57 protein-coding genes (2 of these 57 cut by a window edge) are annotated in these 56,551 nt (G+C 70.5%); 20 read left to right on the forward strand and 37 right to left on the reverse strand.

The window, feature by feature from the left end; translation table 11 throughout:
- The 4 genes in view from FG385_RS22490 to FG385_RS22505 are tightly spaced (each overlapping or abutting the next) and all read right to left on the reverse strand, a layout consistent with a single transcriptional unit that may run on beyond the window.
- A protein-coding gene (locus tag FG385_RS22490) for an AAA family ATPase (RefSeq protein WP_139098747.1) crosses the window boundary here: on the reverse strand, positions 1-704 show its 5' portion. The gene continues 256 nt to the left of window position 1, outside the view; only the first 704 of its 960 coding nucleotides appear in the window; the start codon lies at positions 702-704; the stop codon falls past the left edge of the window.
- Complete coding sequence (locus FG385_RS22495; protein ID WP_139098748.1) at positions 701-1,807, reverse strand: DUF4350 domain-containing protein; 1,107 nt, start codon at positions 1,805-1,807, stop codon at positions 701-703. Before FG385_RS22495 ends, FG385_RS22490 begins: the two co-directional genes overlap by 4 nt.
- Positions 1,804-2,439 (reverse strand): DUF4129 domain-containing protein, encoded by a 636-nt coding sequence (locus FG385_RS22500; protein ID WP_139098749.1) that lies wholly within the window; start codon positions 2,437-2,439, stop codon positions 1,804-1,806. The genes FG385_RS22495 and FG385_RS22500 overlap by 4 nt, the downstream gene beginning before the upstream one ends.
- Positions 2,436-3,386: a hypothetical protein gene (locus tag FG385_RS22505; RefSeq protein ID WP_139098750.1), complete on the reverse strand. Its 951-nt coding sequence runs from the start codon at positions 3,384-3,386 to the stop codon at positions 2,436-2,438. The genes FG385_RS22500 and FG385_RS22505 overlap by 4 nt, the downstream gene beginning before the upstream one ends.
- A 194-nt stretch (positions 3,387-3,580) precedes the next feature.
- Between FG385_RS22505 and FG385_RS22510 the strand changes: the two genes are divergently transcribed.
- Positions 3,581-4,477 (forward strand): neutral zinc metallopeptidase, encoded by an 897-nt coding sequence (locus tag FG385_RS22510; RefSeq protein ID WP_139098814.1) that lies wholly within the window; start codon positions 3,581-3,583, stop codon positions 4,475-4,477.
- On the opposite strand, the gene FG385_RS22515 is transcribed toward FG385_RS22510, so the two are convergent.
- The 4 genes from FG385_RS22515 to FG385_RS22530 form a co-directional block, all read right to left on the reverse strand.
- Positions 4,474-4,917: a hypothetical protein gene (locus tag FG385_RS22515; protein ID WP_235022728.1), complete on the reverse strand. Its 444-nt coding sequence runs from the start codon at positions 4,915-4,917 to the stop codon at positions 4,474-4,476. The two genes, FG385_RS22510 and FG385_RS22515, sit on opposite strands and share 4 nt — an antisense overlap.
- A 61-nt stretch (positions 4,918-4,978) precedes the next feature.
- A complete protein-coding gene (locus FG385_RS22520; protein WP_139098816.1) occupies positions 4,979-5,980 on the reverse strand; it encodes a potassium channel family protein in 1,002 nt (333 codons plus the stop codon).
- Positions 5,981-6,108: 128 nt separating this feature from the next.
- Positions 6,109-9,315 (reverse strand): ATP-dependent helicase, encoded by a 3,207-nt coding sequence (locus FG385_RS22525; protein ID WP_139098751.1) that lies wholly within the window; start codon positions 9,313-9,315, stop codon positions 6,109-6,111.
- Entirely contained in the window at positions 9,312-12,461 is a 3,150-nt protein-coding gene (locus FG385_RS22530; protein ID WP_200834608.1) for an ATP-dependent helicase, read from the reverse strand. The genes FG385_RS22525 and FG385_RS22530 overlap by 4 nt, the downstream gene beginning before the upstream one ends.
- Positions 12,462-12,542: 81 nt before the next feature.
- On the opposite strand from FG385_RS22530, the gene FG385_RS22535 reads away from it, so the two are divergent.
- Positions 12,543-12,830: an MGMT family protein gene (locus FG385_RS22535; RefSeq protein WP_139098753.1), complete on the forward strand. Its 288-nt coding sequence runs from the start codon at positions 12,543-12,545 to the stop codon at positions 12,828-12,830.
- A gap of 2 nt (positions 12,831-12,832) precedes the next feature.
- Here FG385_RS22535 and FG385_RS22540 read toward each other — a convergent pair whose 3' ends face one another.
- Positions 12,833-13,639 (reverse strand): uroporphyrinogen-III synthase, encoded by an 807-nt coding sequence (locus FG385_RS22540; protein WP_139098754.1) that lies wholly within the window; start codon positions 13,637-13,639, stop codon positions 12,833-12,835.
- Complete coding sequence (locus FG385_RS22545; RefSeq protein WP_139098755.1) at positions 13,632-14,597, reverse strand: helix-turn-helix transcriptional regulator; 966 nt, start codon at positions 14,595-14,597, stop codon at positions 13,632-13,634. Before FG385_RS22545 ends, FG385_RS22540 begins: the two co-directional genes overlap by 8 nt.
- Positions 14,598-14,659: 62 nt before the next feature.
- On the opposite strand from FG385_RS22545, the gene FG385_RS22550 reads away from it, so the two are divergent.
- The 3 genes from FG385_RS22550 to FG385_RS22560 are packed head-to-tail and all read left to right on the forward strand — an operon-like array spanning position 14,660 to position 17,553.
- On the forward strand, positions 14,660-15,034 hold the full coding sequence (locus FG385_RS22550) for a DUF3224 domain-containing protein (protein ID WP_139098756.1): 375 nt from the start codon (positions 14,660-14,662) through the stop codon (positions 15,032-15,034).
- Between the two features lie 5 nt (positions 15,035-15,039).
- The gene (locus tag FG385_RS22555) at positions 15,040-16,149 is read left to right on the forward strand and encodes a winged helix DNA-binding domain-containing protein (RefSeq protein ID WP_139098757.1); all 1,110 of its coding nucleotides are present in this window, start codon (positions 15,040-15,042) and stop codon (positions 16,147-16,149) included.
- 60 nt (positions 16,150-16,209) lie between these two features.
- A complete protein-coding gene (locus FG385_RS22560; RefSeq protein ID WP_139098758.1) occupies positions 16,210-17,553 on the forward strand; it encodes an HNH endonuclease signature motif containing protein in 1,344 nt (447 codons plus the stop codon).
- On the opposite strand, the gene FG385_RS22565 is transcribed toward FG385_RS22560, so the two are convergent.
- Complete coding sequence (locus FG385_RS22565) at positions 17,448-18,065, reverse strand: GntR family transcriptional regulator (protein ID WP_407645530.1); 618 nt, start codon at positions 18,063-18,065, stop codon at positions 17,448-17,450. The two genes, FG385_RS22560 and FG385_RS22565, sit on opposite strands and share 106 nt — an antisense overlap.
- 121 nt (positions 18,066-18,186) lie before the next feature.
- On the opposite strand from FG385_RS22565, the gene FG385_RS22570 reads away from it, so the two are divergent.
- The gene (locus tag FG385_RS22570; RefSeq protein ID WP_235022729.1) at positions 18,187-19,617 is read left to right on the forward strand and encodes an NCS1 family nucleobase:cation symporter-1; all 1,431 of its coding nucleotides are present in this window, start codon (positions 18,187-18,189) and stop codon (positions 19,615-19,617) included.
- Positions 19,614-20,324, forward strand: a complete 711-nt coding sequence (locus tag FG385_RS22575; protein ID WP_139098760.1) for an aspartate/glutamate racemase family protein — start codon at positions 19,614-19,616, stop codon at positions 20,322-20,324. Before FG385_RS22570 ends, FG385_RS22575 begins: the two co-directional genes overlap by 4 nt.
- A 10-nt stretch (positions 20,325-20,334) precedes the next feature.
- Here FG385_RS22575 and FG385_RS22580 read toward each other — a convergent pair whose 3' ends face one another.
- The 9 genes from FG385_RS22580 to FG385_RS22620 form a co-directional block, all read right to left on the reverse strand.
- Positions 20,335-20,682, reverse strand: a complete 348-nt coding sequence (locus FG385_RS22580; RefSeq protein WP_139098761.1) for a hypothetical protein — start codon at positions 20,680-20,682, stop codon at positions 20,335-20,337.
- 93 nt (positions 20,683-20,775) lie between these two features.
- Complete coding sequence (locus FG385_RS22585; RefSeq protein WP_139098762.1) at positions 20,776-21,450, reverse strand: sirohydrochlorin chelatase; 675 nt, start codon at positions 21,448-21,450, stop codon at positions 20,776-20,778.
- Positions 21,447-22,559, reverse strand: coding sequence for a uroporphyrinogen-III synthase (locus FG385_RS22590; protein ID WP_139098763.1), 1,113 nt, complete (start codon positions 22,557-22,559; stop codon positions 21,447-21,449). The genes FG385_RS22585 and FG385_RS22590 overlap by 4 nt, the downstream gene beginning before the upstream one ends.
- Positions 22,556-22,894, reverse strand: coding sequence for a nitrite reductase small subunit NirD (nirD, locus tag FG385_RS22595; protein ID WP_139098764.1), 339 nt, complete (start codon positions 22,892-22,894; stop codon positions 22,556-22,558). The genes FG385_RS22590 and nirD overlap by 4 nt, the downstream gene beginning before the upstream one ends.
- Positions 22,891-25,413 (reverse strand): nitrite reductase large subunit NirB, encoded by a 2,523-nt coding sequence (nirB, locus tag FG385_RS22600; protein ID WP_139098765.1) that lies wholly within the window; start codon positions 25,411-25,413, stop codon positions 22,891-22,893. The genes nirD and nirB overlap by 4 nt, the downstream gene beginning before the upstream one ends.
- A gap of 25 nt (positions 25,414-25,438) precedes the next feature.
- Positions 25,439-26,809 carry a nitrate/nitrite transporter gene (locus FG385_RS22605; protein WP_139098766.1) on the reverse strand — a complete coding sequence of 457 codons (1,371 nt, stop codon included), beginning with the start codon at positions 26,807-26,809 and terminating at the stop codon, positions 25,439-25,441.
- A gap of 13 nt (positions 26,810-26,822) precedes the next feature.
- On the reverse strand, positions 26,823-28,268 hold the full coding sequence (locus FG385_RS22610; protein WP_139098767.1) for an FAD-dependent oxidoreductase: 1,446 nt from the start codon (positions 28,266-28,268) through the stop codon (positions 26,823-26,825).
- Positions 28,265-30,262 carry a molybdopterin oxidoreductase family protein gene (locus FG385_RS22615; protein WP_139098818.1) on the reverse strand — a complete coding sequence of 666 codons (1,998 nt, stop codon included), beginning with the start codon at positions 30,260-30,262 and terminating at the stop codon, positions 28,265-28,267. The genes FG385_RS22610 and FG385_RS22615 overlap by 4 nt, the downstream gene beginning before the upstream one ends.
- Before the next feature lie 193 nt (positions 30,263-30,455).
- Positions 30,456-31,247 carry a TIGR02569 family protein gene (locus FG385_RS22620; RefSeq protein ID WP_139098768.1) on the reverse strand — a complete coding sequence of 264 codons (792 nt, stop codon included), beginning with the start codon at positions 31,245-31,247 and terminating at the stop codon, positions 30,456-30,458.
- A 54-nt stretch (positions 31,248-31,301) separates the two neighbouring features.
- Between FG385_RS22620 and FG385_RS22625 the strand changes: the two genes are divergently transcribed.
- Positions 31,302-31,796 carry a hypothetical protein gene (locus FG385_RS22625; RefSeq protein ID WP_139098769.1) on the forward strand — a complete coding sequence of 165 codons (495 nt, stop codon included), beginning with the start codon at positions 31,302-31,304 and terminating at the stop codon, positions 31,794-31,796.
- A gap of 1 nt (position 31,797) precedes the next feature.
- On the opposite strand, the gene moeZ is transcribed toward FG385_RS22625, so the two are convergent.
- The 3 genes from moeZ to FG385_RS22640 all read right to left on the reverse strand — a co-directional run bounded on the left by moeZ (position 31,798) and on the right by FG385_RS22640 (position 35,259).
- On the reverse strand, positions 31,798-32,976 hold the full coding sequence (gene moeZ / locus FG385_RS22630; RefSeq protein WP_139098770.1) for an adenylyltransferase/sulfurtransferase MoeZ: 1,179 nt from the start codon (positions 32,974-32,976) through the stop codon (positions 31,798-31,800).
- Between the two features lie 99 nt (positions 32,977-33,075).
- On the reverse strand, positions 33,076-34,173 hold the full coding sequence (locus tag FG385_RS22635; RefSeq protein WP_139098771.1) for a DUF3152 domain-containing protein: 1,098 nt from the start codon (positions 34,171-34,173) through the stop codon (positions 33,076-33,078).
- An 81-nt stretch (positions 34,174-34,254) separates the two neighbouring features.
- Positions 34,255-35,259, reverse strand: a complete 1,005-nt coding sequence (locus FG385_RS22640) for an alpha/beta fold hydrolase (protein WP_139098772.1) — start codon at positions 35,257-35,259, stop codon at positions 34,255-34,257.
- Positions 35,260-35,597: 338 nt separating this feature from the next.
- Here FG385_RS22640 and FG385_RS22645 point away from each other — a divergent pair, with 338 nt between their 5' ends.
- Complete coding sequence (locus tag FG385_RS22645) at positions 35,598-36,239, forward strand: TetR/AcrR family transcriptional regulator (RefSeq protein WP_139098773.1); 642 nt, start codon at positions 35,598-35,600, stop codon at positions 36,237-36,239.
- Here FG385_RS22645 and FG385_RS34455 read toward each other — a convergent pair whose 3' ends face one another.
- Positions 36,240-36,419: a hypothetical protein gene (locus FG385_RS34455; RefSeq protein WP_200834603.1), complete on the reverse strand. Its 180-nt coding sequence runs from the start codon at positions 36,417-36,419 to the stop codon at positions 36,240-36,242.
- Positions 36,420-36,485: 66 nt separating this feature from the next.
- Between FG385_RS34455 and FG385_RS22650 the strand changes: the two genes are divergently transcribed.
- Positions 36,486-36,848, forward strand: a complete 363-nt coding sequence (locus FG385_RS22650) for a helix-turn-helix domain-containing protein (protein WP_200834604.1) — start codon at positions 36,486-36,488, stop codon at positions 36,846-36,848.
- Here FG385_RS22650 and FG385_RS22655 read toward each other — a convergent pair.
- Positions 36,761-37,678 (reverse strand): alpha/beta fold hydrolase, encoded by a 918-nt coding sequence (locus FG385_RS22655; RefSeq protein WP_235022730.1) that lies wholly within the window; start codon positions 37,676-37,678, stop codon positions 36,761-36,763. The two genes, FG385_RS22650 and FG385_RS22655, sit on opposite strands and share 88 nt — an antisense overlap.
- Positions 37,675-38,580, reverse strand: coding sequence for an AurF N-oxygenase family protein (locus tag FG385_RS22660; RefSeq protein ID WP_139098775.1), 906 nt, complete (start codon positions 38,578-38,580; stop codon positions 37,675-37,677). Before FG385_RS22660 ends, FG385_RS22655 begins: the two co-directional genes overlap by 4 nt.
- A 59-nt stretch (positions 38,581-38,639) precedes the next feature.
- On the opposite strand from FG385_RS22660, the gene FG385_RS22665 reads away from it, so the two are divergent.
- Together FG385_RS22665 and FG385_RS22670 are read left to right on the forward strand one after the other, a co-directional pair.
- Positions 38,640-39,383: a TetR/AcrR family transcriptional regulator gene (locus tag FG385_RS22665; protein ID WP_200834605.1), complete on the forward strand. Its 744-nt coding sequence runs from the start codon at positions 38,640-38,642 to the stop codon at positions 39,381-39,383.
- A complete protein-coding gene (locus FG385_RS22670; RefSeq protein WP_139098777.1) occupies positions 39,373-39,678 on the forward strand; it encodes a DUF4873 domain-containing protein in 306 nt (101 codons plus the stop codon). Before FG385_RS22665 ends, FG385_RS22670 begins: the two co-directional genes overlap by 11 nt.
- A gap of 46 nt (positions 39,679-39,724) precedes the next feature.
- On the opposite strand, the gene FG385_RS22675 is transcribed toward FG385_RS22670, so the two are convergent.
- A complete protein-coding gene (locus FG385_RS22675; RefSeq protein WP_139098778.1) occupies positions 39,725-39,955 on the reverse strand; it encodes a DUF3107 domain-containing protein in 231 nt (76 codons plus the stop codon).
- 43 nt (positions 39,956-39,998) lie between these two features.
- Positions 39,999-40,646, reverse strand: coding sequence for a ferritin-like fold-containing protein (locus FG385_RS22680; RefSeq protein WP_139098779.1), 648 nt, complete (start codon positions 40,644-40,646; stop codon positions 39,999-40,001).
- Between the two features lie 248 nt (positions 40,647-40,894).
- Between FG385_RS22680 and FG385_RS22685 the strand changes: the two genes are divergently transcribed.
- From FG385_RS22685 to FG385_RS22700, 4 genes are read left to right on the forward strand one after another with little or no spacing between them, the layout of a single operon-like run.
- Positions 40,895-42,559 carry a DEAD/DEAH box helicase gene (locus FG385_RS22685; protein WP_139098780.1) on the forward strand — a complete coding sequence of 555 codons (1,665 nt, stop codon included), beginning with the start codon at positions 40,895-40,897 and terminating at the stop codon, positions 42,557-42,559.
- 34 nt (positions 42,560-42,593) lie between these two features.
- On the forward strand, positions 42,594-44,072 hold the full coding sequence (locus FG385_RS22690; RefSeq protein ID WP_235022731.1) for an Rv3212 family protein: 1,479 nt from the start codon (positions 42,594-42,596) through the stop codon (positions 44,070-44,072).
- Positions 44,069-44,923 (forward strand): alpha/beta fold hydrolase, encoded by an 855-nt coding sequence (locus FG385_RS22695; RefSeq protein WP_139098781.1) that lies wholly within the window; start codon positions 44,069-44,071, stop codon positions 44,921-44,923. Before FG385_RS22690 ends, FG385_RS22695 begins: the two co-directional genes overlap by 4 nt.
- Positions 44,924-44,969: 46 nt before the next feature.
- Positions 44,970-46,259, forward strand: coding sequence for a L,D-transpeptidase (locus tag FG385_RS22700; RefSeq protein WP_139098782.1), 1,290 nt, complete (start codon positions 44,970-44,972; stop codon positions 46,257-46,259).
- 47 nt (positions 46,260-46,306) lie between these two features.
- On the opposite strand, the gene FG385_RS22705 is transcribed toward FG385_RS22700, so the two are convergent.
- Genes FG385_RS22705 through FG385_RS22730 form a run of 6 tightly spaced genes read right to left on the reverse strand, consistent with a single transcriptional unit; the run spans position 46,307 to position 49,770 of the window.
- On the reverse strand, positions 46,307-46,624 hold the full coding sequence (locus tag FG385_RS22705) for a hypothetical protein (RefSeq protein WP_235022732.1): 318 nt from the start codon (positions 46,622-46,624) through the stop codon (positions 46,307-46,309).
- Positions 46,621-47,478, reverse strand: a complete 858-nt coding sequence (locus FG385_RS22710) for a RecB family exonuclease (protein WP_200834609.1) — start codon at positions 47,476-47,478, stop codon at positions 46,621-46,623. The genes FG385_RS22705 and FG385_RS22710 overlap by 4 nt, the downstream gene beginning before the upstream one ends.
- Positions 47,479-47,495: 17 nt before the next feature.
- Positions 47,496-48,113: a MarC family protein gene (locus FG385_RS22715; RefSeq protein WP_139098784.1), complete on the reverse strand. Its 618-nt coding sequence runs from the start codon at positions 48,111-48,113 to the stop codon at positions 47,496-47,498.
- Positions 48,114-48,983: a PHP domain-containing protein gene (locus tag FG385_RS22720; protein ID WP_139098785.1), complete on the reverse strand. Its 870-nt coding sequence runs from the start codon at positions 48,981-48,983 to the stop codon at positions 48,114-48,116. It lies immediately after the preceding gene.
- 26 nt (positions 48,984-49,009) lie between these two features.
- Complete coding sequence (locus tag FG385_RS22725) at positions 49,010-49,570, reverse strand: PH domain-containing protein (RefSeq protein ID WP_139098786.1); 561 nt, start codon at positions 49,568-49,570, stop codon at positions 49,010-49,012.
- Positions 49,571-49,578: 8 nt separating this feature from the next.
- Positions 49,579-49,770, reverse strand: a complete 192-nt coding sequence (locus tag FG385_RS22730; RefSeq protein ID WP_200834612.1) for a hypothetical protein — start codon at positions 49,768-49,770, stop codon at positions 49,579-49,581.
- A gap of 142 nt (positions 49,771-49,912) precedes the next feature.
- Here FG385_RS22730 and FG385_RS22735 point away from each other — a divergent pair, with 142 nt between their 5' ends.
- Positions 49,913-50,296, forward strand: coding sequence for an NUDIX hydrolase (locus FG385_RS22735; protein ID WP_139098787.1), 384 nt, complete (start codon positions 49,913-49,915; stop codon positions 50,294-50,296).
- On the opposite strand, the gene FG385_RS22740 is transcribed toward FG385_RS22735, so the two are convergent.
- The 3 genes from FG385_RS22740 to FG385_RS22750 are packed head-to-tail and all read right to left on the reverse strand — an operon-like array spanning position 50,293 to position 53,570.
- Positions 50,293-51,903: an acyl--CoA ligase family protein gene (locus FG385_RS22740; RefSeq protein ID WP_139098788.1), complete on the reverse strand. Its 1,611-nt coding sequence runs from the start codon at positions 51,901-51,903 to the stop codon at positions 50,293-50,295. The two genes, FG385_RS22735 and FG385_RS22740, sit on opposite strands and share 4 nt — an antisense overlap.
- A 53-nt stretch (positions 51,904-51,956) precedes the next feature.
- Positions 51,957-53,054 (reverse strand): DUF2332 domain-containing protein, encoded by a 1,098-nt coding sequence (locus tag FG385_RS22745; RefSeq protein ID WP_139098789.1) that lies wholly within the window; start codon positions 53,052-53,054, stop codon positions 51,957-51,959.
- 12 nt (positions 53,055-53,066) lie between these two features.
- Positions 53,067-53,570, reverse strand: coding sequence for a MaoC family dehydratase (locus FG385_RS22750; protein ID WP_139098790.1), 504 nt, complete (start codon positions 53,568-53,570; stop codon positions 53,067-53,069).
- 303 nt (positions 53,571-53,873) lie between these two features.
- Here FG385_RS22750 and FG385_RS22755 point away from each other — a divergent pair, with 303 nt between their 5' ends.
- The 3 genes from FG385_RS22755 to FG385_RS22765 form a co-directional block, all read left to right on the forward strand.
- Positions 53,874-54,956 (forward strand): magnesium and cobalt transport protein CorA, encoded by a 1,083-nt coding sequence (locus tag FG385_RS22755; protein ID WP_139098791.1) that lies wholly within the window; start codon positions 53,874-53,876, stop codon positions 54,954-54,956.
- A 178-nt stretch (positions 54,957-55,134) separates the two neighbouring features.
- Positions 55,135-55,791 carry a metallophosphoesterase family protein gene (locus FG385_RS22760; RefSeq protein ID WP_139098792.1) on the forward strand — a complete coding sequence of 219 codons (657 nt, stop codon included), beginning with the start codon at positions 55,135-55,137 and terminating at the stop codon, positions 55,789-55,791.
- Positions 55,788-56,551, forward strand: partial view of a ParB N-terminal domain-containing protein gene (locus tag FG385_RS22765; protein ID WP_139098793.1) — the 5' portion only. Its footprint extends 76 nt past the window's final position; 764 of the gene's 840 nt are visible here — the first part of the coding sequence; its start codon is at positions 55,788-55,790; the stop codon falls past the right edge of the window. Before FG385_RS22760 ends, FG385_RS22765 begins: the two co-directional genes overlap by 4 nt.

A 56,551-nucleotide genomic window follows, 5' to 3' on the forward strand; every position in this document is an offset into this window, starting at 1 on the left:
TCGACGATGTAGCCCAGCACCTGCGGGTTCACCACGACCGCGCCGACCGCGTCCCGCGCCGCCGCCAGCTGCGCGGCTCCCGCGACCGGGCGGAGGCCCGCCGCGCGCAGGTCACCCGGGTCGAAACCCTGGGCGTGCCGCAGCAGGATCCCGATCTCGTCCTCCCTCGACGGCGCCGGCACGTTCAGCTTCAGCAGGAACCGGTCGAGCTGCGCCTCCGGTAACGGGTAAGTGCCTTCGTACTCCACGGGATTCTGTGTCGCGATCACGATGAACGGATCCGGCAGCGCCCGCGCCGCGCCCTCGACCGAAACCTGCCGCTCCTGCATCGCCTCCAGCAGCGCCGCCTGCGTCTTCGGCGGTGTCCGGTTGATCTCGTCCGCCAGCAGCAGGTTCGTGAACACGGGCCCCTCGCGGAACGCGAACTCACCCGAGTCGTAGACGATCGAGCCCGTCACGTCCCCTGGCATCAGGTCCGGGGTGAACTGGATCCGCGCGGTGCGCAGGTCCAGCGCCGCCGCCAGCGCCCGCACCAGCAGTGTCTTCGCGACCCCCGGGACGCCCTCCAGCAGCACGTGTCCCTTGCACAGCAACGCGATGATCAACCCGGTGACCGCGGCGTCGTTGCCGACCACCGCTTTGCCGACCTCGGCTCGCAACGCGAGCAGCGCCTCCCGGGCGTCCACGGCCGCCTCAGTGGTCAAGATCCTCGTACCTCTCTTTCCAGCCTGTCGAGCTCGTCGGCGAGCCGGACCAGGGACGCGTCGTCGTCTGGAGCCGGACCGTACAGCAACGCACCCGCGTCACGGCCCGTCCGCGCGCCGATCGCGGCGAGCACCGCGGGCGGCTCGGCACCGGCACCCAGCCCGAGCACCGGCCGCAGTCGCTCGATCGCCGCCGAGCGCAGGAGCGCGGCGGCGTGGGCGGCCGAGCCCGACCGCCGGTACAGCCGGGCGCGCCCTTCAGTCGTCTCCGCGGAGCGCACGACGACCGGCAACGGCTCGGCTACCACCGGCCCGAGCCGCCGCGCCCGCCACAGCGCGAACAGCGCGCCCGCCAGCGCGAGCTGTATCGCACCGAACAACCAGCCACGCGGCAGCAGATCCGTCAGCGACCGCTCGGTCCCCGCCGCGGCCTGATCCGCGGGCGACGGGACGTACCACACGAGCGTGCGCTGCCGGCCGAGCAGCCGCATCGCGAGCGCGGCGTCGCCCTGCTCGGCGAGCCGGCCGTTCATCAGCGGCGTGCCGTCCCCGAGCAGCGTCGTACTCCCGCTGATCTGCAGCAGTGAACCGCCGTAGCAGGGCCGCCCGCGCTCGTGCGCGAAATACTCGAGGCCGCCGATCGTGGCGTCCCCGGCGGCGACGGCGGCCGCGACCGTGCAGTCGGGCGAGCGCACCGACGGGTCATGCCGTCCCTTGACCACGACACCGGGCAGCAACAGATCGAGCACGTTCTGGTTCGGCGCGACGAACACGGCGTCGGCCGTCCGGCCGCGCAACTGCGCCAGCAGGCCCGGCCGGACCAGGCTCGGGTCGGTGACGAGCAGCGTCGTGTCGTCGCCGAGCGCGGACTCCGTTTCGGCCAGCGTGTGCGTCGGCACGACGCGCACCCCCTGCTGGGACAGCAGGTTCGCGAGCGCCTGCGAACCGCCCGGGTCGGTCGACCCCGGGTCGAGCGCGCCGTGGTTCCCGCTGTTCCTCAGCAGCACCAGCACGACCGCGCCCAGGACGAGCACGACCGCGATGAACACTGGTGCCCGCGCGGCGCGCCAGATCCGCCGGGCGTCCGGGGAAACCGTCGTCACGTAAGGACTCCCGGCCGTTCCCGCTGGACCTGCTCGTCGAGCGCGGACAGGCGGCGGTAGTCCTCGGGCGCCGCGGGCCGGTCGCCGTAGTGCACGTCGTCGAACAGCCTGGCCGCCGCGGCGAGTTCGGCAGCCGACCCCGGCAGCCGTGCGCCCGCGTCGCGCGCGGCCTCGTCGGCCGTGCGCCCGGACCGAACGTCCAGCACGCCGTGTTCTTCCAGGCCACGCACGATCGCACGGAACCGGTCACGCACGGCCGAACCGAAATCACCGTTCGCGAAGGCCTGGTCCGCGGCCTGCCGGTAGTCCTGCGCGCTCCGGACACGCTCCTCGAACACCGCGGCGGGCACCCGGGCATTCCTCGCGAGCTTCCCGACGCGCAACCGCACCACGACCACCACCAGCACGAGCACGGCGAGCAGCACGAGCAGGCCCAACGGCCCGCCCGGCACCGCCGTGGACGCGGCTTCGAACAGATCCGACAGCCGCTGCCCGAGCCAGTTGAGCACGCGGTCGAGCACGCCCGGCTCCGCCGCGTGGTACTGCGGGTTCGACAGCTCCGCCTGCGCCGCGTGCTGCGCGGAGTCCCGGTCGATGGTGACCGGGACGTCGGCGAGCAGCGGCAGGATCACTGTGCCGCGCCGGCGGAGCGGGCCAGCTGGATGTCCATGCCTTCCTTGCGCATCCGCTGATCGATGTACAGCAATGCGGTCGCCGCGGCGGTGAACGGCCCCACGAGCGTCTCGGCGACCACGCCGCCGAGCGTGGACAGCAGCTGGTTGCCGACCGACAGATCGGCCGTGCTGCCGGAGCCGACGCCGATGCCGACCCCGAACGGGATCTCGATGACCATGCTGATGATCGTGGCCGCGATCGCGGCGAGCAGCAGCACCCCGAACACGCGCCACCAGGTGCCCGACACCAGCCGCCAGGACCGTTTCAGCGACTCGCGGATCCCGCCGCGCTCGAGCACCAGCGCGGGCGCGGCGAGGCTCAGCATCGCCCACATCCAGATCCCGGGAATGATCAGGAACACCGTCGCGACCGCGACGATGATGGTGACCAGCACGGTCAGCCCGACCAGCGGCAGGAAGCGCGGGCGCAGTTCGGCGATGCCCTCGCGCAGGGTGACCGGGCGGCCGAGCACGGCCCTGCCGACGACGACCGTGATGAACCCGGCCAGGAACGTGCGGATCAGCAGGGAGATCACGACCGTCACGCCACCGCTCGCGGCCAGGCGCCCCGTCGAGTCGTACAGGAAGCGCATCTGCTCTTCCTGCGTGGCCGCCGCGCCGAGCTGGGACGGCTCGGGAAGCCCGCTCAGCAGCCAGTAGGAGGCCGCGAACTCCAGCGCGCCCGAAACCACGGCGACGACCGCCGAAACCCCGAAGACCAGGGCCGGATGCCGCCGCATGGTCTGCACGGCGCCGTCCAGGATCTCGCCGACCGACAGCGGCCGCAGCGGGATCACGCCGGGTTTGCCGTAGCCGCGACCGGGGCCCGGCGCGGGTGGCGGCGGGGCGGGCGGCAGATCGCTGCGTGGCTGGTCGGGGTTGGTCCAGCCGCCGGGGTCACTCATCGGGGTCTCTCCTTCAGTTTCTACGCGCTCACTCTCGCAGAGCGCGCGTGAACCGACCATCTCGGGCGCCTCGCCATTTCCGAGTCGTGATATCCCGGCGCTGGCTATGCTTGCGGGCAATGCCCGACTCGCCGACCCACTCGCACCGGGGTGCCCGACGGCATCGCAGCTCGCGGTCGTCCTCGAAACCGCTGATGGCCTTCACGCTGAGCGCGGTGGCCGTGCTGCTCGCTGGGCTCGTGGTGTTCGTGGTGGTCAACCGCTTCGGCGGCGACGGTGGCCCGAACGGCGCTTCGGGCAGCGTCGCGGTGCCCACCAGCGCGAACGGCAACGCCGGTGCCGGTGCGGGCGGCAGCCGGGCCGTGCCGGGCGAGAAGATCCTCGAACTGGCCGATCATCCGATCCTGCAGAACCCGGACGCCGGGCTGCCGAACATCGTGTGCCGGCTGCCGCCGTGGCAGCGTGACCAGGCGTCCGTCGAAGCCTTCTTCAGGGCCGCCGTGCTGTGCCTGAACCAGGCGTGGGGCCCGTTCCTGCAGGCCTACCACCTGCCGTTCGCGCCACCGGTGCTGCATTTCCCGAATGGTACGAGCTTCGTCACCGCGTGCGGCACGATCGCCGTCGGCGTCGCGACCGCGGCCTACTACTGCGACGACAACCTGTACGTGCCCTACCGAGGTCTGCAGATCGACCAGTACGGCGACAATCCCGGCGTGTACCTGGCGCTGATCGCGCACGAGTACGGCCACCACGTGCAGGAGGTGGCCGGGATCATGGACGCGGTGTGGCAGCGGATCTACCAGGTCGGGCAGAACACCCCGGCCGGGCTGGACCTCTCGCGCCGCAAGGAACTGCAGGCGCAGTGCTTTTCCGGGATGTTCCTCGGCGCGGTCGTCGACCGCGGCGGCTCGGTGACCCGGGCCATGTACGAGAAGGCGTGGCGCGATCAGGACACCCGCGGCGACAACACCTCCGGCAGCCACGACCACGGGACGAACGCGCATTACGCGCAGTGGTGGCGGACAGGCGCGCAGTACAACCGGATCGCTAAGTGCAACACCTTCGCCGCACCTGCCTCGGAGGTCTCCTAACCGGCCAGCGCCGCCCGGCGCGAGCCGCGCTGGACGAGGAACGCGTACGCGCCGCCGCTGAGGCAGCTCAGCGCCAGCAGGGCGAGGCCGACGGGGCGCCGCAGATCGGTGTGCCCGACCACGACGTCGGCCAGGTGCACGTCCGCCTGGCCGGGCCCGAGATCGGCCGGCACCGCGATCCGCACCCGGTTGTTCTTGTCGTGCCCGCAGGCGTCGAGCGAGCCGGTGCGGGTCTGCCCGCCGGCCTGGAACTGCACGGTCTCTTTGGCCGTCGGATCCGAGCACGGCGCCGGAGCGGTCACCGTGGCGTCCACGACCGTGCCGCCGCTCGACGGCATCGGCCCGAGAATGCCCGGCCCGGCCAGCCACACGACGACCACGACGAGCACACCGGCGAAGGCCGGGACCGCCAGGCTCTGCCAGCGCAGCCAGTGTTTCACGACCGCAATGGTTCCAGATCGTTCCCGGGATTCACAGTGAGAGCGGTGTGGCTCAGATCTATCACTCGTTGCGGTCAGCGGGGGTCACTTTCCGCACATACAGCAGGCGGTCCCCCGGTTCGATGGCGTCGACCTGCGGGGAGTCGACCCGGAACAGCTGCCCGTCGCGGACCACGCCCAGCACGATGTCACTCAGATGCCGGGGTGACCCTCCCTCTTCCGACGGCTCGACAGCACGGTCCGCAATCGCCAGCCCGGACTCGGGGGTGAGCAGATCCTCGACCATGTCGACCACGACGGGGGTGGAAGTGGCCATCCCGAGCAGCCGGCCGGCGGTCTCGCTGGAGACGACGACCTGGTTCGCGCCGGACTGCTTGAGCAGGTGCACGTTCTCCGCCTCCCGCACGGACGCGACGATATGCGCCTTGGGGGCCAGTTCGCGGGCGGTCAGGGTCGCGAGTACGGCCGAATCGTCCCGGTTCGTCGCGATCACCACGGCACGCGCGCGCTGCACGCCCGCGACGCGCAGCACGTCCGAGCGGGTCGCCGAGCCGTGCACGGTGACCAGGCCGAGCGCGGTGGCGCCGTCGAGCGCCTGCTGGTCGGTGTCGACGACGACGATGCGGTTCGGCTCGACGTTCTCGTCGCCCAGCAGGGTCTTGACCGAGGCCCGCCCCTTCGTGCCGAAGCCGACGACCACCACGTGGTCCCGCACCTTGGACCTCCACTTCTGGATCCGGAACGCCTGGCGTGACCGTTCGGTGAGCACTTCCAGTGTGGTCCCGACCAGCACGATGAGGAACAGCACGCGCAGTGGTGTGATGATGAGCACGTTGACCAGCCGCGCCGCGGCGCTCACCGGCGTGATGTCGCCATACCCGGTCGTCGAGAGCGAAACCGTCGAGTAGTAGAACGCGTCGAGCAGCGATATGCCGTCACCGTTCGTGTCGTGATAGCCGCCGCGGCCCACGTACACGATCACCACCGTCGCGACGAGGGCGATCAGCGCGCCGAGCACGCGCCGGCCGATCGACCGCAGCGGGCTGATCGACGGCTCCGGCATCCGGATCACGCCGACGAGTTGGGAGTCCGCCGTTCGGTCTCGGTCACGCACGCGGCGGATCGTAAAGGATCAATCCGGTCGCGGCCAGCCCGTGCTCAGGTCAGGCCAGACGCCAGACAGACCAGGGACTAACCGGAAGGCACCGAGCGCAGCAGCTCTTTGAGCCCGTCCGCGTCGAGCAGATCCACCGGGCGCAGCGTGTGATCCTCGCGCACGTAGTGGAACGCGGCCCGCACCTTCTCCAGCGGCACACCCGAAAGCGACGCCCACGCGAGCCGGTACGCGGCCAGCTGGACCGCCAGCGGCGCGACCCGCGACGGCTCCGGCACCGCGCCGGTCTTCCAGTCCACGACCGTCCACCCGCCGTCCGGATCGGCGAACACCGCATCCATCCGGCCCCGCACCAGCACACCGTCGATCTCCGTGGAGAACGGGACCTCCACCTCATGCGGGGTGCGCACCGCCCAGCCGCTCGCCTCGAAGGCGGCGCGCAGCTCGTCGAGTGCGGAGTCGGGCGCGGCGCCTTCGTCGGCCGCGCCGGGCAGGTCGTCGATCTCCAGCAGGCGCTCGCCCGAGAACCGGCGCTCGAGCCAGCCGTGGAAAGCCGTCCCGCGGCGGGCGAAGGTGTTGGGCGGCACCGGAAGCGGCCGCCGCAGCCGCCGCGCGAGCGCGCCCGGATCCGACGCGAGCTCGACCAGCTGGCTCACCGAGAGGTGCCCCGGCAGGGCCACCTCCTCCCCCGCCCCGGCCCGCGCGGCCAGCTCCGCGAGCAGGACATCGGTGTCGGCGATCCACCCGTCCGGATCGTCCTCCTCTTCCGTAAGCGCACCGGATTCGAGCGCGGTCAGCACCAGGTCCGCACCCTCGGCCACGGCGGGCCGCCGGTCACCGAGCGGATCGACCGGCCAGTGCGCCGTCCGCGACTGCTTGACCAGCGGGTTCTCGTCGTCCTCGGCCGGCTCGTCGGCCCACACGGACGAGCCGGCGAGCGCCGCGATTTCGACCAGGAAGTCCGAAGGCCCCTTCGGCCGCGCGCTCGTCTCGTTCCACCAGTGCCCCGAAACGATCAACGCGTGCTCGGACCGGGTCAGCGCGACATAGCAGAGCCGCCGTTCCTCCTCGGCTTCCCGCTCGGCGAAGCTCTCCTCGTGGATCTCGAACGCTTCGGTGATCTCCTTGCGATCCATCCCCATCGACACGCGGAGCTTCGGCAGGTCCTGCGCGTCACCCCGCAGATGCGCGGGCAGCGACGTCACCGTGCGCAGCCACGACGAGGACCGGCGCCTGTTGGGGAACACGTCGCGCGCCAGGTGCGGCACCGCGACGACCTGCCACTCCAGCCCTTTCGCCGAATGCACCGTAAGCACCTGCACCCGGTCCGGCAGCACCTCCACCTCACCGGGCGTCAGCCCGTCCTCCGCGTGGGCGGCCGTCAACAGGTAGTCCACAAAGGACATCAGGGTCGCATCCGGTGAGGTTTCGGCGAAGTCCGAGACGACGTCGGCGAACGCGTCGAGGTGCGCCCGGCCCGCGCCCCCAGGCCGGGCGAGCGATTCGACATCGAGCAGCATCGTGCGCTCCACGTCCGCGACCAGCTCCGGCAGGGACTGGTCGAGCCGCCCGCGCAGCCTGGCCAGCTCGTCGGCCAGCCGCCGGATCCGCCGGTACCCGTCCTCGGAGTAGCGCCCCTGGCTCCCCGGGTCGTCGAGGGCGTCGACGAGCCCGGTCTGCTCTGCTCGTTCCGCGAACAGTTCATCCACAGTGGATTCCGCAGTAGGCGGCGGCGCCGCGATCTCGTTGGCACGCCGCCACAACGCGGCGAGATCCGAAGCCCCGAGCCGCCAGCGGGCTCCGGTCAGCAGCCGGGCCGCCGCGGTACCGGCCAGTGGATCCGCCAGCACGCGCAGTGTCGCGACGAGGTCCGCGACCTCGGGCTCGTCGAGCAGGCCGCCGAGCCCCACGACCTCCACCGGAAGCCCGCGCGCCCGCAACTCCGCCGCGATGGGCGCCATGTCCGCGCGACGCCGGACCAGCACGGCCGCGGTGGGCGGCGAACCGGTCGCGTCCACGTGCTCGTACCAGCGGCGGGCGACCGCATCCGCGACCCACTCCCGCTCGGCGCGAACATCCGGCAGCAGCGCGCATCCGATGTCAGCGGCCCCGGCGCCGTCGCGCGCGCGCAAGCGTTCCACCCCGAGGCCGCGGGCACGCAGCGGTTCGGCGACGGCATTGGCCAGGGTCAGCACCTCCGGCGGATTGCGGAAGCTCGTCAGCAGGCCGTACCCCCGCGCCGGCACGAGCTTTCCGTTGTCGCGGCGGGGAAAGTCCGTGGTGAACCGGGGCAGGTTGGCCGCGCTCGCGCCGCGCCAGCCGTAGATCGCCTGCGCCGGATCGCCCACCGCCGTCACCGGCAACGGCGGGTTCTCGACGCCTCCGAACAGCGCGCGCAGCAGGACGCGCTGCGCGTGCCCGGTGTCCTGGTACTCGTCGAGCAGCACCGCGCCATATCGCTCCCGTTCGCCGTTCGCGACCTCGGGATGACCGGTCGCCAGCCGCGCGGCCAGCGACATCTGATCGGCGAAGTCGAGCGCGCCCTCCGCGCGCTTGCGGCGGTGGTAGGCCTCGATGAGCGGGATGAGGGCGAGCCGGAACCGTTGCGCCGCGGCGATTTCCGCGAGGGCCTTCGGCAGGGCGACGCGCTGCCCCTTGGCGCGGGGCGCGGACTCGATCAGCTCGCACAGCCACTTGCTGTACTCCGCCAGCTGCTGCTCGGTGACCAGATGCTCGCCCAGCTCCCCGGCGAGCGCGAGCACCTGCGCGGTGACCGAGGCCGGCACCCGGTCGGTGTCCAGATCATCGTCCCATGTGGACACCACCCGGTGGGCGAGCTGCCACGACGAGGTCTCCGACAGCAGCCGCACACCAGGCTGCACGGGCAGGCGCAGGCCGTGCTCGGACAGCAGGCGCCCGGCGTACGCGTGATACGTCAGCACCGTCGGCTCGCCGGCGAGCACGGCGGCGCGGCGCCCACCGCCGGGATCGACCCGTTCCAGCAGCCCGGATCCGGCCAGGCGCCGCAGCCGCGCCCGGACGCGTTCGGCGAGCTGGCGGGCGGCCTTGCGGGTGAACGTCAGGCCCAGCACCCGTTCCGGCGTGACCACTCCGTTGGCCACCAGCCAGACCACGCGAGCGGCCATCGTCTCGGTCTTCCCCGCGCCCGCGCCCGCGACGACGAGCGCCGGTTCGACCGGCGCCGCGATCACCGCGGCCTGCTCGGGCGTGGGCGGATGCAGGCCGAGCGCGGCGGCGACCTCGGCCGGGCTGACCACGGTCATCCCCCGGTCACCTGCCGTCCTTCCGGCCGCAGCGGGCAGGAACCGCGGGCCGGGCACCGGTCGCAGTCGGTGTTCTCGTTGGCTTCGTACCGGGGGCCGCTCGCGGACCTGGCGACCTCGCGGACGAGTTCGAGCCAGCGCTCGCCGCTTTCCGCGTCCAGCGGCGGCTGCGCGCGCTGGGTCGCGCCCGTCTTGGTGTTCGTCTTGGCCAGGTACACCAGCTTCGCGCCACCCGGCTGCTTTCCCGCACCGAACGCGCCGAGCAGCACGGAAAGCTGGTACGCGGCCAGCTGCGGATGCAGCTCGGCGTCGGCCGACGTGACCGGGTTCTTGCCGGTCTTGAGGTCGATGATCACCGGGCGGCCGTCCTTGTCGGACTCCAGCCTGTCGACCCGGCCCCGCAGGCGCACGAGCAGCCCGTCCTCGCCCACCGGCAGCTCGACTTCGATGTCCTGCTCGACGCCCAGCTGCGCCAGCTCGCCACGGCTGGTTTCCAGCCAGGCCAGGAAGTTCCGGACCATCTGCTCGACCCGGCCACGTTCGCGGCGGGAGAACCAGGGCGCGCCCGCGTCGACCTTCGCCCAGGCCTCGTCGAGCGCCTCACGCAGCCGCTGCTCGTCCAGCCCGCTCGCCGCCGCCTGCGCGAGGCCGTGCACCAGGGTGCCGGTGACCGCCGCGAGTTGCGCCGGGTCGTTGCCGCCGTGCCGCTCGATGAGCCACCGGAGCGGGCACTTGTGCAGGATGTCTACTGTGGAGGGTGAGATGCGCACGACGTCACCGCTGCCGTACAGCGGCTGCTCGGAGGACGCTTCGCCCGCGCCGTACCACGAATCGGGATGCGCGCCCGGGACGCCTGCCTCCGCGAGCCGCGCCAGCTGCCGCGCGGCTCGGTGCCGCCGCCCGGGCTCGGTCCTCGCGTCACAGGCGGCCTTGCGGAGCTCGCCGACCAGTTCGGCCAGGACGAGTGAACGGCCTGGCGGCTTCATCCGCGAGTCGGCCTCGTCCGAGGTGTTGGGTTCGAGATCGTCGACGAAGCGAGAGGGCTGCTCGTCCTCGCCCGCGACCGCGCTGACCAGCAGCGTGTGCTTCGCCCGGCTGGCCGCGACGTAGAACAGCCGCCGTTCCTCGGCCAGGATCGGCGCGATCGCGGACACCACGTCACCGTCCACACCGGACAACAAGTCGACGAGCTTTTCCACCCCCAGCAGCGAACCACGCAATCGCAGATCCGGCCAGCTTCCTTCCTGCACCCCGGCGATCGCGACGACCGTCCACTCGCGACCGGCCGCGCCGTGTGCCGTCAGCAGGGACACACCTTCGCCGCGGGCGGCGACCGGCGCCAGGCTGTCGCCCGCGATGTGCTGCGAGGACAGGTAGTCCGCGAACGCGGCGACGCTCGCCTTCGGCAGCCTGTCGACATATCGGCCAGCCGCATGGAACAGCGCGACGATCGCGTCGAGATCACGGTCCGCCTGCGAGCCGAGCGTGCCGCCGCGGGTCGACTGCCGCACGAGCCGCGGCTGCAGCCCGCTCTCCCGCCACAGTTCCCACAGCACCTGCTCGACCGGCGCACCGCGCCGGACCGCGGCGGCCGTCACCTCGATCAACGCGCCGATCCGGCGGATCGGGCCGGCCTCGGCGGCCGCCAGCGCGCCCAGCTTGTCGTTTTCCCGCAACACTTCCAGCAGCAGCTCATCACTCGAGCGCTGGCCGCCGGCGGCGAGCTCGAGCCTCCGCAGGCCGCGCCGCATCCGCCGCAGCGCCAGCGGATCGGCGCCGCCGAGCGCTGACGAGAGCAGCATCTCGGCCAGGTCGACGTCGAGCGCCTCGGGGTCGGCGGCGACGCGCAGGATCGCCAGCAGCGGGCGCACCGCGGGCTGCTTCGCGAGCGGCAGTTCCTCCGCAGCCGAGGCGATCGGCACCCCCGCGGCCCGCAAAGCCCGTTGCAGCACCGGAAACGACCTGCCGGGCGAGCGCGCCAGTACGGCCAACTCGGACCACGGCACGCCGTCGGTGAGGTGCGCGCGGCGAAGCTGGTCGGCGATCCAGCTCGCCTCCGCGGACGGGGTCGGCAGCAGGCGGACCTTGACCGACCCGTACTCGGCTTCCGGCGACGGCTGGACCGCGCGATGCCGGTTCGCACCGGACAGGGTGCCGCCGAGCCGGGTGACGGCCGCATGCACCTCGGTGCTCAGCCGGTGTGCGCGGGTCAGGGTCACCGTGTGCTCGCCGCTCGCATCGGCGTCGGCGAGCAGCGCGGGATCCGCGCCACGAAAGGAGAAGACGGCCTGGTCCGGATCGCCGGCGAGCACGAAGTCCTCCGCCGCCGAACCGAGCAGCCGGATCAGCCGGAACTGCAGCGGGTCCAGGTGCTGCGCGTCGTCGACGAACACGTGCCGGACGCGCGCCTGCTCGCGGGTCAGCAGGTCGGGGTCGCCCTCCATCTCGACGAGCGCACCGGCCACCAGTTCGGCCGCGTCGAGCGCGGGGGCACCGCCCGCACCCTGCAGGATCGTGACCTCTTCGTACTCGCGCCAGAACTTCCCGGCGGCGACCCATTGCCGGCGGTCCGTGCGCTTGCCGAGCTTGATCAGATCCTCCGGGCCGAGCCCACGTTCGGCTGCGCGCAGGATGAGGTCACGCAACTCCTCGGCGAACCCCGGCACGCCCAGCGCGGGCCGAAGCTGCTCGGGCCAGTGCGGCGCGCCGAGTTCGAGCTCCCCCGCCAGCAGTTCACGGATCACCACGTCCTGCTCCGGGCTGGACAGCAGGCGCGGCGGCGGAACCCCCTTTTCGCCCGCCTGCAGGCGCAACAACGCGAAGGCGTACGAGTGCACCGTGCGGACGATCGGCTCGCGGATCGTGCGGCCCTGCGCCCCCGACGTCCCGCGGCGCGTGATGTCGGCGCGCAGGGCGTCCGCCGCGCGGCGCGACGTCGTGAGCACCAGCAGGCGTTCCGGATCCACTCCGGCGTCGATCCGGTTCGCCACGGCCGTGGCCAGCAGCGACGTCTTGCCCGTGCCCGGCCCGCCGAGGATGCGCACGAACCCGGCCGGCCGTTCGATCACGGCCCGGGCCGCCGGTTCCCAGTGCTGCGCGCGTGGCTGCTCGGGCGGGCGGCGGATCAGCCGCGCCCGCCGGGACATCGTGCCGCGCGCGTTCACGGCCCGATGGAATCATGCCCCACCGACAGAATCGTGAACCGGCACGCCGCGTAGCGTGGTCTCGTGGATGAGCAGCTGCACGAGCGTGTGCGGGACGTCATCTCCTCGGTGCCCGCGGGCAAGGTGGCGACCTACGGCGATATCGCGGCTGTCGCCGGTGCGCCGTCGCCGCGGCTGGTCGGGCGGATCCTCGCCGAGGACGGGCACGACCTGCCGTGGCACCGGATCCTGCGCGCCAACGGCACCCCGGCGCCGCATCTCGCGCACCGCCAGCTCGAACTCCTGCGCGCCGAGGGCGTGCTGGCCGACGGGCAGAAGGTCAACCTGCGCAGGTACCGCTGGCAGGTATGACGCTAGCCGCCGAGTTCGGACACCAGCAGCTTGACGAGCGCCCCCAACCGCTGACGTTCCGGTTGCAGCGTCGGGACGCCGACGGCCGTCAGCGGCGCCGCCGTCACCGGTCCGACGCAGGCGCACACGACGTCGCTTTGCAGTGCCCGCAACAGGTCTTCGTAGCTGCCGCGCTGCCGCGCGAGGTCGAGCAGGTTCGCGGTCGCCGGGGCACTCGTGAACGCGAGCGCCTGCACCCGCCGGTCGAGGACGCCGTCGAGCAGCCGGTACGCGGGCTCCATATCGGACGGCCACTCCCACCGGTACGGCTGCAACTCGATCAGCCGCGCACCGGCGTCGGCGAGCGCCGCGGTGTGCTCCCGCAGCGGCGAACCGTGCAGCTGCACCGCGACACGCTTCCCCGCCACGCCCGTCTCGAGAAGGTGGGCGAACAGCTGGCGGTTGCTCTCCTCCGGCGCCGACCACTCCTCGCTCAGGCCACGGCCGCGGACCGCACCCCGCCCCTTGGGGCCGCGCGTGAAAATCCGGGCCCGGCGCAGCGTCGCGAGGAGGCGGTCCGACCGGCCCCAGCCCTCCACCGCGTCGAGCCAGCCCCGGAACCCGGCGCCGGTGGTCACCGCGAGCATGTCGATGTCCTCGGCGAGCACGTCCTCCGTCGCCGCGCGCAGCCGGCGGTCGTCGGGCAGCGGGACGATGTGGATCATCGGTGCGTGGCGGACGGTCGCGCCGTTGCGTTCGAGGGCGCTGATGAACTCCTCGGCTCGGCGCTCGGCGGTCACGCCGATGGTCAGCCCGGTCAGATCACCCATAGCTCGCACCCATCCTCGCGACGGCCGCGGCGACCTCGGCGCGCAGGTCGGCCGGTTCGAGCACCTGCAGCTCCGGTCCGAACCGCAGCAGCTCGCCCAGCGCCGGAGCGCCCGGTTCCACCGGCAACTCCACTCGCAACCACCCGTCCTCGTCCGGTTCGTCGCGGCACTCGCGCAGCGCGCGGGCACCGACCGCTCCCAGGTAGAACGGTACGAGGTCACGCCCCAGTCGCGATAGCCGCACGACCGCGACCCGTGGATACATCCGCTGTTCGAACTGCTCGGACCACTCGCGCCAGTACTCGGCGAGGTCGAAATCGGCTGGCCGGTCGAAGGGCTCGCCCGGCTCGAGGCTGTCGATCCGGGACACGCGGTAGGTCCGGACAGTGCCGTTCGCACGGGCGGCGAGGTACCAGTTGCCCGCCTTGAGGACCAGGCCCAGCGGTTCGAGCACGCGATCGGCCTCGGTGTTGTCCCAGCGGCGGTAGCGCGTGGCGATCCGGCGGCCCTCCCACACCGCCTGCGCGACCTCGGCCAGCCGGGGCAGGCTCTCGATCCCGCGGAACCAGCCGGGCACGTCGAGGAAGAACCGCTGCGCGAGTTCGCCCGCGCGCTCGCGCAGCTCGGCGGGCAGCGCCGCATACAGCTTCAGCTGCGCGGCCGCGAGGACCGTGCCCAGCCCGAGCTCTGCCGCGGCGATCGGCAGCCCGGCGAGCGCAAGCGCTTGCGCCTCCTCCTCGGTGAGCCCGGTCAGGCGGGTGCGATAGCCACCGACCAGCTGATATCCGCCCATGCGGCCGCGATCGGCGTACACCGGCACCCCGGCGGCCGAAAGCGCCTCGATGTCCCGGTACACCGTTCGTACCGACACTTCGAGCTCCGCCGCCAGCTCGTCGGCGGTCATCCGGCCCCGGTTCTGCAACAGCAGCAGGACCGACAGCAACCTGCTCGCCCGCACGGTTTCCATTATTCCCGAAAAACCTGACAGTAGATGGCAGGTATGCGGTCCAGGCTGTGCTCATGACCAACACGTTCACCACGAAGAGCTGGGACGAAGCGATCGTCGACGGACCGGAGGACGGTCCCCGCTTCGCCCACGCGCACTGCACGTTCGAGTACCACGGGGTCATCGAAGGGACCGCCGTCTGCGACTACCTGCTGTACTACCCGGGCGAAGGACCGGCCCCGGGGTTCGAGCGGATCACCGGGAGCGTCGAGGGCCGGAAGGGCAGTTTCGTGATCCGGCACGAGGTGCGCTACTCCCGGGACGGCATACGGGGCACGTTCACGGTGGTGCCGGGCTCCGCGACGGGCGAGCTGGCCGGCTTGACCGGGACTGGCACGATCGCGGGAGCGGGTGATCCAATGGACTACACGTTCGACTACAAGCTGTAGGAACCATGCTGGAAGTGGATCGGGAACAGGTCGTCGCGTACCGGATCGCGCGGCAGGGGCTGCACCGCGCGGCGCGGGATGCCGCCGCGCTCGCGGTATTCGACCTCGGGCTGCAGAGCACGCAGCGGGACACCGCGGAGATCTCGGTGGCGGCGCGGTTCGACGGGTCCTTTGTGGACGACGACCGGTTCGTGCTCGCGTGGACGCACCGTGGCGCGCCGCACTTTCACCGTGCCGGCGAGTTGGCCGAGGTGACGCGCGCGTTGGTCCCGCTCGACGAGGCTGATGCGATGGCGCGGATGGGCTGGCAACGGCGCGAGGTCGAGGCGGCCGGGATGAGCGCGACGGACGGCCTGTTCACGGCGGCCAGGGCGATCCGGAAGGTGGTCGACCGGCCGATGACCAAGGGCGCGGTGAGCACGGAGATCACGAAACTCGTGCCGGCGGGCTTGTCGTACTGGTGCCGCCGTTGCCAGGCCACGCACATCCTCGAACAGGTCATGCGCCTGGCCGCGATCCACGGCGGTGCACGTCTGGAGGCGGGGGTGACGCCCGCGACCCTCGCCCCGATCGCCGGGCGGGGTCGCGTCCGCACCACTGCATCGGTTGCCGATGCCACGGCGGTGGTGGCGAGGTACTTGTCGCTGCACGGGCCCGCGACCGCCACGGAGGCGGCCGGTTTCATCGGAACCACGGCGACCACGGTGAAGAAGATGTGGCCTTCGGACCTGGTCGAGGTCCGCTTCGACGGGAGGAAGACCGTCATCCCGGCGGGCGATGCGGAGTTGCTGGCGAACCCACCGGAGCCGGACGTCGTGCGCCTGCTGCCGCCGTGGGACCCTTACCTGCAGTCGCGGGACCGGGCCACGCTCGTGCCGGACAAGGCGCGCCAGAAGGAGATCTGGAAGATCATCGGCAACCCGGGCGCGGTGCTCGCCGACGGTGAGGTGGCAGGCGTCTGGCGAACCAAAGGCAGCGGCCGGAAACGGCTGGACTTCACGATCACCGCCTTCGATCCGTTGACGGCGGCGGCGAAGAAGGCCGTGGAAGGCGAGGCGGAGCGTGTAGCGCGGGTCCGGGAGTTCGAGGATTCGCGCCTGAACTGGAAGGCATGAATATTCCATTCATTCCTACAAACTCTCGAACGTGCGGCCGAATTCGGATACGCTGAGTGCGTGATCGATGACACCGAGCGGTGGCAGCTTCCCGAGCCCGAGGTGGCCACCATGGTGCGTACACGCGTGGAGGCATTGCACCGCGCGTACGCGGCCGTGCTGGACGCGGTGGGCGTCTTTGCCGAGCGGAACATCGCAGTGGGCTTCGGTTACCGCGACACGGCGGCCTGGCTGAACGTCGAGTTGCGGCTGTCCCGCCGCGAGGCGAAAACCATTGTGGCACATGCGGAATCGGCCACACCGGCCGTGAACCTGCTCGGCGGAAAGCGCCACGCCGAGTTGGACGAGGCCGCGGCGGCACTGGGCGCGGGAGAGATCTCCCGGGAGCACTTCGACGTGATCCACCGGACCTTCGCCGAATGCCCCGGCTCGGAGACTGAGGAGAACCGGGCCTCAGCGCAGGACACGATGGTGACCGCGGCTCGGCAGATGCGGCCAGAGCAACTGAAGCGCGTCTCGGCCCGAATCCTCCATTATTGGCAGGACAAAGAACCCGCGAATCCCCCGGAGGACCGCAGCAGGAGCAACCGCGTCGAATACCGTTACGACAAGCACGGCTGGCTACGCTTCACGGGTCAACTCGACCCCGAAACCGCGGCGACCTTCGAAGGATTGCTGGGCCCATTGGCCCGGCCACGCCCGAACCCCGACGGCAGCCCAGACGCGCGCACCAGCCCGGAACGGCACGGCGACGCACTGGCGGAAATCGTTGCGCTGGCGGCGCGCGTGGAGGACCTGTCGATACAAGGCGGCGAGCGGGCCTTGATGATGATCACCGTCACCCTCGACCAGGTGCGTGACCGGCTCCGCAACGCCCTGCTCGACGTGCCCGGCCTCCGCACCCCGGAGGACGTGCGGCGCCTCGCGTGCGAGGCCGCGATCCTGCCCGCGATGTTCGCCGCCGACGGCGAACCTCTCCACCTCGGCCGGACGCAACGACTCGCGTCCCGCGCGCAACGAAGGGCACTCGCCCACCGGGATTCCGGATGCGCCTTCCCGGGTTGCACTCGCGGTCCCAAATGGACGATCGCGCATCATATCCGGCACTGGTCAGAGGGCGGAGCGACCGACCTCGACAACATGGTGTTGCTCTGCCACACCCATCACAAGATCGTTCACGACACCGAGTGGGAGGTCCGCCTCGGCGGTGGCGTCGCCGAGTTCCTCCCACCCGCCCGGATCGATCGGGCGCGAAAACCGATCCGCAACCTGGCCCACGCCGCCGGCCCACCGAAAACCTACTCGGGGAACAACAGTCCCATCGTCACCGCACGGTTCACTCGTACGTGTTCGAGCGCGCAGGCTTTCGCTCGCTCCGGATCGCCTGAGGCGATCGCGTCGTAGAGTCGCCTGTGCTCGGTCAGCAGGTCGTTCCAGTGCTCGTTCTGGCCGGTCAGCCAGGCGAGCCTGCCCTCCAGCGGGTGCATCAGGCTGGACAGCAGCCGGTGGTCCGCGACGGCCAGGATCTCCTCGTGGAAGCGGTTGTTGGCCTCCGTGATCCGCGCTCCCTGACCACTGTCAGTCGCCTCCGCCGCGCGTTTCAGGATCTCCTCCAGCCGCGCCAGCCCCGTGTCCCCGGCGCGCTCGGCGGCCAGCCCGCACGCGAGAACCTCCAGCGCCTCGCGCACGTCGAACAGCTCTTCAACGTCCACTCTGGACAACTGTCGCACCACGACACGCCGCGGCGAAGGGGTTTCCAGGAAGCCTTCGGACTCCAGTGCGCGGATCGCCTCGCGGACCGGCAGCCGGGACACGCCCAGGCCCTCCGCGAGATCACGTTCGACGAGCCGGTCGCCCGGCTTGAGCTTGCCGGTGACGATCCGCTCGCGCAGTTCGTCCACGACTCGCTGCCGCACCGCCGCCAGGGGCTTCCCCGTTAACAAGAACGCAACCCGCCTCTCCCTTGACGCCAGGACGCCAGTGTACGACAGTTTGGGATACCAAGTTTGGGATACCAAAGCACCGGGAGGTGCCATCGTGACCTCCGTCGAGACCGCGACCGGAACCGAGCCCGCCACCGGTTCCCGCTTGTACAACGAGGATCTCGCGCCCGCCAAAGAGCGCAAATGGAAGGTGTACGACATCTTCGCGCTCTGGATGTCGGACGTGCACAACCTCGGCAACTACACGTTCGCCGCCGGACTGTTCGTGCTCGGGCTCTCGGCCTGGCAGGTGTTCACCGCACTGCTGTTCGGGTTCGTGATCATCTACCTCGGGATGAACCTGATGGGCCGCGTCGGCCAGAAGACCGGCGCGCCGTTCCCCGTCGTCGCGCGGATCAGCTTCGGCACCGCCGGGGCGAACCTGCCCGCGCTCATCCGCGCCGTCATCGCGATCTTCTGGTACGGCATCCAGACCTACCTCGCCTCGGTCGCGATCACGGTCCTCGTGCTCGCCATCGATCCCGGCTTCAAATCCTGGACCGAGCACGGGTTCCTCGGCCTCAACGCACTCGGCTGGCTCTGTTTCGTCGCCCTGTGGGCGATCCAGGCGCTGATCCTGACCCGCGGCATGGAATCGGTCCGGAAGTTCCAGGACTGGTGCGGCCCCGCGATCTGGCTCGTGATGATCGCGCTCGCCATCTGGATCCTCGCCGCCGGGCACTGGAGCATCTCGTTCACCGAGAGCCCGAAAGCGCTTTCCACCGGAGAGCAGTTCCGCCAGTGGTTCGGCGCCGCCGGCCTCATCCTCGCCACCTACGGCACGCTGATGCTCAACTTCTGCGACTTCTCCCGGTTCACGCCGGACCAGAAGACTGTGCGGCGCGGCAACTTCTGGGGGCTGCCGATCAACTCGACCGCGTTCGCACTGCTCTCGGTGATCGTCACCGCGGGCAGCATGCAGGTGTTCGGCGAGGCCATCACCGACCCGGCCGAGCTGCTGTCCAAAGTGCACAGCACGCCGATCCTCATCATCGGGGCGCTCATGTTCGCCGTCGCCACGATGGGCGTGAACATCGTCGCGAACTTCGTCTCCCCCGCCTACGATCTGGCCAACATCTGGCCGAAACGGATCAACTTCAGGACCGGCGGCCTGATCAGCGCGGTGTTCGCGCTGTGCGTGCTGCCGTGGAAGCTCTACTCCAGCCCGGCCGTGGTGAACTACTTCCTCGGCGGGCTCGGCGCGTTCCTCGGCCCGCTGTTCGGGATCATGATCGTCGACTACTACCTGGTCAAGCGCGGCAAGGTGGACATCGCCGGACTGTTCGACCCCGAACCCGGTTCGCCGTATCACTACCGCCGCGGGGTCAACCCGCGCGCGATCGGGGTGTTCGTGCCGACCGCCGCGCTCACCGCGGTGATCGCGCTCGTGCCGTTCTTCGAACCCGCGGCGCCGTACTCGTGGTTCATCGGCACCGCGGTGTCCGCCGCCGCCTACTTCGCCGTCGGCAAGAGGCAGCACGCGTGAAGATCCTGGTCACCAACTGCAACACCACGGAAACCATGACGAAGGAGATCGAGGCCGGGGCCCGTGCGGCGGCGAGTCCCGGTACCGAGATCCTCGCGCGCACCCCGTCGTGGGGCCCGGAGTCGGCGGAGGGCTGGCTGGACAGCTTCCTGTCCGCCGCCGCCGTGCTGGATCTGTTGCGCACCACCGAAGACGAGTTCGACGCGGTCGTGCTGGCCGGTTTCGGCGAGCACGGCCGCGAGGGCGCGCGCGAGTTGCTCGACGTACCCGTCGTGGACATCACCGACGCGGCCGCGCATCTGGCCTGCCTGCTGGGCCGCCGCTACGGTGTGGTGACCACTTTGGACAGAACCTGCGGGCTCATCGAGGACAGCCTGCACGCCGCCGGGGTCGGTTCGCACTGCGTCGGCGTCGCCGGGTCCGGACTCGGCGTGCTGGAACTCACCGACGAGGTGCGCACCGCTTCGGCGCTGGTCACCGCGGCCCGGCGGGTACGCGACCGTGGCGCGGACGTGCTCGTGCTGGGCTGCGCGGGGATGACCGGCCTCGACCGGCGGATCAGCGCGGAGCTGGGCATCCCGGTCATCGATGGGGTCGCCGCCGCGGTCCGGCTCGCGGAGTCCCTGGTTTCCCTGGGGCTGAACACAAGCCGCGCGGGCTACCCGAAACCGCTGCCGAAGTCCCGCCGGTGGGGCCGGTCCGGCTGACTGCCCTGGCTCAGGTGTTCGAGCCGGACTGGCCGCCGTCGCCCTGGCCGGGGAAGCCACCCATCCCGCCGCCGGGGCCGTAACCGGGCATATCTCGCGGCCCGAACTGGCTGGTGTCCGACGAGCCCGTGACGTGGCCGATGATGAAGCCGACACTGCCGCCGACGATGAGCGCGACGGCCGCGAAAAGGCCGGCGAGGCCGACGGTCAGCGTCTTCGGGCGCTTGGCAGGCGGGGCGAGTGGCGCCGGGGGTACGGTCGCTGTCGCCGCCCCGCCCTGCGCGTGGGCGGTGGACGCCGCCGGTTCCGTCGGAGCTTGGGCGGCGGCCGGCTCGTGCCGCGCCGGGTCGAACGTCATCGGGTTCTCCCTGCGGAAGGTTGCTGACAAACCCGACTCTCGCCGACGAGCCTGGGAGCCCGATAAGCGGAACCTGCGAACCAGCTGTGAAGGTCAAGCCGCGACCAGGCGTACTGCCCGCCGGTACCGGGTGAGGACGAGGTCCGCCACCCCGGGATGCGCGCCGAGCGGTTCGGCCACCACATCCGCTCCCGCGGCGTCCAGCCGCCGCTGGAACAGGCCGGGGGCGAGCAGCCACGAGGCCACCGCGACCCGGCGGCCACGGCCACGGGCGAGCGCCACCGCGTCAGCCACGGAAGGCCGTGCCGTGGCGGCGTAACCGACCCGGACGGGCACGCGCAAAGCCGCGGAAAGCGCCGACGCGGCCGACCGGACCTCCACCAGCGCACGCGGATCTCCGGACCCGGCGGCGGCGAGGACGACAGCGTCACCGCGCCGGTAACCCGCCCGGTGCAGCCGGTCGCGCGCCGCCTCGATCAATTCCGGCGCGGGTCCGAAAGCCGCGGTGAGCACGGTGTCGCGATGCCCGCTCGCCTCGATCTGCGCCGGGATGTCGGTGCACACGTGATAGCCGGGGGAGAGGAAGGCGGGGATCACCACGGCGGGCTCAGGCACGCAACGGAGCACCGTCGTCACGTCCGGCTGCCGGACGTCGGCGTACGCGACGCGGACCGGCACTCCGGTTTCGCCCTGGACGCGCGCCGCGAGTGCCTCGATCACCCGGGCGCCGGCGGGATCACGGGTGCCGTGGGCGGCGAGGACGATCACCGGTCCACCGCCAACCGGTACCCGCGCTTGACCACCGTCTGCACGAGCCTCCCCTCGCCCAGCGAAGTGCGCAGCCGCCCGATCGCCGTCTCCACCGCGTGCTCCTCTCCGCCGCCAGGCAGCGCGGCCGTCAGCTCCCGCCGCGACACCACCCGCCCCGGTTCGCGCGCGAGCGCCCGCAGCACCGCCATCGGCGCGGGCGCGACCTCGCACAGCTGACCGTCCACAATGGCAGCCTGACCGCGCAGTTCGATCTGCCGCCCGGCCGCGCACAGCCGGGGCGAGCGTTCCACCAGCGACTGCGCCACCGTCCGCGCCAGCGCCCCGATCCGCGCCCGTTCGGGCTGCACCGTCGGAATCCCCAGCGCCGCCAGCGGCGCGGCCGTGATCGGGCCGACGCACGCGACGACGACCCGGTGCGTGAGCGCGTTGACCAGTGCCGCCTGCCTGCTGGTGCGCTTGGCCATCGCGAGCATGCTGGCCGCGGCGGGCGCGCTCGTGAAGGGCATCGCGTCGATCGAACCGTCCAGCACCGCGTCCAGCAGCCGGTCGAGCGGGCCCGGATCGGCGGGACCCACCCACCGGTACACCGGTACCTCGATCACCTTCGCACCCGCCGCGCGCAGCGAGTCCACGAAGTACGGCAGGGGCTCGCCGTGCAGTTGCACCGCGACCCGCTGACCGTCCACACCGGAATCCAGCAGATGCTGCAGCAGCTCCGCGTTGCTCTCCGAGACCGGCGAGTATTGCTCCCGCAACCCGGCCGCGCGGATCGCACCTCGCGCCTTGGGGCCGCGGGCGAGCAGCGTGGCCTTGTCCAGCTGGTTCAGCAACTGCTCACCGAGCCCCCAGCCCTCCGCCGCCTCCACCCAGCCGCGGAACCCGATCCCGGTGGTCGCGACCACCACGTCGACCGGATCGTCGAGCAGGCCCGTGGTGGCCGCGTGCAACTCGGTGTCGTCGGCGAGCGGCACGATCCGGATCGCGGGCCCGTAGCGGACCATGGCCCCCTTGCGGACCAGCAGCGCGCCGAGTTCGTCGGCGCGCCGGGCGGCGGTGATACCGACGGCGAACCCGGCGAGCGGCGGGATGGACTCGGGCCCGGTCATGGGGATACGTGCACCACACCGTCCACGACCTGCACCGGGTACGTGCGGATGGCCACGGACTCGTCGTCGAGGCATACCCCGGTGCGCAGGTCGAACCGCTGCTTGAGCAGCGGCGAGGCGACGAACGGCGTGCCGCCTGCCTCCCCGACCAGGCCACGCGAGAGCACCGCCGCGCGCGCGAACGGGTCTATGTTGGACAACCCGTAGCACTCGCCTTCGGCGGTCAGGAAGATCGCCACCTGCCTGCCGTCGGGCAGCAGCGCCGCGACCCCGCGCCCCGGGATCAGCCTCGCCATTTCGCATACCGCGACCGTGCGGGTCTCCATCGCCGTCATCGCGACATCACCTCCGGAACGCCCAGCAGCACGGGAACCTTCTGTTCCCGCTCCACGTCGAACGAAATCGTCGGATCCGGCGTGCCGGGCGCGTTCACGAACGAGGTGAACCGCGCCAGCTTGTCCGGATCCTCGAGCACGCCGCGCCACTCGTCGGCGTAGTTCTCCACGTGCTTGGCCATGGCGGCGTCGAGCTCTTCGCAGATGCCCAGCTTGTCGTCCACGATGACGTCACGCAGGTGATCAAGACCGCCGTCCAGCTCCTCGATCCACGGGGCGGTGCGCTGCAGCCGGTCTGCCGTCCGCACGTAGAACATCAGGAACCGGTCGATGTAGCGGATCAGCGATTCGGAGTCCACATCGGACACAAGTAGCCGCGCGTGCCGCGGGAGCGTACCGCCGTTGCCGCCGACGTAGAGGTTCCAGCCCTTCTCCGTCGCGATGACGCCGAAGTCCTTGCTGCGCGCCTCGGCGCATTCCCGGGCACATCCCGACACACCGGACTTGAGCTTGTGCGGCGAGCGCAGGCCTCGATAGCGCAACTCCAGCTCCACGGCCATCCCGACGCTGTCCTGCACGCCGTACCGGCACCAGGTCGAACCGACGCACGACTTCACCGTGCGCAGCGCCTTGCCGTAGGCGTGCCCGGATTCGAAGCCTGCGTCCACCAGCCGCTTCCAGATATGTGGCAGCTGGTCGACCGTCGCCCCGAACATGTCGAGCCGCTGCGCGCCGGTGATCTTGGTGTACAACCCGAACTCTTCGGCCACCTCGGCGATCACCTTCAGCTTCGCCGGCGTGATCTCGCCGCCCGGCACGCGCGGCACGACCGAGTAGGTGCCGTTGCGCTGCATGTTCGCCAGGAAGTGGTCGTTGGTGTCCTGCAGGCTCGCCTGCTCGCCGTCGAGGATGTGCCCGCCGGCGCCCTGCGTGGTGCCGACGGTGGCGAGGATGGAGGCGACCGCCGGTTTGCAGATCGCGCAGCCCGAACCGGTGCCGTGCTTGGCGATCAGCTCGCCGAACGTCGTGATCCGGGTGGCCTTGACGATCTCGAACAGCTCACGCCGCGAGTGGGCGAAGTGCTCGCACACCGCCGTGGACTGCTCGACCCCGCACGCGTCGAGCAGCTTCGACAGCATCGGGACACACGAACCGCAGGTGGTGCCTGCCTTGGTGAAGCCCTTGACGGAGGCGACGCTGGCACAGCCCTGCGTACGGATGGCGTCGGTGATCGCCCCCTTGGTGACCGCGTTGCACGAGCAGATCTGCGCCTCGTCGGGCAACGCGTCGACGCCGACCGCACCCGAAGCGCCCTCGGGAGCGACCATCGCCGCCGGATCCGCCGGGAGCGGCCTGCCGACGAGCGGGCGCAGCATGTTGTACGCGCTCGCGTCACCGACCAGGACGCCGCCCAGCAGCGTTCGCGGCTCGTCTCCGGAGACCACGAGTTTCTTGTAGTACCCGGAAACCGCGTCGGCGAGGACGACTTCGAGCGCGCCCTCCGTGGTGGCGTGGGCGTCGCCGAAACTCGCCACGTCCACGCCCATCAGCTTCAACTTTGTCGACATGTCGGCGCCGGGGAACTCGCCGCCCTTGCCCAGAAGCTGAGCCGCGACGATCTCCGCCATCGCATAACCGGGCGCGACGAGCCCGTAGCAGCGGCCCTCGAGCGCGGCACATTCCCCGATCGCCCACACGCCGGGGTCGCTGGTGCGGCACGAAACATCGACGAGAACACCGCCACGCTCACCGACGTCGAGCCCGGCCTCGCGGGCCAGATCGTCACGCGGGCGCACACCGGCGGAGAACACGATGAGATCCAGGTCCAGCTCGGTTCCGTTGGTGAGCACCGCGCACAGCCGGTCACCGTCCCGCTCGATCCGCTCCGCCGACGTTCCCGTGTGGACGGTCAGATCGAGCTCGGTGACGAGCTTGCGCAGCAGGCTCCCGCCGCCGTCGTCGACCTGGATCGGCATCAGCCGCGGTGCCATCTCGACGACGTGCGGGGAAAGACCCATGTCCCGCAAGGCCTTCGCGGCCTCCAGGCCGAGCAGCCCGCCGCCGACGACCATCGCGGACGCGCGCCCCCGCGTGCGCGCCTTGGCGCTGTCCACGGCCGCGCGGATCGCGTCCAGGTCCTCGATCGTCCGGTAGACGAAGCAGCCCGGCAGATCGTGTCCCGGCACGGGTGGGACGAACGGCCGCGAACCGGTCGCGAGCACCAGCGCGTCGTAGGACTCGGTGCGCCCGCCCGTGGTCGTCACCGTCCGCCCGGTGCGGTCGATCTTCACCACCGGATCACCGAGGTGCACCTCGACCCCGGCATGCTCGCCGAGGTCGAGCGCCTGCGCGTCCCATCCGTCCACATAGGATGTGAGCGCGACCCGGTCGTAGGCCGGCCGCGGCTCTTCGGCGAGCACGACGATCCGCCAGGCACCCTCGGTGTCCTCGGCACGCACGGCCTCCACCAGGCGGTGGCCTACCATCCCGTGCCCCGCGACGACCAGCGTCCGCGTCATCTCTCGTTCCTCCTAGCGGTATTTCTCAAACCTGGGACCCGGCCAGCGCGAGGCCCCGCTCGGTCACCGGGGCGGTCGACTTGCGCAGGTAGACGACCCAGGTGAGGACGAAGCACACGCCGTAGAAGGCGAGGATGCCGACGAACGCCCCCACCCCGCTCTTCGTGGCGAGGAAGGACTGCCGGAAGGCCAGGTTGATCAGCAGGCCGCCGAACGCACCGAACGCGCCGGCCAGGCCGATCAGCGCACCGGAGAGCTTCCGCGCCCGCAGCAGCTCCGCCGCCTCGTCGGCACCCGCGACGATCGCCGCCTTCGCCTTGGCCCGGAAGATCGCCGGGATCATCTTGTAGGTCGAGCCGTTGCCGATCCCGGTCAGCACGAACAGCACGATGAACGCGGTGGTGAACAGCGCCAGGGAGTCCACGTTCGACGCGACGATCAGCAGCACGGTCATCACCGCCATGCCGACGAAGTTCCAGAACGTGATCCGGCCGCCACCGACCTTGTCCGAGAGCCAGCCGCCGACCGGTCGCGACAGCGAGCCGACCAGCGGACCGAGGAAGGTCACCGCGGCCGCCTGCAGCGGGGTGCGGCCGAACTGGTTCTGCAGCACCAGTCCGAACGCGAAGCTGTAGCCGATGAACGAGCCGAACGTGCCGATGTAGAGGAAGGACATCACCCAGGTGTGGGCGTCCTTCATCACCTCGCGCATGCCCTTGCGGTCGTTGCGGACCGAGGAGATGTTGTTCATGAACAGCGAGGCACAGGCCGCGGCGATGACGATCAGCGGGATGTAGATGGCGAGGATGAGCCGTGGCGCCGAGGTACCGGTGGTCGCGATGATCAGCAGGCCGACCAGCTGGATCACGGCCACGCCGACGTTACCGCCGCCCGCGTTGAGGCCGAGCGCCGTGCCCTTCTCCCGCTCCGGGAAGAACGTGTTGATGTTCGTCATCGACGAGGCGAAGTTCCCGCCGCCGAATCCACAAAGGATGGACACGACCAGGAACACCCCGAGCGGCGTGCCCGGGTGCATCACGATCGCCGCCACGATCGACGGGACCAGCAGCAGCAGGGCGCTGATGATCGTCCAGTTGCGACCGCCGAACCTGGCGACCGCGAAGTTGTACGGGATCCGGACGCAGGCGCCGACCAGCGTCGCGATCGAGGTCAGCAGGAACTTGTCGGCGGCCGAGAGATGGTAGGCGGGACCCATGAACAGCACCAGCACCGACATCAGGGTCCAGACGGAGAACCCGATGTGCTCGGTGAGGATCGAGAACCACAGGTTCCGGTTCGCGATCTTCTTCCCGGTCGCCGCCCAGAACCCCTCGTCCTCGGGGTCCCAGTGCTCGATCCAGTGTTTGCCGTGGTGAGTGGTCTCAGCAGTGGTCATTGTCGGGCTCCTGTCAGGAAGTGGTCGCGAGCCAGTCGGTGATGCCGCACACCGTGTCCCGGCAGCTGCCGCAGCCGGTGGTCGCCCTGGTCACCGAGGCGAGTTCGGTGACTTCGGTGGCCCCCGCGCGGAAGGCTTCGATGAGCCGCCCCTTCGTCACGGAGTTGCAGCGGCACACCACGGCGGAGGCGGGCAGGTCGGCCGGGCCGGCCGCGGCCGGCGTGCCCGAGGGCAGTGCGCGGCCGAGCAGGACGGCGAGACGGTCGGCGGGAACGGGCACCCCGCGGTCGTAGAGCTGGGTGATGGTGGCGGCCGCGTCGGGGGCGCCGAGGAGGATCGCTCCGGTGACGCGGTCTTCGCGGATCACGAGTTTCGTGTAACGGCCGCCGGTCGGGTCGGTCAGGGACAGGACTTCGGCGTCCGGATCGTGCACGTCGGTGTGCGCGTCGCCGAGCGCGGTGAGATCGATGCCGCGGGCCTTGAGCTTGGTGACCACCCGGGTTCCCTGGTAGCGCGAGGAAACGCGGGCGCCGGTGAGCAGATCGGCGAGCACAGCCGCCTGCTGCCACGCGGGTTCGACGAGCCCGGACACGGTGCCCGGATGCTGGGCACAGTCCCCGAGCGCGCAGATCCGCCCGTCGCTCGTGCGTAACGTGTCGTCGACCACGATGCCGCGGTCGACGGTCAGCCCGGCACGCCGGGCCAGTTCGGTTTCCGCGCGGACACCCGCGGAAACCACGACGAGATCGGCGGCGACCTTGCTGCCGTCGTCGAGCTTGAGCCCGCTGCCGGGCAGGTACCGGGCGGCGGCGGCGTTGAGGCGGAAATCGATCCCGTGCGTGGCGAGCAGCCGCGTGAGCACGTGACCGCCCCCGGCGTCGAGTTGCCGCTCCATCACATGCCCGGCCGGATGCACGACGGTGACGAGGTTTCCGCGCCCCGCCAGGCCGCGCGCCGCTTCCAGCCCCAGCAGACCGCCGCCGAGCACGGCGACGGGAGCGCCCACCTTCGACTCGGCGAGAATGCGTTCGCAGTCTTCGAGCGTGCGGAAGGCCACCACCCCGGGCGCGGGCGTGCCGTCCTCGCGGGCAAGCCCCTCGACCGGCGGGAGCCAGGGCTTGCTGCCCAGCGCGAGCACGAGCGCGTCATAGTCCACTTCGGACTCGTCGGACAGCGTGACCACCCGGCGCTCGCGGTCGATGTCCACCGCGGCAACCCCGGTCCGGAGATCGACGTGATGCTCCTCCGCCCAGGCGGGCTCGTGCAGCAGCACCAGATCCGGCTGCATCGTCCCGGCGACGACCGCCGACAGCAGCACCCGGTTGTAGGCGTGCTCGGATTCCTCGCCGACGACCGTCAGCGCGACCCGGCTTCCGTCCGGGTCACGACGGCGGATCTCGTCCGCCAGCCTGGCCCCGGCCATGCCGTAGCCGAGCACGACCACCTTGCGCGGGCTCATGCGGGCACCTTCCCCAGTGCGACCGCACAGACCTTGAACTCGGGCATCCGGCTGGACGGGTCCAGCGCGGGGTTGGTCAGCAGGTTCGCCCGCTGGGCGCCCGCGAAGTGGAAGGGCAGGAACACCAGATCCGCCCGCATCGAGGAGACGCACCGCACGCGCGCGGTCATCTCACCGCGCCGCGAGGAGAGCCGCGCCCATTCTCCGTCGCTGAGCCCGAACCGTGCCGCCGTGTCGGGATACACCTCGACGTAGACCTCCGGGACGGTTTCGGTCAGTTCCGCGACCAGCCGGGTCTGTGCCCCGGACTGGTAGTGCTGCAACACGCGGCCCGTCGTGAGCTGCAAGGGAAACTCGTCATCGACGGGCTCGGCGGGGCCACGGTGCTCGACCGGGACGAACCGCGCGCGCCCGTCCGGATGCGCGAACCGGTCGAGGAACATCCGCGGAGTGCCTTCGTGCCCCGCACCGCGAACCGGCCAGTACAGGGCTTCGCCCGCGCGCAGCCGCTCGTAGGTGATCCCGGAATAGTCGGCGACGCCGCCCCTCGAGGCCTCGCCGAGCTCGGTGAACACCGCTTCGGCCTCGACGGGGAAACGCCCGGCCGGCTGCCCGAGCCGGGTGGCGAGTCCGTTGAGGACTTCGAGATCGGTCCGCACACCTTCCGGGGGCTCGATCGCCCGCTGCCGCAACAGAACCCGGCCTTCGAGGTTCGTCATCGTGCCGCTCTCCTCGGCCCACTGCGTGATCGGCAGCACGACGTCGGCGAGCGCGGCGGTCTCCGACAGGACGAGATCGGACACCACGAGAAAGTCCAAAGAAGACAGCCGCTTCGCGACATGCGCCGAGCGCGGCGCGGAGACGACCACGTTGCTGCCGAACACCATCAGCGCCTTCGGGCCGGTCTCGGTGCCCAGCGCGTCGAGCAGTTCATACGCGGACCGCCCCGGTCCGGGCAACGAATCAGCCGGCACACCCCACACCTCCGCCACATGCTCGCGTGCGGCCGGATCGTCGATCCTGCGGTAGCCGGGCAACTGGTCCGCCTTCTGCCCGTGCTCGCGCCCGCCCTGGCCGTTGCCCTGGCCGGTCAGGCAGCCGTAACCCGAGCCCGCGCGGCCGGGCAGTCCCAGTGCCAGCGCGAGGTTGATCCACGCGTTGACGGTGTCGGAGCCGCTCGCGTGCTGTTCGGTCCCGCGCGCGGTCAGGATGTAGGCGTTGCGGGCGTTCGCCAGCCATTCGGCCGCGCGACGCTGGTCGGCGGCGGCGACGCCGGTCACGCGCTCGGCCCGCTCAGGCCACCACCGCGCCACGATCCGCCACACCGCGTCGAACCCGCGAGTCCGTTCATCCACATAGGACCAGTCGACGTGCCCGTCGGCGACCGCCGCGTGCAGGATGCCCAGTGCCAGCGCGAGATCGGTGCCCGGCGAGGGCGCGAGGTGCAGGTTGGCCTGCTCGGCGGTGGGCGTGCGGCGCGGGTCCACCACGATCAGATCCGGAACGGGGCGCAGGTGCTGCATGAACGGCGGCATCGTCTCGGCCGGGTTCGCGCCGACGAGCAGGACCGCGTCCGCGCCCGCGAGGTCGGTGAGCGGGAACGGCAGACCGCGATCGAGCCCGAACGCCTTGATCCCCGCGGCGGCGGCCGAGGACATGCAGAACCGGCCGTTGTAGTCGACCTGCGAGGTGCCGAGGGCGATCCGGGCGAACTTGCCGAGCAGATAGGACTTCTCGTTGGTCAGCCCACCGCCGCCGAACAGCGCGGCCGCGTCCTTTCCGTACCGCGCCTGGATTTCGGTGAGCCGGCGCGCGATCAGATCGAGCGCGTCGTCCCAGCCGGCCGGCACCAGCCTGTCGTCGACCCGGATGAGCGGGCTGGTCAGGCGCGCGGGCGAGGTGAGCAACGCGCCCGAAGTCCAGCCCTTCTGGCACAGCCCACCGCCGTTCGCGGGAAACTCGCGCGGCGCGACAGCGGTGCCCGACACGGTCATCCCGCACTGCAGGGCGCAGTAGGGGCAATGGGTGGCCGTGTTCACCCGCTGATCCACGGTCAGCGTCACGCGCACCTCCTCACCTCGACGACTTTCGACGGTAAGGAAGGCGTGTTACCCGAAAACGCTTGAATGTTTCAGGCGTTTGACATTGCTCGCCAACTGGGCGCGGGTGGCGGTGAGAACCCGCTGCTCACAGCAGTTCGCTCACCCAAGCGGCGGCGGCGCGCAGCCCGTCGAGCGAGGAAGCCGTGGCGCGGGGGTCGAGCGCATTGCCCGCGAGCCGGAACAGCAAGGCACGCAACAGAAGCTGTGACCACTCGGGCAGATGTGACCAGCGTCTCAAGAACTCGAGATCGGCGCCGCCCCAGGCGACGGCGTCCACCGCGACGACGGCGGCACCCCATTCGGCGGGCCGGTAGTAGGGCTCGAAGTCGACGATCCCGGGTGGGGACGGTCCGTCGAACAGGACGGCACCGAACAGGTCACCGGGAACGACCTGGTCCGGCAGCCGCACGGGTCTTCGCGCCACCGCGAGGACTTCGAACCAGCGCCCGCCCTTGCGTTCCTCGACCGGCACGTCGGCCTCGCCCCAGGCGATCCGGTCGGCCAGCGCGTCGGTGCCCTGGCGGCGGCTGAAGAAGTCCGGACGCGGGAGCTTCGCGGTGGCCTGCGCGAGTTTCAGCGCGGCGAGCATCGTCTCGTCATGCCGGTGCTCGCGCTGCCCTTCGAGGTACCGGCCGGCCGCCCAGCCCCCGACGATCCAGCGCCCGTCGGTCGCGCGTACCGGCCGCGCGATCCGCAGATCGGGCACGACGAGGCGGCCGAGCACGTTCGCCAGCCAGACTGTGCGTGCCTTGTCCGTGACTGGTTTGAACACCAACCTGCCGCACCGCCAGGCGGGACCGCCCGGTATCCGCTCAGGTACTCCCTGTGCACCGAACGCGTTCAGCACGCGCTGCGGCACGGGGGAACGGGACGGCACGCGGCGAGATTACCGCCATTTCTCGGCCAAACGGCACGTGCGGAGGCCACCGGGATGGCAGGGTTCCGGCTCATGCGGATCATCGCCGTCCAACTGGCCGCCATCTGGGTGGCCGGCATGATCGTCGCGGCCGGGGCTTCGTGGCTCTTCGTCGTCGCGGCGTTCGTGCACGCGCCGGTGCTGACGCTGCCCGCGGTGCTCGCGATGTTCGGCCTGGTCTACGTGATCGGCTGCCTCACGCCGGACGCGAGCACGCTGTCCGCGCGGGCGCCCCGGCGCCTGCTTTGGGCGGCTCTCATCACGATGCCCGGTGTGCTGGGCGGGATCCTCATGCCGGGCGTGCTCGCCGGGCTGCACTTCGGTGACCTGGGGCTCGGCAGCGTCGTCTTCCTGAGCCTGCCGTTCCTGCTCATCGCCGGCGCGCTCACCACGAACCTGCCGGTCCGGATCACCGCCGGTGTCCTCGTCGTCGCGCTGATCTGCTGCGGCATCTGGCTGCCAGAAGGCGGCGACACGCTCACCGCCTTCTGGCAGAACACGTTCCGCTGACTCAGTACACCGGCAGGCTCTGGTCGATCTGCTTCGCCCAGGCCAGGACGCCACCGCCGAGATGCGTCGCGTCCTTGAAGCCCGCGCGGTGCAGCGCGGCGAGTGCCTCCGCCGAGCGGGCGCCCGACTTGCAGTGCAGCACGATCGGCTTGTCCTGCGGCAGTTCCGAGAGCGCCTCACCGGAGAGGATCCGGTCCTTCGGGATCAGCTTGGCGCCCTTGATGTTCACGATCTCGTACTCGTGCGGCTCGCGAACGTCGATCAGTTCGAACTCCTCGCCCGAGTCGAACTTCGCCTTCAGCTCCGCCGGGGTGATGGTGCTGCCCGACGCGGCCTGCTGCGCCTCGTCGGAGACCACACCGCAGAACGCCTCGTAGTCGATCAGCTCGGTGATCTTCGGCGTCAGCGGGTCCTTGCGGATCTTGACCTCGCGGTACTTCATCTCCAGCGCGTCGTAGCTGATCAGGCGGCCGAGCAGCGGCTCACCGATCCCGGTGATGAGCTTGACCGCCTCGGTGACCATGATCGACCCGATGGACGCGCACAGCACGCCCAGCACGCCGCCCTCGGCGCACGACGGCACCATGCCCGGCGGCGGCGCCTCCGGGTAGAGGTCGCGGTAGTTGAGGCCCTGGCCGTTCGGCGCGTTCTCCCAGAACACGCTCACCTGGCCCTCGAAACGGAAGATGGAGCCCCAGACGTACGGCTTGTCCAAAAGCACCGCGGCGTCGTTGACCAGGTACCGGGTGGCGAAGTTGTCCGTGCCGTCCAGGATCAGGTCGTAACCGCGGAAGACGTCGAGCGCGTTCTCGTTGGTCAGCTGCTCGTTGTGCAGGATGACGTCGACGAACGGGTTGACCTCGGCGATCGACTCCTTGGCCGACACCGCCTTCGGCTTGCCCACGTCCGACTGACCGTGGATGATCTGCCGCTGCAGGTTCGACTCGTCCACGACGTCGAAGTCGATGACACCGAGCGTGCCGATCCCGGCCGCGGCCAGGTACAGCAACGCGGGGCTGCCGAGGCCGCCGGCACCGATGACCAGCACTTTGGCGTTCTTGAGCCGCTTCTGCCCGTCCATCCCGACATCCGGGATGATCAGGTGCCGGCTGAACCGGGCCACCTCTTCCTTGGTGAGCTCGGCGGCCGGCTCGACGAGCGGCGGCAGCGTGCCTGACATCGGTCCTCCAAATCGCGCGGATCGCGTGGTCGCGTCTCCCAGTATCCACAACACGACGCGGAGGCCACGTCTTCCCAGATAGTGGTCACCTTCCCCTGGCTACCCCGGCGGCGCGCTGTCGCCCAGGTCGAGCACCGGCCACGCGTTCGGTTTGCAGACCTTCCCGTCGGTCGGGACCGCCTTCGAGTTGTAGATGTCCACCTTGTTCAACTGGGCCACGTAGTCGTTGCTCACCCCGAACGTCTGCTGCATCATCACCGGGGCCAGCGCACCGTCCTGCTGGCAGCCGACGTGACTCTTGCCGAGCGCGTGGCCGACCTCGTGGTTGATCGCGTACTGGCGGTACGTGCCCATGTCCGCGCCGAAGGCGAGCGCCCCGCGCACCCAGCGCGCCAGATTGATGATCACGCTGTGGTGGAAGCCGCGGATGTAGCACGAGGTCGGGAACGGGATGCCGAACCCGCACAGGTCGGCGCGCGTCGCGGTGTCCGGGCTGGTCAGGCGCACCCGGAAGTCCGGATCCGGGTCGCGCGCGTCGACCCGCTGCAGGCTCACCTTGCCGGTGCCGATCCAGCTGCGGGTGTCGGACAACGTGGCCTCGGCCGTGCGCGCGAACGAGTCGTCGCCCGCGTAGCTCGACGGATCGATGCCGTCCTCGACCTCGATGGTGTAGCGGTACAGCCGCCCTGTCGTCCCGGCTCGCTTGCCGCTCGTGCCGTCCTCCGCCAGCGGGACGACATGCCAGGTGCCCTTGCCTGCCTGCGTGAACGCGCCGCCCGGCGGCAGCGGCGCCGTCGGCACGTTCAGGTTCGGCGGCAGCGCGGGTTGCTCGCTCACCTGACTGCCCGCGGTGAGGCCGTTGCTGTCCGTGCCGACGGAACCCGGCACGTCCTGCGCCGGTTCCCGCGCGGTGTTGAAGACCACGAGCGCCGTGATGACCACCAGGATCGGCAACGCGTACACGCGCCAGCCGTAGGCCTTCGTGACCTGGCGAAGCCGGTTGCGCTCCCGGCGGGACTTCCGCGCCTGCTCGGGCGTCTGCTCGAGCTGACCTGGCGACGGGCGCCACGAAGCGCTCAACGGTTCGCCGGAAGTCCGCTTGCGGCCCCGCTCGTAACGATCACCCGGGAGCCCCTGCGAACGGCGTGCCGAAACCCTCTGCCTCTCGTTCTGCGCGCCGCTCGACACCCGGTTCACACGGACAAGCGTGCCACACGCGGCCTCTACAGCGCACCGCGACCACCCGGGCACAGAACGGATTTTTCTCACCCGGGCGGCCTACCAGGCGTTCCCGTCCACTCGCTCCCACATACCCAAAATCGCTTTCGCCACGGTGGCGGGTCGCTCCATTTGGGCGACATGGCCCGTCCGCGGCAGGACCAGCAGCCGGCCTCGCCGCAGTGCGTTCGCCGTCCGGCTCGCGTGCCGTACGGAGATCACCCTGTCCTGCGTGCCCCATACGACGAGCGAGGGCATGCTCACGCGGGGTGCAACCGACCACAGCGACGAAGCGCCGCGGGCGAACCATGCGCGGAAGATGCCGAACGTGCTCGCCGTCATCGCCGCGTTCGCCCACCTGAGCCTGGCGCGGGCGGAGTGCTCCTCGGCCAGCTCGTCGAGCCGGTGCTCGGGGAACGAGTCCGGGTCGGCGAAGCACAGCTTGATGACCTGCGCCGCCCGTTCCCGCGGGGTCAGCCCGGCCAGGCGGCGACGGACCCCGCGGCCGATCAACGGCAGCATCGCCAGCGCCATCAGCGGGTCCGACAACCGCCGCGGATCGGGCCTGCGGTCCGGCATCGCGGGCGAGATCACGGTGAGCGTGCGCACCAGGTCCGGCCGCCGGGCCGCGAGCAGCAGCGCGACCGCACCGCCCATCGAGTTGCCGACCAGATGCACCGGCCCGCCGCCGAGCCCCTCGACGAACTTGGCCAGCTCGTCGGCGTGCTCGTCGAGGCCGAACCGGAAACCCCGCACCGGTTCGGAGAACCCGAACCCGGGCAGGTCGACCGAGACGCCGTTGGCGAACGGCGAGAGCAACATCGCCAGATCGGTCCAGTTGGTCGAAGACCCGCCGAGACCGTGCACGTACACGACGGTGGCCTCGGCGGAACCAGGGGTGCGGCGCACATGGAGGGTCACGCCGCCGGCGGTTTCGAGGCCGCCCGGCCACGGAGGCAACTTCGGGTCGAGCGCGGGCAGCGAGGCCTTCGAAAGCGGCACATGCGTGACCGGTGAACGTCTGCCGGATGTGGCGTCCCCGGTCTGTGGAACGGTGTCGGTCATCAATCCAGCATGCAACCGGAGGCCCGGCCTTGGCGACTCGCCGGTACCGGCGGTACGGCTGGAGCCACGGCGTCGCGCGCGGAGGCATTTGGCGCTACCCGGAGCGCTCGCCGGCACTGCGCCGGTTGGGGCGGATGGGATTACCTCGGAACTTGTCGCGAGTTCGGCTACTTTCCGTAGCGCCGTAGGGGAACTCCCTGGTCAAGCAGGACGCGCGCGACTTCGAAGATATTTCCCGCGTCGACGCTCACGCACGAGCTGGGATCTGGCACGTCACCACAACGCCCACGATCCGGTACCGGCGGGTAATCTCGAACGGGTTGAACCGGGAGGAAAGCATGACGGACATGGCGCCCGCACAGCAGCGCGGGGTGCGTCTGCCGCGTACGGAGCGGCGCGCGCAACTGCTCACGGCGGCGCAGCGCGTGTTCTCCGCGAACGGCTATCACGCGGCGGCGATGGACGAGATCGCCGAGCAGGCCGGGGTGTCCAAGCCTGTGCTGTACCAGCACTTCCCCGGCAAGCTCGATCTGTACATCGCGCTGCTGGAGAGCCATGTCGACGAACTCGTCGGGCGGGTGCAGGGCGCGCTGAACTCCACGACCGACAACAAGCAGCGCGTGCAGGCCGCCGTCGGCGCGTTCTTCGACTTCGTGAGCAATGACGCCGGTGCGTTCCGGATGGTCTTCGAATCCGATCTGCGCGGTGAGCCGGCGGTGCAGGACTCGGTGGACAGGGCGACGTCGGCCAGTGTCGACGCGATCACGGAGACGATCACCGCCGACGCCGGTCTCGACGAGGCGAAGGCGCGGCTGCTCGCGGTCGGCCTCGTCGGGCTGAGCCAGGTGAGCGCCCGGTTCTGGCTGACGCACCACAGCACGATGAGCCAGGAGGAGGCCGTCGCACTGACCGCGACGCTCGCCTGGCGCGGGATCGGTGCGGGCTTCCCCCTCCAGCAGCAGGTCAACCGCGGCGAGTAGTCAGACCGTGTCGATCCGGAAGACCGCGACCTTGTCCGCGGCGGCCGCGAACTGCGCGGGGTCGGGCCCGGCGACCAGGCCCATCCGGACGAACATCGGCACCCCGTGCGGGACCTCCCGCGGAAACGCGCACATCACCTCGCGCCGCAACTCCGGGTCGGTGATCTCGGTCAGCGTCACCGGGCGCGGGCAGCCGCCGATTTCGGGGCGGCCGCCGACGCCGTCGACGAGGCAGCCGCGGAGGCCTTGCGGGTCAACCGCACGGATCTGCGCATCATTGGTCTGGTCCACCAGGCGGGCAGCCTGTCCGCCGGGAAGCTGGCGAGCGTCGCCGGGCATCTCACCAGGACCACGGACGCGAGCGACCGGCGACGTGCCGTCGTCGCGCTCACCGAGTCCGCCGCCGACCTGCTCGAAAGCGTTTACGCGCCGGTCGCGCGGGCCGGGCGGCGGGTGCTGGACCGTTACTCGTCGGGCGAGCTGACGCTGATCATCGACGTGCTACGCCGGGGCGAGCAGGTTCAGCTTGCCGAAGCCGACCGGATCCGGGGCTCGGTGACGGCACACAACTCGCTCAGCCGCGCCGCGACCCCGCGCGTGCGTTCGTAGGTCAGTTCATGGCCCGCGCCGGGGAACAGCACGAACTTAGCGCCCGGCAGCTCCTCCGCGATGACCTTCGCGTGCCGCACCGGGGTGATCCGGTCGCGGTCGCCGACGAGGACCACACTCGGCTTACCCGCCAGCGTCGCGAGCGCGGCGCGCCGGTCGTGCTGGGAGATCGAGTCGCGGAAACCGCCGATACTGCTCGGGTGCGCGCGCAGGACCTGCGCCGTCATCGCCCGCACGTCCGCCCGGTCGGCCTTCTTCCCGAACGCGATCCACTTCGTCGCCGGCCGCGCGAGTACCGCCGGGATCGGCACGAACTCCTTGCGGTAGCGGGAAAGCGTCCGCGCGAGCGCCTTGTCGGCACGTATCGCGGCCCGGCCGGCGGCACCGGAAAGTCCGAGCGTGAGCCGGTCCATGTCCGAGCAGGACGTCGCGATGAACGCGACGCCCCTGACCCGCTCGCGAACCAGGCCGGGATGCCGTTCGGCCAGCGCCATCACCGTCATCCCGCCCAGCGAGTGCCCGGCGAGCACGACCGGCCCGTGCGGTACGCGGGCGGCCAGCAGTTCGGCCAGATCGTCGGCGAGTTGCGGGATCGTCGCCGTGCCGGGCCGCGCCGCGGCCGAACCGCCATGTCCACGGTGGTCGTAGCGGAGCACGCGGACATCCGGCGGCAGCAACGGCAGGATCGGCGCCCACTCGGTGTGATCCTGCGTCCACGCGTGCACCAGTGCCACCGTGAGCCGCGCCCCGGCGGGACCCGATTCGTCCACGTGCAGCGCCGTACCGTCCGCGGTGAGAAACCGGCGACCGGTCCCCCTGCGACCGATCACCGATACCGCCCGTCTATCAGAAACGACTTGCGCCACATGCGCATTCCCGGCGCGCCGACAAGCCCGACCTCATCGAGGAAGGCCATGATCCGCTCACCGGCCCAGCGCATGGTCTCCTGGAAGTGCGGGTTGGCCATCGCGGTCTCCCACGCCTGCCTCGGCGGCAGCCCGACCGCGGCGTAGACGCGCGGGTTGATGAGGCTGCGGGTGATCGCGAAGCTCACCGAGGCGAGCAGCCACCGCTGGTAGGCCAGTTCCGCCTTGGACATCCCGGCCATCCCGCGGGTGACCTCTTCACGCGCGAACGTGACGTGCCGTGCCTCCTCCAGCACGTGGATGCGGTTGACCATCCTGATCAGCGGCTGGACGTTCTCGTCGGCCATGCTCTCGCGCTGGATGCGGTCGAGGACCTCCTCGGCGACCAGGATCGAGCCGTAGAGCGCCGGACCGTAGCCGATCAGCGGCAGCGCCTTGCCCAACTGGTGCACGATCTTGATCGGCCCGTACGGCGGCGCGCCGACCCGCTCGACCGCGCGGGCGAACATCGTCGAATGGCGGCATTCGTCGGCGATCTCGGTCAGCGCGTACTGCACGTGCCGGGTCGTCGGGTCACCGCGGTAGATCTCCTTGAGCAGCATCTGCATCAGCAGGACCTCGAAGAAGATGCCGTTGCTCGCGACGCTGGCCACTTCGTGCTTGCCGAGTTCGATCCGCTGCTCGGGGGTCAGCTGTGCCCACAGGCCGGTGCCGTACAGCGAGCACCGGTGTTCGAGCTGGTAGACCTTGCCCTCGGCCAGCGGCGCGTCCCAGTCGATGTCGACCTCGGGGTCGTAGAACTTGTTCGCCGAGGATTTCAGCAGCCGGTCCGCGGTCTTCTCGCGCTCGTCGAGCGTCCGCGTCATCGCGTCCTCCCAAGTTCATGTAACCGGTAGTAACAGTTACCTTTGGTAGCATCGCTCCTGTGGCGGAACATGTCAAGCGCGGCAAGGCGAACGAGGCGGCGACCGGCGACGCGCGGCGGGACCGGTGGCGCAAGCACCGGGTGGCGAGGCGGGCGGAGTTCGTCGAGGCCGCGCTCAGGGCGCTCGACGAGCACGGACCCGACCTCGCGATGGAAAACGTGGCCGTGGCCGCCGGGGTCACGAAACCGGTGCTGTACCGGCATTTCGAGGACAAGGCCGACCTGTACGTCGCGCTCGGCCAACGCGGGACGGAACTGCTGTTCTCGCGGCTCGTGCCCGCGATCAACTCGCAGCTGGCGCCGGTGCCCCGGATCCGGAAGGCGCTCGACGCGTTCTTCGGCGTCATCGAGGAGCACCCGAACCTCTACCGGCTGCTGGCGCGCGGCGCGTTCACCGAGCGCCCGGCGAACTCCGACGTGGTCGCCGAGGACAAGGAACTCATCGCGACGGCGCTGACCGCACTGCTCGGTGACTACATGCGCATGTTCGGGATGGACTCCGGCGCCGCCGAGCCGTGGGCGTACGGGATCGTCGGCATGGTCCAGAACACCGGTGAATGGTGGCTCGACCGCCGGTCGATGAGCCGGGACGCCGTCGTGGAGTACCTGACGCAGATCATCTGGGCCGCGATCGACGGCCTGGCGCGGCAGAACGGCATCACGATCGACCCGGACAAACCGCTCGAGGCGAACAAGGTCGTGCTGCTGCACGCGAAGGAAGAGGAGGCGTCCGATGCCGGCTGAAGAGGACGGCTACACCGGTCCGGCGAAGCTCGTCGTGGGCGAGCGGGAGTTCGCCGTCGACGTCGAGATGCGCGGGCACTTCCAGCCGATCGACGGCCGCTACCACTGGTACGGCCGCGTCGCCCGGCACGACGACCTCGAAGCGCTGCTCGGCGGCCGCAAGCGCGCGGCGGAGATCCACACGCCGGACGGGTCCGCGCGCGGCGAACTGTCCGATCCCGATCCGTGGGGCCGCTACCGGATCCTCGGAGCGAGCACCCCGCCGTTCACCGTGCCCACGACGCCGGCCGAATAGCGAGAAAGGACGCCCGCACGGGCGTCCCTTCTGCTTGTGGACCGGATTACGCGCCGACCGCGAAGCCGACCTTGCGCACGTCGCTCGGCGCGATCTCGACGTAGGCGATGCGGTCGGAGGGGACGATGAACTTGCGCCCCTTCTCGTCGGTGAGGCGGAACAGCCCGTCGGCGGACTTCAGTGCGTCGGCGACCAGCGACTCGACCTCATCGGCAGACTGGCCACTGGACACCACCAGCTCGCGCGGCGTGTCCTTGATGCCGATCTTGACCTCCACGTATGACCTCCGCCTGTCTGTGTTCGCTGAACCTGCACCAAGGCTAGCTGAGTCCGAGCTTCTGCATCCGCTTGGCGTGCCCCTGCTGCAACCGGCGGAAGAGCGCCGCGATTCCCGACAGATCGCCTGAGCCGGAAACGATCAGCTCGGCCAGCCCGTCTCGCTCGGCCACGACGTACTGCGCCTGCGTGAGCGCCTCCCCCAGCAACCGCCGCCCCCACAGGGCCAGCCGGTCACGCGTCTTCGGGTCCGCCTCGATCGCCGCGGCGACCTCCCGCTCGGCGAACGCCGAATGCCCGGTGTCCGCGAGCACCGTCGTCACCAGATCCCTGGTCTCGTCGTCCAGCCAGCTGCCGACCTCGCGGTAGAGATCCGCGGCGAGCCCGTCGCCGACATAGGCCTTGACCAGCGACTCGAGCCACGACTTCGGCGCCGTCGAGGCATGCCACGCGTCGATATGGTCGACGAACGGCGCCATCGCCTGCTCGACCGTCACGCCACGCTCGCGCAGGTACTTCGACAGCAGGTCGTAGTGCCCGATCTCCGCGGCGGCCATCGACGCGAGCGCCGCCCGGCCCGACAGGCTGGGCGCGCCACGGGCGTCTTCAGCCATCCGGTCGAACGCCGACAGCTCGCCGTAGGCGATGACGCCGAGCAGGTCGACGACGCCCTCACGGATCTCGGAAGTCACGACAGGAACCCTATATCTGCTCCCGGAAGAGACCGATCCCACCTGAACACGCCGGACCGAAAGTCCGAGGCCAGCGGGCCGCCCGGTACAATGAGGAGGTATTGACGAGCTTCCACCCCGACAATGGGGTGGATATCGGGCCCGCGTTCACCTGCGGCCCGCGACAACACAGTGTGCGTGCACGCCTTTTTACCCGGCATTCCCGCGATCCGAATCCCGCGGTCGAGTGCCGAGATCGAACCAGGTGAGTGCGCGCTGGTACGAGAGAGGCGATCACACTGACCGCAAGCACTTCCGACAACCGAACAGAAACCGACCCGGTCGCTCTTGAGCACAGTGAGAGCGGCCTTCCGGCGTCGGATCCCTCGCACCCGCTGCAGGCCGGTGCGCTCGTCGAGCCGGAGAATCCCACGTTCGCCGAGTTCGGCGTACGCCCGGAGATCGTCCGCGCGCTGGGCGAGGCGGGGATCGAGCGGACGTTCGCCATCCAGGCGCTCACGCTGCCGCTCGCGCTCGACGGCGAAGACCTCATCGGCCAGGCCCGCACCGGGATGGGCAAGACGCTCGGCTTCGGCGTCCCGATGCTGCAACGCCTGGTCACCCCCGGTGACGGCACGCCGCAGGCGCTCGTCGTGGTGCCGACCCGCGAGCTGTGCCTCCAGGTCACCCACGACCTCACCGACGCGGGCAGGTACCTCGGCGTCCGCACCCTCGCGATCTACGGCGGGCGCCCCTACGAACAGCAGATCGACGCGCTGCGCAAGGGCGTCGACCTGGTGATCGGCACCCCTGGCCGGCTGCTGGACCTGGCCGAACAACGGCATCTGGTGCTGGGCAAGGTCCGCGCGCTGGTGCTGGACGAGGCCGACGAGATGCTCGACCTCGGCTTCCTGCCCGATATCGAGCGCATCCTGACGATGGTGCCCGACGAGCGGCAGACCATGCTGTTCTCCGCGACCATGCCGGGCCCGATCATCACGCTTGCCCGCACGTTCCTGAACCGCCCGACGCACATCCGCGCCGAGGAGAACGACGCGGGCGCGGTGCACGAGCGCACCACGCAGTTCGTCTACCGGGCGCACTCGCTCGACAAGCCCGAACTCATCGCGCGCGTGCTGCAGGCCCGCGACCGCGGCCTGACCATGGTGTTCACCCGCACCAAGCGCACCGCGCAGAAGGTCGCCGACGATCTGGCCGAGCGCGGGTTCGCCGTCGCCGCCGTGCACGGGGACCTGGGGCAGGGTGCGCGTGAGCAGGCGCTGCGGGCGTTCCGCTCGGGCAAGATCGATGTGCTGGTCGCCACCGACGTCGCGGCCCGCGGCATCGACGTCGAGGACGTCACGCACGTGATCAACTACCAGACGCCCGACGACGAGAAGACGTACGTGCACCGCATCGGCCGCACCGGCCGCGCCGGCAAGACCGGGGTCGCGATCACGCTGGTCGACTGGGACGAGGAAACGCGCTGGAAGGTCATCTCCGACGCGCTGAACCTCGAAATCCCGGAGCCCGTCGAGACGTATTCGACCTCGAAGCACCTGTTCAGCGACCTGGACATCCCGGAGGACGCGACCGGGCGGCTGCCGCTGGGCAAGCGCACCCGGGCGGGGCTGTCCGCCGAGCCCGAAGAGAAGCTGAACGGCGGCCGCCGCCGTTCAGGCGCCTCGACGCCGCGCAAGCGCGACCGCCGCCGCACCCGGGGTGGCGGCGCCGGCGAAGGCACCGAGAAGGTGGACTCCGCCAACGAGACGGCCGAGGAAGACCGCCCGCGTCGCCGCCGCACCCGTAGTGGCGAGACCGCACCGGCCGCCGAACGCGAGACGGCGGAGAATCCCGAGCGCCCGGCCCGGCGCCGCCGTCGCCGCCGTTCCGGGACGGTAAACGCGACCGACACACCCACTTCGGCAGACTGAGCACCAGCGCACCGGAGAACGGGAGAAGCAGCAGGTGAGCGAGCCCTCGGAAACCGCCGCCGAGCAGGGGGAAGCCAGCGAGGAGCAGGTCGAGGCCGCCGGCGGGCAAACCGGAACCGAACCCGAGCCGCCGGAGCAGGACAAGCCCAGGGCCGGCTCGTCGCCCCGCGGCCGCCATCGCCGCCCGCTCGAGGACTCCGAGACCACGGTGATCATCGGCGTCGAGGACGTGCTCGCGGGCGCGTCCGAGGTGCCGAAAGGGCCGCCCCGGCGGCATACCCACGCGGACCGGCCTTCGCCGTGGAGCCGGCGGCGGGACAGGGTGATCGCCGCCGTGATCGCCGTGGTCGCGCTCGTCACGGGGACCATCGTGTGGGCGGGCAGCGAAAGCCGGGCCACGATTTCGGAGACCGCCTCCCCCGCGCCCGCGCTGCCGGTGACTCCGCCGGCGGTTCCCGCGCAGCTCAGCGAGCTCTGGCAGGCCGAATCGGATGCCGCCCCGGTGCCGATCGCCGCCGGCAACGCGGTCGTCACGGCGAACGGTGGCGAACTCGACGGCCGAGACCCGCTCACCGGCCAGGTTCGGTGGCGCTACGCGCGTGACCTGCGGCTGTGCACCGCCGCCGAGGCGTGGTCCCGCGCGGTCGCCGTGTACCGCAAGGGCGGCGTCAACAACGAGAGCGCCTGCAGCGACGTCATCGGGCTCGACCCGTCCACCGGTCACCGGATGGCGCAGCGCACCGGCAGCGCGCAACTCGGCACCAGGCTGGTCACCGACGGCACGTACGTCACCGCGTTCGGCCCCACGTTTCTGGACACCTGGCGAGACGACCTCGTCGAGACCGACCAGTACGGCAAGGTGCCCGTGCTGGTCAACCCGGACAAGCAGCCGCGCGTGGGCTGCACCTACGGCTCCATCGCGGCGGCCTCGAGCCGGGTCGGGGTGATCGAACGCTGCCCCGGCGACCCCGGCGACCGGATCACCGTCTTCCGCGCGGCGCCCAAGGACGCCGACCAGCCGCAGGTGTCCTTCAGCGCGATCCTCCCCGGCCATGACGCGCGCATGGTCGCGATGTCCGGTGACTACGTCGCGGTCGCGATGCCCGATCAGCGCGAACTCGTGCTGTACGGCGCCGACGGCATGCAGGTCGCGACCTACCCGCTCGACCTGCCGGCGTCCGACCTCGCCCACGATCCGGCCGGTGGCGTCCCCGCAACCTCCTCGACAGCGTCCAATGTGTACTGGTTCACCGGTTCCAGGCTGATGGCCTTCTCGCGGGACACGCTCACTCCGCTGTGGACACTCACCTCCGCGCTCGGGCCCGGCATCGTGTTCGACCACCAGCTCGTGGTCCCGATCCAGGGCGGTCTGGCTGTGCTGAACGAGCAGAACGGTGCGACGATCCGCACGATCGGCGTCGACCGCCACGGCTACGCCGGGCCGGTGCGCCTGACCGCGGCCGGCCCGGTGCTGGTGGAGCAGCGCGGTTCGACGCTGGCCGCGCTGAGGTGAGCGGCCAGCTCACGCCGCACGGCGCCGAGCGAGTCGAGCTACCCGGCTCGGAAGGGCCGATAGCGGCCTTGCGCACCAGGGAAACCGGTAAGGCCACCGTGCTGCTGGTGCCTGGTTACACCGGGTCCAAAGAGGACTTTTCGCCCATGCTGGACGAAATCGCGGCGGACGGTTTCCGCGCGATCGCGATCGACCTGCCGGGCCAGTTCGAGTCGCCGGGGCCGGAAGACGAGCGATCCTACCTGCCCGAAGCGCTGGGCCAGGTCCTCGCCGGGCTGGTGGGGCACCTTGTGGCGGGCGGAAAACCGGTGCTGCTGCTCGGGCATTCCTACGGCGGGCTCGTCGCGCGAGCCGCGGTGCTCGCCGGTGCGGAGATCGCCGGGTTGACGCTGATGGACAGTGGTCCTTCGGCATTGCCGGACGGGCCCCGGCGGGTCGCGCTCAGCGTTGGCGAGCCCTTGCTGCGCGAAAAGGGGATTGCGGCCGCGTACCGGATGCGTGAGCGGATGTACGAGCAGTTCCCGTCGTGGGTGCGGCTTCCGGTCGAGCTCAAGGAGTTTCTGCGGCGCCGCTTCGTCTCCTCGGCCCCTGCCGGGCTGCTCGGGATGGCGGACGGGCTGCGTTTCGAACCGGACCTCGTCGCTTCCCTCGCCGAAGCGCTGGGCTCGGTGCCGTCACTGGTCGTGGCGGGCGAGGGTGACGACGCGTGGAGCGTGGCTTCGCAGCAGGACATGGCCGAGCGCCTCGACGCGCCGTTCGCGATCGTGCCGAACGCCGCGCACTCGCCCAACACCGAAAACCCCAAGGCACTGCTGGACATCCTGCTGCCGGCGTGGCGCTCCTGGCTCTGATTAGCGGTATCTTCGGAAGTCTCACGGATTGCACGGGAGGGCTACGGTGGGGGAGGCACACGAGATGCGCGGACGGCTGCTGGCCATCGTGGTGATGGTGGTGGCGGCGGTAGCGGTGGCCGGATGCTCAGCGAGCCAACCGAATTCGGCCGCGGGCCCGGCGAAACCGGCGATTCCGGCGGTGCGGCTGGCGATCAGTCCGGCGAATTCGAGCCAGAACGTGGCCACCGACGCGCCGATCGTGGTCACCGCCACCGGCGGCCAGGTGCGTGACGTGAGCGTGCACAGCCAGGGCGACCAGGTCATGGGCAGTTTCGACACGCAGCGATCCACCTGGCGTAGCACGGGGACGCTGAACGTGGCGCAGACATACACGGTGACCGCGACCGGCGTGAACCCCGCCGGCCAGGCGACGACGGTGACGAGCAGCTTCACCACACTCACCCCGTCGAAGACGTTCCGGACACACATCTTCGAAGGCGATCACGACACCTACGGGGTGGGCATGCCGATCGAGCTCACCTTCAGCCACGCGATCACGAACAAGGCGGCGGTGGAGCAGGCCCTGCACGTCACGAGCTCGCAGCCGGTGGTCGGCGCCTGGTGGTGGCTGGACGACGAGCATGTGGACTTCCGGCCGCGGGACTACTGGCCCGCGCACACCACCGTCAGCTTCACGGGACTGCTCGACGGCGTGCAGGGCGCGCCGGGCATGTACGGCACCGCCGACCTCACCCAGACGTTCCTGATCGGCGACTCCCTCATCGTGACCGCCAGCACCACCACCCACCACATGCAGGTCTATCGCAACGGGCAGTTGCAGTACGACTGGCCCATCAGCACCGGAAAGCGCGGGCACGACACGCCGGACGGCACGTATCTGACGATCGACAAGGCGAATCCGGAGGAGATGAAGCCCTCCGACATCGCGCCGGGCCAGCCCGGTTACTACGACCTGCAGGTGCCGTGGTCGGTGCGGTTCACCTGGAGCGGGGACTTCCTGCACGACGCCTACTGGTCGGTGGGTCAGCAGGGCAGCAGCGACGTCAGCCACGGCTGCGTCAACATGCCGCCTCAGGCGGCGCAGACGTACTACCAGGAAGAGCTGCCCGGTGACCCGGTGACGATCACCAACAGCCCGCTGGCCGGTACGAACGGCGACGGCTGGACCGACTGGTTCTACTCGTGGCCGCAACTGCTCGACAAGAGCGCGTTGCACAAGGCCGTGCAGGCCGGTCCCAACGGCAGCACCTTCGTCGCGCCCTCCGAGGTACCCGCTTCGACGGCCGGCGCGCCGCTCACCACCGCCCCGGCCAACAACTCCGCCGCGGCATAACGCGCGAGTCGGAACTCGCCGCAGGTGAGTCCGGCTTTCGCGACGCCTCAGAACCACCACATCAGCGACAGCGCCGCCAGTAGATCGACCACGACGACCGCCGCCGCGAGAGCTGCGACCGGTCCGTCGCGCCGGTCGACGAAACGCTGCGCCACCAGAGCGATCACCGCGGCGACGGGATGCCCGATCAGCATCGCGGCGCCGGGCCCCGGCACGCCGAACAGCAGGCACACCAGGCCCGCGCCCAGCACGAGCACGGCCAGCCCCGCGAGACCCGCGGCGAGCGAGCCGGTCAGCCCGCGCCACCGCCGCCCGCGCCGACGGAACTCCTCGGCGGCGGGGACCCGCAGTTCCTCCGTGCTCACGGTGCCAGTAGCTCCCAGGATTTCGCCGGCGGCCCGGCTGCCTGCCCGTCCGCGCAGCTGGGCCGGAAGTCGCACCACGCGCAGCGCGTGCCGGGGCTGGCCGGAAACAGGACGTCGCCATCTCCTCCGGCGGTCAGCGTATCCGTCGCGAGCCGCAGATCCTCGGCCGTCTCCTCCGCGCGGGCGAGGTGGCGGCGCAGGCTTTCGTCGGTGTGCTCCGCCGCCGCGACCGTGCCGGTCGGCAGATGGTGCAGTTCGACGCGGTGACACGGCTTTCGCAACGTGCGGGCCGACGCGACCGCATACATGGCGAGCGCTTGCGAGCTGCGCGCCTCGTACTCGTCAGGCGCCCGGCGGCCGGTCTTGTAGTCGACCACGACGAGTTCGTCCCCGCGCTCGTCGATCCGGTCCGCCCTGCCTTCGATGATCATCGTCGGCGGGCGGCCCGGCTCGGGATTGACCGGCGCGGATACCCAGCGCTCCAGCCCGATCGGCGTCTGCGAAACGTCGTTGTGCTCGACGTACTCCATGACCCACGTCTTCGCCCTGTCCCGGTACACGGCGGCCTGCTCGGCGTCGGCGAACCCGGCGTCCTGCCAGTGTTCGCTCAGTAGTTGCGCGGCGCGGACCGGCGTACGGCGCTCGGGCGGCAGCTCGAACAGCGCGCGCAAGGCGTTGTGCACCACCGCACCCAGCGTGCTGTGCGCCCACGGGCCGGTGCGCGTGGGCGTCGGCCGGTCCAGGTACGTCAACCGGTAGCGCCGCGGGCAGTCGGCGAAGTTGGCCAGCCGCGCCGGGCTGACCTTGGTCAGGCGCCGCGGCTGCACCGCGAACTCGAACCCCAGTTGTTCCACCACGCCCCCAACCGTACTCAGGCGCCGCCGATGAATCCGCGCACGGAGTTGGCGATGAGCTGGACCGCGATCGCGGCGAGCAGCAGACCGGCGATCTTCGCCAGCAGCAGGATGCCGCTCTCCCTGATCAGCCGGATCACCAGGCCCGAATACCGCATGAACACGTAGATCACCACGTGCGTAACGATGATCGCGAGTGCGAGCGCGACATAGGCGCCGAGATGCCCGTGGGCTTGACGCACGAACACGATCGTCGCGGCGATCGCACCCGGCCCGGCCAGCAGCGGGGTGCCGAGCGGGACCAGCGCGACGTTGACGTCCTCGACCGCCTCCGGTTCGGTCCCGCCCTTGCCGGTCAGCAGGTCCAGCGCGATGAGCAGCAGGAGCAGCCCGCCCGCGCCCTGCAAGGCGGGGATGCCGATACCGAGGTAGGCCAGGATCGCCTGGCCCGCGACCGCGAACAGCGTGATGACCAGCAGCGACACCAGCACCGCCTGGCGGGCGGCGCGCGCACGGGCGCCGGGCGACTTGCGGCCGACGAGACTGAGGAACACCGGCACCGTGCCCGGCGGGTCCATGATCACCACGAGCGTGATCGTGGCCTCGGCGAACACACCCACGTCGAAGAACGACACTCAGCCCACCGCGATCCGCGCACCGGACGCCTTCTCGACCAGCGCTTCGAGCGACTCCGGCGGGGTCGCCTCGGCACCGATCGGGATCGTCTTGTTCGTGCCGTGGTAGTCGCTCGACCCGGTCGGCACCAGGTTGAGCTCGCGCGCGAGACCACGCAGCTGGACCCGGGTCTCCTCGTCGTGGTTGGGATGGTCGACCTCGACCCCGGTCAGGCCATGCTCGGCCAAGTGCACGAGCGTCTCGACGGAGACGATCCGGCCGCGGCTGCGGGCGAAGGGATGCGCGAACACCGTCACCCCGCCAGCGGCCGCGATCATGTCGATCGCGTCCTCGACGGGCGTGTCCTGCCGCGGCAGGTAGTACCCGCGCCCGCTACCCAGATACTCCGCGAACGCCTCGTCCACAGTGGACACGAGACCGGCGCGGACGAGGGCCTGCGCGAGATGCGGGCGGCCGGGGGGCGAGTCGGCCGGCAGCTGGCCCATGATCTCGTCGGCATCGACCGGCAGCCCGTCGGCCGCCATCCGCTCGGCCATCGCCCGCAGGCGGGTGCGGCGTTCGAGCCGGAGCCTCCGCTGCTCGGTCACGATGGCGGGCGCGCCCGGGTCGAACAGGTACGCCAGCAGGTGCACGCTGATCCCGCGCGGCCCGTCGCGGTGGCTGACGCAGGACAGCTCGGCGCCCGGTACGAGGGTCAGCCCGGCGGGCAGCGCGGCCGTCGCGGCGTCCCACCCGGCGGTGGTGTCATGGTCGGTCAGCGCGATGACGTCCAGGCCGGCCTGTGCGGCCACCTGGACCAGTTCGGCTGGGCTGTCCGTGCCATCGGAGACGGTCGAATGGGTGTGCAGGTCGATGCGCATCGCACCCATTCTGGCTTACCGCAGGCGGACGCCCCTCAACCGACCATTCGCTTGCCGCGCGCGAGGCGCTGGGCCTTGATCATGGAGAAGCGTTCGCTCTGCTTCTGCTTGTCCCCGAACACGAGTTCGGAGATCGTGTCGTAGAAATCCTCCGGCTTGGGGAGGAAGGTGATCCGGTTGAGGGCCTGGATCTGGCCCGCCGACTCCACGACCACGGTGCCGTAGCCGAGCATGCGGCCCCAGGCCGTGCGTTCGTACGTCAGGTCGGTGACCTTGCTGATCGGCATCATCGCGACCTTCGTCGTGAAGACACCGCTGGTGAGCACGAACCGCTTGTCCGTGACCACCAGCCGCTCGACCCACCATTCCATGACCTTGTACGCGTAGTACAGGACCACCAGCAGTGCCGCGTACCACAGGACGTTCTGCACCACGTAGAGCGCCGGCGGCAGCAGGTACGACACCATCACGCAGATCGCGAGCAGTGCGATCGCCTCGAAGGTGTCCCAGGCCAGTACCGCCCAGTGGCGGCGGACCCGGATGACCCTCCGCTCGGTGTCGAGCAGGTACTCGTCTGGGTCCCGGGGAGCGAACACGGCGCCTGCTAGCTGAACACGTTGCTGACGAAGGTGATGACCGCTTCAGCCGACGTGCGCAGGAAGGTCAGGATATTGCCCACGAGGTTCGCCGCTTGGCCTGGCTGGGCGATCACGAAGAACAAGACCAACGCGATACCCACGAGTCCGGCTAGTTTCTTCGCGTTCACAACGATCAATCCCGTCTCTTGCTCCGGCATCGGTCTAGCTTGCTCACCAACAACGTTGTACCGCACGGCGCTCCGTAACGGGAGGAAAGTCCCGCGCTTGGGGCAGTGCTCGGGTGTGATCGTACCGTATGGCTACTCTCCGTGTACACCACATACAGGTTAAGCTGCCGTTATGGCATCGGTGCGCTGCGTCGGCGGCATCCTGCACGACGCCGCGGGCCGGCTGCTGGTGATCCAGCGGGGGCACGATCCCGGCCGCGGTCTGTGGTCGTTGCCCGGGGGCCGCGTCGAGCCCGGGGAGACCGACGAGCAGGCCGTCGTGCGCGAGATGCGCGAGGAAACCGGCCTTGACGTGCGGCCGGGCGCGCTCGCGGGGATGGTCGTGCGCGGCCGGTACGAGATCTACGACTACGTGTGCGAGGTGCTCGGCGGGCGGCTGAGGCCCGGCGACGACGCGGCCGACGCGCGCTGGGTGGACGCGGCGGCCTTCGCGGCGCTGCCGTTGACGGACGGCCTGGCCGACACGCTCCGCGACTGGCGCACGCTGCCGCGCTAACCCTGGATCCGGCTCTCCAGACCCGACCAGTCGCGCTCGCGGAGCTGGAACTTCTGGATCTTGCCCGTCGAGGTCTTGGGCAGTTCGGCGACGAACTCGATCACGTCCGGCACCTTGTAGCGGGCGATCTGCGCGCGCACGTGCTCCCGCAGTTCCTCGCCGGGCACCGACTCGCCCGCGCGCAGCACGACGTACGCCTTCGGCCGCTCGCCCCACTTTTCGTCCGGCACGCCGACGACCGCGACCTCCAGCACCGCCGGATGCGAGTCGATCGCCGCCTCGACCTCGATCGTCGAGATGTTCTCGCCGCCGGACACGATGATGTCCTTCGCCCGGTCCCGCAGCTGGATGTACCCGTCGGGATGCCACACGCCCAGATCGCCGGAGTGGAACCAGCCGCCCCGGAACGCCTTCTCCGTCGCCTCCGGGTCCTGGAAGTACCCGGACATCACGTTGTTGCCCCGCATCACGACCTCACCCATCGTGACCCCGTCTCGCGGAACGTCGCGCATCTCGTCGTCGACCACCCGCACCCCGTCGGTCACGATCATGCCAACGCCCTGGCGCGACATGACCTTGCTGCGCTCGGCGATGTCCAGCTTGAGCCAACCCTCCTGGGGCTCGCACACGGTGTACGGCCCGTAGGTCTCGGTCAGCCCGTAGACATGCGTCAGCCGCGCGCCCAGCTCCGACATCCGCCGGATGACCGTCGGTGAGGGCGGCGCACCCGCCGTGGTGACGACGACTTCGTGCGGCAGCGGATGCGCGCCCCCGTGGTTCGCGATGGTCACCAGCACCGTCGGCGCGCCGTTGAGATGCGTGATGCCCTCGGTGTCGAGCAGCCGCCAGATCTCCGTGGCGTCGACCGCGCGCAGGCAGACATGCGTACCGCCGATCGCCGTCACGGCCCAGGCGGTGCACCAGCCGTTGCAGTGGAACATGGGGAGCGTCCAGAGGTACCGCGACTCCGGCGAATGTCGCGAGTGGACGATCTCGGCGAGCGAGTTCAGGTACGCCCCGCGATGGTGGTACATCACGCCTTTCGGACGACCGGTCGTGCCCGAGGTGTAGTTGATCGAGATCGTGCCGCGCTCGTCCGCGACGGTCCACGGCAGCGGGTCGTCGGCGCCACGTGCCAGGAGATCCTCGTAGGAGATGCCGGCGACCGCCGGGTCGGGGGTGGCGCCGGAGGCCGGGTCCGTGACCGTCACGATCTCCGACACCGGCAGGTCCGCGGCGAGCGACGAGTGCAGCGCGGCGTCGACCACGAGCAGCTTCGCGCCGGAGTGCGCCAGGATGTAGCGGATCTCCGCCGGGGCGAGCCGGGTGTTGATCGCGACGAGCACGGCCCCCGCGAGCGGCACCGCGAAATGGGCGACGATCATCTCCGGGATGTTGGGGAGCAGGTACGCGACCCGGTCCCCCGGTTCGATCCCGGACGCGCGCAGGGCGTGCGCGATCCGTGTCGTCTCGGCGGCGAGTTCGCGGTAGGTGACCCGGCGGTCGCCGTAGACGACGGCCTCCTTGCCCGGAAAGACCTCCGCCGAGCGTTCGAGGAAGGCCAGCGGGGTCAGGGGCGTGAACCAGGTGTCCTCGGTGACAGCCATGGCTCCCAATCTAGAGGCTGCCGGCCGCCTACCTCCAGAATTGCACCGGGAAGTCAGGCCACCAGCCAGGTCATCCGGTTGCCGAACCGCGACGTCTGTGCCAGAGCCTTCGCCTCGGGGTCACCCTCCCGCCAGGAGACCAGGCCCAGCGTGCACTGGCCGGTGCCGTCGAAGAAGTTCAGGTCCGGGCGGCCCGGCAGCACATGCGACAGCGCGGCCTCGTACGGCTCGTCGCTGGCCCACCACAGCGGACGGCCGGCGGCGAGTTTCGCCAGCCCCTCGACGAACGCCGCGCGCCGCTCCTGCTCCAGGTGCGCCAGCGTGCGGCTGGTCAGGACCACGAGCGGCAGGTCGCCGGTGCGCGCGGCCGCGGCCGCGAGGTCGTCCACCGCGTCGCCTTCGACCAGCTCCGGGGTGCCCTTGCGCTGCGCCGCGGCGGCCGCGCGCAGCAGGCGGATCCGGTCGAGCTGATCGGCCCACACACAGGCCTCCAGCCACGCCAGCTCGTCCTCATCGGACACGTCGAGCGGGGCGCGGTCGAGACCGACCTTCGCGCCCGCGGTGACCTTCTTGGGCAGCTTCGGCAGCACCGCGCCCGGCCCGAGGTCGAGCGCGCAGTGCAGGCCGACCGCGGCCTTCGCGGGCCCCGCGAGCAACTGCTCGCCACCGTCGCACTGGTACCGGTAGCCGAACTTGTCCAGACCGAGCAGCAGGCCCGCGCTGCAGCCGATTTCCAGCAGGGCCACCTTGCCCTTGGCCTGCTTCGCGGCCATCGCCACCGCGGGGTACAGACCGGCGGCGCGGCTGACCTCGTTGGTCTCGATATGCCGCGCGGCCACGAGCGCGCGCACCTTGTCCGCGCGCTCGAGTACGAACTCCCGGAAGGTCGGCCAGGTCGCGCCGTCGACCCCGTCGAAGCCGCCGAGCGACGGGTAGTAACGGGAAAGGGGGTGGATGGGATCGGCCTGGACGAGCCGGTGCGCGGCGGCCAGCAGCAGTTCGGGGGCACCGCCGGACGCCTGGGTCAGCAGGCCGGCGACTTCGCCGTCCTCGGCCGCCTTCGTGGCGAGGTGCTCGTACAGCGGCGACACCCCGGCGGCCTGTCCCGCCGCGAACTCGCGCAGCCGTTGCTTGACCTCGTCCAGTCTCACCCAAACCTCCGGTTATTCGTGTGGCACCGGGCGGGCTGGTTGCTCGCCGCCCCGGGCTTCGCCGTAGGCACGCTTCGGCACCATCACCTTGCGGCGGAAGGTGCACACGATCGTGCCGTCCTGCTTGTAGCCCCGGGTCTCGACGTACACCACGCCGCGATCGTCCTTCGACTTCGACGGCGTCTTGCCGAGCACCTCGGTCTCACCGTAGATCGTGTCACCGTGGAAGGTCGGCTTGACGTGCTTGAGCGATTCGACCTCCAGGTTCGCGATCGCCTTGCCCGACACGTCCGGTACCGACATGCCCAGCAGCAGCGAGTAGATGTAGTTGCCCACCACCACGTTCTTGCCGAAGTCGGTGGTCTCGCCCGCGTAGTGCGCGTCCAGGTGCAGCGGGTGGTGGTTCATCGTGAGTAGGCAAAACAGGTGATCGTCGTACTCGGTCACGGTCTTGCCCGGCCAGTGCTTGTACACCGCACCGACCTCGAACTCCTCGAAATACCGCCCGAACTGCACTGCCGTCTCCTTGATACCGGTAACGCCACACCGCCCGAAAACGATGCGACTGGTGGTCGAGGAGTACCCTTGACCACCGGAGGCGCCGCGTCAACGCGACCACCGGCACATTGTCCCCGGCCCGAGGAGGTGAGGAACGCACGATGAGTAGTGGCGATAGTCCGCTTCCTAGTAAATCCAGCGTTCCCCGGCCTGCCGGGTCTGGCATGACTCGCTAGCCCGCTCCCCGGGAGACGCTGGTCACGGCCGGGCGGACACCCCGCACGGCCGTCGTAGCACGCACTACGTCAGCCAGGAGTCCCCATGCCTGCCATTCCCTCCCTCGGTGGCCTGCGCGGCCGCGGGAACGGGCGCGCCCGCATCGAGCCGCCGATCCCGGTGCCGCTTTCGGCCTATGTCGTGGACTGCGCCGTGTATGTCGACGGCAAGCGGCTGCCTGGCCGCTGGAACCACGCCGACGCCGTCAAGGAGGTCCGCCGCAGGCGGGAGGGTTTCGTCTGGATCGGACTGCACGAGCCGGACGAGGAGCAGATCCAGGGCATCGCGGAGATGTACGGGCTGCACGAACTCGCCGTCGAGGACGCGGTGCAGGCGCATCAGCGGCCCAAGCTCGAGCGCTACGACGACACGCTGTTCATGGTGCTCAAGACGCTGCGGTACGTCGAGCACGAGTCGCCGACGACGGCCAACGAGATCGTCGAGACCGGTGAGCTCATGGCGTTCCTCGGCCTCGACTTCATCATCACCGTGCGCCACGGCGCGCACTCGGGGCTGGCCCGGCTGCGCCACGAGCTCGACGAGGACCCGGAGACGCTCAAGGCCGGCCCGTCGGCGGTGCTGCACGCCATCACGGACCACGTCGTCGACCACTACCTCGAGGTGACCAGCGCGATCGAGGACGACATCGAGGAGATGGAGACCCGCGTCTTCGCGCCGCGCGCGGTGATCAGCGCCGAGCAGATCTACATGATGAAGCGCGAGGTGCTGGAACTGCGGCGCGCCGTGGTGCCGCTCGCCGCGCCGGTCCGCCGGCTCTCCGAGGGTTTCACGCGGCTCATCCCCGACGACGTCCGCTCGTATTTCCGCGACGTCGACGACCACCTCATCACCGTCTCCGAGCGCATCTCGAACTTCGACGAGCTGCTGACCACGCTGGTCGACGCCACCGTCGCGAAGATCTCGCTGCAGCAGAACACCGACATGCGCAAGATCACCGCGTGGGCGGCGATCATCACCGTGCCGACCATGCTGGCCGGGATCGAGGGCATGAACTTCGAGTACATGCCCGAGCTGACCTGGCGGTTCGGCTACCCGCTCGCGCTGCTCGTGATCCTCGGCGCCTGCCTGCTCCTCTACCGAATATTCCGGAAGAACAAGTGGCTCTGACCCTGTCTTCCTGAATTTTCCAAAGGAGTCCTCCGATGTCTCGCCTGCTGACCAACCTCAAGTTCTGGGCCCTGACGTTCAGTCTGCTGTGGATCGCGGCGGTCGTGTTCTTCATCGCCGACCACCCCGAACTGGCGAGAGCGGGCCGCTGAAGCCGTTCGCGCCGTATTCTTGCGGTGTGCGCGCCCTCGTTGTCGCGGATGAGGTCGAGGAACGGCTGCGGACCTGCGGGGTCCGCACCGAGGTCGATCTCGTCCTGGGGGCGGGTGATCTTCCCTATGACTACCTCGGCGAACTCGCCGACGCGGTGGACCGGCCGTGCGTGTTCGTGCCCGGCAACCACGACCCGGATCTGACCGGGTTCACCCGCTCCGCCGGGCTGTGGGTGCGCGCCGGGTTCCCGCACGCCTGGCCGGGCCCGCCCGGCGGGATCGACGCCGACGGGCGGGTGGTCGACGTCGCGGGCTTGCGCATCGCCGGGCTGGGCGGTTCGGTCCGCTACAGCGACGGGCCGAACCAGTGGACCCAGGCCCAGCAGTCCCGCCGCGCCCGCCGGGTGGTGCGTGCCGCCGGGCGTCGCAAGCGCCGCGACGGGCGCGGGGTGGACATCCTGCTCACGCACGCCCCGCCGCGCGGGGTCGGTGATCGCGAGGATCCGCCGCACCACGGGTTCGACTGTCTTCTGTGGATGGTCGAGCGGTTGCGCCCGAAATGGTTGCTGCACGGGCATATCCACCCTTACGGCGAGCACCTGCCGGAACACCGGCTCGGCACCACGAGGGTCCGCAACGTGGTGGGCGCGCACGTGCTCGACCTCGACGAGGTGCGGGTATGAACAGGGACACCGGTTTTCCCCGGGCCGACGCCGAACACGACTTCCTGCGTGCCCGCCGCCGCCAGGTGCTCTCCCGCCTGGCGAACTGGCTGCGCCGCGAACCCGACGACGTCAACATCATGCTGCCGTTCGAGGAGGTCGTCGACGCGCTGGGCTACCAGGGCGAGCGGCGCCTCGGGCTGCGCGTGATCCGGCTCGATTCGATCGTCGGTAGCGTCGACCGCGGCCAGGACTTCGACCGCCGCTTCCGCCCGACCTCCGGCCGGGTCCGCCAGCGCTGGGAGCGGCTCGCGCTCGCCGCGCGCCGCGGCGAGTCGATCCCGCCGATCGAGGTGTACCGCGTCGGCGAACTGCATTTCATCATCGACGGGCACCACCGCGTCTCCGTCGCACTCGCGTTAGGACTGTCTACAATAGATGCATACGTGACCGAGGTGCGGACGAAACTCAAGCCCGAGGGCATCCGCTACCGCGGCGACCTGATCGTCAAGGACTACCGCCGCCTGTTCCTGGAACGGGTACCGCTGACCGGCGAGGCGCGGGCCGCGGTCGTGCTGGCCGACGCTTGGCATTACGCGATGCTCGGCGAGCACGTCGAGGCCTGGGGATTCCGGCTCATGCAGGACGAGGGCACGTTCCTCGACCGCGCGACCGTGGCGAGCCGCTGGTACCGCGACGAGTACGAGCCGGTGGTGGCGATGCTGCGGCAGGCGGACCTCGTCGGCACCCGCACGGAGGCCGAGGCCTACATGTGGGTCGC

This window comes from Amycolatopsis alkalitolerans, assembly GCF_006152065.1.
Taxonomy (GTDB): Bacteria; Actinomycetota; Actinomycetes; order Mycobacteriales; family Pseudonocardiaceae; genus Amycolatopsis_E; species Amycolatopsis_E alkalitolerans.

What these genes read in the sequence shown, in the direction of transcription:
- FG385_RS22505 (WP_139098750.1), bottom strand. Translation starts at nt 3,386, where the DNA reads ATGAGTGACCCCGGCGGCTGGACCAACCCCGACCAGCCACGCAGCGAT.
- FG385_RS22615 (WP_139098818.1), bottom strand. Translation starts at nt 30,262, where the DNA reads ATGACCGTGTCGGGCACCGCTGTCGCGCCGCGCGAGTTTCCCGCGAAC.
- FG385_RS22590 (WP_139098763.1), bottom strand. Translation starts at nt 22,559, where the DNA reads ATGACCGGGCCCGAGTCCATCCCGCCGCTCGCCGGGTTCGCCGTCGGT.
- FG385_RS22645 (WP_139098773.1), top strand. Translation starts at nt 35,598, where the DNA reads ATGACGGACATGGCGCCCGCACAGCAGCGCGGGGTGCGTCTGCCGCGT.
- FG385_RS22610 (WP_139098767.1), bottom strand. Translation starts at nt 28,268, where the DNA reads ATGAGCCCGCGCAAGGTGGTCGTGCTCGGCTACGGCATGGCCGGGGCC.
- FG385_RS22510 (WP_139098814.1), top strand. Translation starts at nt 3,581, where the DNA reads ATGGCCTTCACGCTGAGCGCGGTGGCCGTGCTGCTCGCTGGGCTCGTG.
- FG385_RS22720 (WP_139098785.1), bottom strand. Translation starts at nt 48,983, where the DNA reads ATGGGTGCGATGCGCATCGACCTGCACACCCATTCGACCGTCTCCGAT.
- FG385_RS22735 (WP_139098787.1), top strand. Translation starts at nt 49,913, where the DNA reads ATGGCATCGGTGCGCTGCGTCGGCGGCATCCTGCACGACGCCGCGGGC.
- moeZ (WP_139098770.1), bottom strand. Translation starts at nt 32,976, where the DNA reads ATGTCAGGCACGCTGCCGCCGCTCGTCGAGCCGGCCGCCGAGCTCACC.
- FG385_RS22530 (WP_200834608.1), bottom strand. Translation starts at nt 12,461, where the DNA reads ATGTCCCGGCGGGCGCGGCTGATCCGCCGCCCGCCCGAGCAGCCACGC.
- FG385_RS22540 (WP_139098754.1), bottom strand. Translation starts at nt 13,639, where the DNA reads ATGGGTGATCTGACCGGGCTGACCATCGGCGTGACCGCCGAGCGCCGA.
- FG385_RS22625 (WP_139098769.1), top strand. Translation starts at nt 31,302, where the DNA reads ATGGCAGGGTTCCGGCTCATGCGGATCATCGCCGTCCAACTGGCCGCC.
- FG385_RS22640 (WP_139098772.1), bottom strand. Translation starts at nt 35,259, where the DNA reads ATGACCGACACCGTTCCACAGACCGGGGACGCCACATCCGGCAGACGT.
- FG385_RS22580 (WP_139098761.1), bottom strand. Translation starts at nt 20,682, where the DNA reads ATGACGTTCGACCCGGCGCGGCACGAGCCGGCCGCCGCCCAAGCTCCG.
- FG385_RS22740 (WP_139098788.1), bottom strand. Translation starts at nt 51,903, where the DNA reads ATGGCTGTCACCGAGGACACCTGGTTCACGCCCCTGACCCCGCTGGCC.
- FG385_RS22755 (WP_139098791.1), top strand. Translation starts at nt 53,874, where the DNA reads ATGCCTGCCATTCCCTCCCTCGGTGGCCTGCGCGGCCGCGGGAACGGG.
- FG385_RS22730 (WP_200834612.1), bottom strand. Translation starts at nt 49,770, where the DNA reads ATGCCGGAGCAAGAGACGGGATTGATCGTTGTGAACGCGAAGAAACTA.
- FG385_RS22605 (WP_139098766.1), bottom strand. Translation starts at nt 26,809, where the DNA reads ATGACCACTGCTGAGACCACTCACCACGGCAAACACTGGATCGAGCAC.
- FG385_RS22555 (WP_139098757.1), top strand. Translation starts at nt 15,040, where the DNA reads ATGCTGGAAGTGGATCGGGAACAGGTCGTCGCGTACCGGATCGCGCGG.
- FG385_RS22660 (WP_139098775.1), bottom strand. Translation starts at nt 38,580, where the DNA reads ATGACGCGGACGCTCGACGAGCGCGAGAAGACCGCGGACCGGCTGCTG.
- nirB (WP_139098765.1), bottom strand. Translation starts at nt 25,413, where the DNA reads ATGACGCGGACGCTGGTCGTCGCGGGGCACGGGATGGTAGGCCACCGC.
- FG385_RS22520 (WP_139098816.1), bottom strand. Translation starts at nt 5,980, where the DNA reads ATGCCGGAGCCGTCGATCAGCCCGCTGCGGTCGATCGGCCGGCGCGTG.
- FG385_RS22550 (WP_139098756.1), top strand. Translation starts at nt 14,660, where the DNA reads ATGACCAACACGTTCACCACGAAGAGCTGGGACGAAGCGATCGTCGAC.
- nirD (WP_139098764.1), bottom strand. Translation starts at nt 22,894, where the DNA reads ATGACGGCGATGGAGACCCGCACGGTCGCGGTATGCGAAATGGCGAGG.
- FG385_RS22525 (WP_139098751.1), bottom strand. Translation starts at nt 9,315, where the DNA reads ATGACCGTGGTCAGCCCGGCCGAGGTCGCCGCCGCGCTCGGCCTGCAT.
- FG385_RS22670 (WP_139098777.1), top strand. Translation starts at nt 39,373, where the DNA reads ATGCCGGCTGAAGAGGACGGCTACACCGGTCCGGCGAAGCTCGTCGTG.